The organism is Flexivirga sp. (assembly GCF_051955415.1).
In the GTDB taxonomy this organism is placed as follows: domain Bacteria; phylum Actinomycetota; class Actinomycetes; order Actinomycetales; family Dermatophilaceae; genus Flexivirga.
In genome coordinates, this window is sequence record NZ_JBQCGS010000048.1 from 57,672 (window position 1) to 114,742 (window position 57,071).

The following is a 57,071-nucleotide window of genomic DNA, read 5'->3' on the forward strand; positions in this document are numbered from 1 at the left end:
GTGGTGAGCTCCAGGAAGGGGCAGTGCCGCAGGGAGATCTCGCCCGGCGCGGTCTGTTCCGGTGCGAAGTCGAGGTCGGCCAGGGCGGTGATCAGCGTGGTGGCCGGGCCGGCCGAGATGTCGTGGGACTGCTCGGCGAGGTGGCGACCCCACGACCGCCCGGCGCGCCGGGCCTGCTCGGCGGGATCGGGCCGGCTGGTGAGGTCGGCCAGCAGTGTCGCGGCCAGCGCCTGATAGCCGCGCGGTCCGCCCCGGTCCATCCGGGCGACGGCACGGAAGCGGAGCGCCGGCCGCCCGCGGCCGGCGGGCGCCGACCGGACCTGCTCGACGCGTCCGGCTTCGAGCAGCGAATCCAGGTGAAAACGCACGGTATTGGCGTGCACCCCGGCGCGTCCTGCGACCTCGGTGACGGTCAGTGGCTCGGTGCTGTCGCGCAGCACGGCGAGGATCCGGGCGCGGGTGGTCACGACGAGACGTGCGCGATCGTGAGCAGCGCGACGGAGTCCTGCAGGGCCAGCACGGAGTGCCGCCGCTGGGGCACCGCGACGATCTCGCCGGGCCCCAGCTCCCACGCGTGATCGCCGGAGCTGAGCCGCAAGCGTCCGGAGAGCACGTGCAGGAACGCCTCGCCGGGGTTGGCGTGCTCCGACAGCTGCCGACCGGTCAGCAGGGCGAGCGCGACCGTGGTCAGCACCCCGTCCCCGGCGGCGTGGAAGGCCTGGGTCGCGCGGCCGCTGTGCGCGTCGGCCGCGCGGGCGAGGAGTTTGTCGGCGACGGTGTCGAGGGCGATCGCGGAATCGGTCATGCCTAGAATTTACACAAGTTCTTCGTGTGAAGAAATCCCCGACCCGGAAGTGATGCCATGTCCGACCAGACGACCACCCAGACCCTCGACGTGCGGGGCATGCGCAAGCCCGACAAGCACCCGACGATCTTCGCCACGTTCCGCGACCTCGCGGTGGGCGAGGCCTTCGTGCTGGTCAACGACCACGACCCGAAGCACCTGCACGACGAGTTCGAGGCGGAATGGCCTGCCGGCTACGACTGGGAGTACCTCAACCAGGAGGTGCGCGACTGGCGGATCCGGATCACCCGCCGATCCAGCACGCCGATGCCGCGGGCGCTCGGCCGCGCGGACGAACTGGGCGGCACACCCGGAGCCGACGGTGCCGTATGGCGCCTCAGCGCGCGAGACCGCGACCTGGACGCCAGCGTGCTGGAGGTGGATGCCGGTGTCGCGCTGGAGCCGCACCGGGGGCCGGGCTGTGACGTGCTCGTGACGGTGCTGTCCGGCGCCGGCGTGCTGGTGACCGAGGTCGGCCAGTTGGTCCTGACCGCAGGAGAACTCGTGCACATCCCGGCCGGAGCGACCCGCGGCGTCACCGCGGGTGACGAAGGGCTGCGGGTGCTGCTGGTGCAGCAGCGCCGTCAGGAGTTGAAGCTCGGCCTGTGACGGGCACGCACCTCCGTGTCACTCGGCGCGGACATGGGCCGTCAGTGGGCCGGTTCAGGCCGCCACCTGGATCGGCACCGCCCGACTGCGGATGACGAGCGCGCCACGCCCGGGAGCGGCCCGGCCGGCTGGGCCGAGCTGGGCACCGAGGAGTTCGCCGTCGCGACGGCCGGGTTGCAGGATGAGGCCGGTCTGCCGGCGGCGCAGCTCCGCCACCGCGCCGCGGAAGGCGTTGGCCAACGTGTCGGATCGTCCGCTGGCCCAGACGATCCCGCCGGCCCGGCGACCGTGCTGGAGGTAGTCGGTCAGCAGATCGTCGACGGGGGAGCCGATCAGTTCGTCGATGTCGTCGACCAGCACCGCCCCACCCGGGTGGGTGTTGAGCCACGCGGCGAAGTCCTCCGGTGCCGCGGCGTCGAGCTGGTCCACGTGTGCCGGCAACGGCGGTGCTGCCCCGTGGCCGGCGATCCAGCAGACCGCACGCTCGGTCAACTGGTGCGCGACGGTGCCGAGCGCGGTGCTGCGTCCGCTGCGGGGTGGGCCGGCGACGAGGGCGGCGAGCTCCCGGTGTCCGCCCAGTGGCACCCCGATCGGGGCGATGTCGCGGCCGCCGATGCCGAGCAGGACGCGGTCCGGCACGCGGGGGAGTTCGGCGCGGGCACACTGCTGCGGGATCGGCGCGAAGCGATGCACGTGTGGTGCGGTCATCTGCGCACCGAGCCGTGAGATGTGTGCGGCGACAATGGAACCCGTCTGATCGGTCGTCGGCGTGGCGACCTGCAGCTCGAGACCGTCGGGACAGATCACCGCCCGGCCCGGTGGCATCGACTGGGGGAGGTCGGTCTCCCGCATCCCGAGCAGCATCGCGTCGCCGGCGTCCGCGGGCCGGAGCATCAGCTTGCGCGGGAAGCTGCTGACCACCCGGCCGGTCGCCAGGGCGCGGCCGCCGGTGGCGGCGGCATACAACCCGACGGCGGAGCCGTCCCGCAGCAGCTGCAGCACCTCGTCGGTGAGCCTGCCGAGGCTGGTCTCCTCACTGATCTCGGTCAGCGTCTCCCACCCGTCGATGAGCAGCAGGATCCGTGGCAAGCGGCCGCCGACCGCCAGGTGCTCGGCGAAGTCGTTGACCTGTTGCTCCGCGAATTCCTGCTGGCGGGAACGTATTTCATCAGTCAGCCATTGCACGAGCTGGTGCATGCGACCGGCATCGTCGCGGTCGATGACGGCACCGACCTGTGGCAGCGCGCGCAGCACACCGAGGCCCGACCCGGCAACGATCAGGTAGATCGCCACGCCGTCGCGTGGCCACTTGCGGGCGGCCTCGACGGCGAGAGTGCGCAGCAGGCAGGTCCGCCCGCTGCGCGGACCGCCGACGACGGCCAGGTGGCCGTCCGTCGCCAGGTCCCAGGCGATCGGCCGCGTCGTCTGGTCCTGCGGAACGTCCAGCAGGCCGAAGGGGATGCCCTCCGCGCCCGCCGGCGCGCCGCCCACGGCCCGCGCTGGCGCGGTCAACTCGTCGACGACCACCGTCGCGGGCAACGGGGGCAACCAGGGTGACTGAGGCGTGGCCACCCCCAACTCGGCGCTCGCGTCGGTGAGCGCGCCGACCACCCGCTGCAGATCGGTGGGACCGGCGAACTCCATCGGCGGGGTGAGGGCGACCGGCGGGCCGCCGTGGGCCTGCGGGCGGGAGACCTCGATCCGGTCGCCGGCGTCGAGGCTGCAACCGCCGATGCGCGCGGTCTGGAAGGTGACGGGTCGGCCGCCGCCGGTGCGCACGATCGCCCGGCCGGGGAGCGCTGCGGGGATCTGTGCCGCATCGCCGCCGTCGATGACGTCCTGGGAGTCGGCGGTGTCGCGCACCCTCACCGCGATCCGCAGGTTGACGTTGGCGCGTATGTCGGCCGACACCACGCCGGCCGGCCGCTGCGTCGCCAACAGCAGATGTATGCCGAGGGAGCGGCCGACCGCCGCAAGGCGCACCAGGCCGCTGATGAAGTCCGGCAGCTCTTCGGCCAGTACCCGGAACTCGTCGATGACCAGGACCAGCCGCGGCAGTGGCGCAGCGTCCGGAATGCGTTGGTAATCCTCGATGTCCTTGGCTCCGGCAGCACGGAGTAGCCGCTCGCGGCGCCGTACCTCGGCGCCCAGCGACGTCAGCGCGCGGGCGGTCAGATGCGCATCCAGGTCGGTCACCAGGCCGACGGTGTGCGGCAGCCGGGCGCACTCCTGGAAGGCGGCGCCGCCCTTGTAGTCCACCAGCACGAAGACCAGTTCGTCCGGCCGGTTCGCGAGCGCGAGCGAGGTGACCAGGCTCTGCAGCAACTCGGACTTGCCCGCGCCGGTGGTGCCGGCGATGAGCCCGTGCGGGCCGTCGGTCGCCAGGTCGATGCGGAGCACTCCGTCCGCGGTGAGTCCGAGTGGTGCGACGGTCGACCGCGGTGACTCACGCCAGCGCCGCACGATGCTCACAGCATCCGAGGCATCGGTGCCGCCGGTGCGCCATACATCGAGCAGCGCGGCGCGTTCGGGCAACGACCCGGTCGTCGCGTCAGGGGTGGCGTCGCAGATGCCGGCCAGCCGGTCGGCCACCGCCCGGGTCAGTGAGGGGTGCGGTAGGTCCGGGCATCCGCGGGCATCGACCGCGCCGGACACGGTGACCCTCGTGTCGCTGCTGACCTCGACACACACATCGCATTCCGCAGGCAGGTCGGTGGGGTCCCCGATCGCGATGATCGCCACGCCCGCGCGGTCGGCGTCGTGCAGCAGCGCAGTGACCTCCGGCCGGTTGCACAGTGCTGCACAGTCGTCCAGAACGATGACGTGCGACACGGGCGGGTCGGTCCTCGCCGGACCGATCCGGGTGTCGTCCTGCGCGGGGAGCACTTCGGAAAGCATGCGGACACAGCCGTTTTCGTCGTTCTCCAGGTCGCTGAGGGCAGTGTCCGCGTGCGGCGAGACCGTCACGTGCGGCAGCGACGTCACCCACTGCCACCGGGCGCGCTGTGCTGCGGTGTCGCAGACGACAGTGACGCGCAGGAAGTGCGCCGAGTGCCAGGTCGCCAGCTGCAGGACCATCGCCTCGGCCATTCGGCGCCGGGCGGTGGCCGTGCCGGTGACTCCGACGATGCGTGAGTCATGGAGTGACAGCGTGATCGGCGCGTCGGCGAGCCACAGCGTCTCGGTCCCGTCCCCGTCGCCGGTGACTCGCACCTTGCTCGGTAGGCGGCCGATGCCGATCCGGCAGTGCAGATAGTCGGCATGCGAGGGCGATCGACACCAGAGTCGGGCGTCGCGTGCCGTCGCGGAGCGCAGGGTGTCGCTGATCGGCGGTGCGATCCTGCGTCGGAGGGTCAGTTCGGCCTCGAGCGCTGCCTCCTTGTCCGACTCGAGACGGCGGCTCTTCTCGGCATACTCCGCCTGCTGGGTCTTGAGTCTGCTGGAGCCGCCCTGCCGTTCGGAGATGTGCTGGCCGATCATCATGACCGGTCCCAGCAGCGCGAACATCAGGAACATCGCGTTGTGCATCACTGCGACCATCACGACCGCGAGCAGCGCCGGCAGCACGATCACCGGCCACGGCAGTCGGTGCCGCTCGGGCCGGCCGGGCGCGGCGGGTCGTTCCAACTCGACTTCAGGGAATCGCAACGGATTTCGTGGTGCGCGTTGGAAGGGGACCCGGCATGACTCGTCGGTGTCGAGCGCGCCCTCGGCCGGCAGCGCGCGCTCGAGGGCGAACGTCGTGGACCCGGCCCGCAACCGCTGGCCGGCCCGCAACTCGAGGGGGTGCTCCGGCGTCAGCAGCCGGTCGTCGATGGTGCTTCCGTTGGTCGACCGCGCGTCGGAGACCATGGCCCGACCCTGATCCAGCCCCACCACCAGGTGGGTGCGCGAGAGATCGGGGTCGTGCAGCATCAGGGTGTTGTCGGCGGCGCGGCCGATGCGCTGCACCTGTATGCCGAGGGCGGTCCGCGCGCCGACCTGGGGACCTTCGGTGACCACCAGGTCCAGCAGATGCCGTGCTGCCGCCGCGGTCGGCCGGGGACAGAGCTGGACCCCGTTGAGCAGCGGATGCCGGCCCAGGGGTGTGTCGTCGGCGACGGCGAGGTTGCCGGCATACAACCGTTCGGGGACCTCGATTCCGCAGGCCCGGATGGCCTCGCGAGCGTCCGACCACGTGCTGTCCCCGGGAGCGCGCAGGCAGACGGAGACCGGCTCCGCGGCTGGGTCGGGTGCGCAGCCCACGAGGTGCAGGCGCAGGGAGCGTGTCGACGTACGCGAGGGTTCGGGAGGCGATGCGGCCATGGGCCGATTGTGGGCCGATGAACGATCCCTCTGCCGCTTGGAAGGCCGTGGCCTGTGGACAAGTCGCGAAGCAGCAGTGCCGGCCCGTTGTGGTCTGGCGGCTCAGGAGACCTGCGAGGTCGGCCCGAAGGTGCTCAGCCAGACGTTCACCGCGCCGAGCGCTCCGTTCGATCCCGGCAGCCAGCGGGCTTGTCGTCCGTCGGCGACGACCACGCTGCGTTCCCCGACGACCAACGGCGCGGCGCTGCCGACACGCAACGCGGTGCGCTCGCTGATGCCCACACCGACGGTGGCCGGTGCCGCCTTGGCACCGGTGTAGAGCCGGCCCCAGCGGTAACCCTCGGTCAGTTCCGGCTCGAAGCGGTAGCCGGGGACGATTCCCAGGCCCCTCGCGACGACCGGGTAGTCGGTGCGGAACTGCGCGATCGCGGCATCCTCGTCGAAGAGCTCCGGATCCGGGTTCGCCAGGTAACTGGTGCCCATCGCCGGTGTCATGGCGCCGTCGGTCAGCACCGCCGTGGTGGTCGTGGCGACCTTGACCGCCTGGGCGAACTGCTTGTCGCGCAGAGCATTCGGCACGAGCGACTGATCGCCGCCGACGAACACCACACCGGCCGCTCCCGCAACGGTGCCGGGGTTGACGCGGTCGGCGCCCTGGACCGCGGTGCGCACCGGGCCGCGCCACCCGGCGCCGCGCAGAGCCGTCGCATACGTCGCTGCGGCGGCGCGCGCCGCCGCGGTGTCCGTGTAGGCCGCGACGATCACCACGATCGGTCCCTTCCTGGTGGCGGCGGAGACCAGCGACCGCAACGGCTCCGAGGACGCCGTGTCGTTCTGCCCGCCGCCGAGCAGCAGGGTCCGCTTCGCGGACAGGGCCGGCAGAGCGGCCGGGCGTGGTGCCGCGACCGCAGTCCCGCCGACGGACGGCCTCCGGGAGGCGACGTCGTAGGTCATACCGGTGCCAGGAGCCATCAGGTGGGTGAGGACGTGCCGCACGGTCAGCGTCTGCCGCGGTCCGACCCACGCCGGCGCCGAGGCATGCTTCAGGTCGACGAAGGCCGAGGACGAGGCGCCGAACGGCCGGGACACCGTCGCGTCGTCGGTGACCGCCACCCCGGTCGCGTAGTCGACACCGAGGCCGAGCTTGCCGGCGCCGCCATACCGCCCGACGGACTCCGCGGTGTAGGCGAGCAGCCGGCCGAAGCGGCCGCGCTGGTAGAAGTGCTGGTCCAGGATGATGCGTTGCGAGCCGAAGGACAGGCCGCGCTCGTCACTGGACAGGTTGTCACCCCAGTAGATGAGGGCCTGGCCGCGTTCCATGGCGTTCTCCGGATAGCCGCTGTCGGCATACCCGGCGCCCATGCTGCGCGACTCGACGGCGTTGCCCGCGCTGGTGCCGCCGAAGACCACCCCGTGGCGGGCGGCATACTCCATCGAGCTCTCGGCGGGTGTGTTGGCCAGCACCTGCATCGCCAGGACCTGGTCACCGCCGAGCACGAAACTGCCGTCGGTGTCCGCGGCACGGAACGCGTTGGAATTGCTGGGATTCGAGGCGTCAGAGCGGTCCAGCAGCGTCAGCAGGGTGGCGCGGCAGCCGGCCGGAAAACGCGCCGCGTATGACGAGCCGGCGACGGCCGCGTCGCACTCGCTGTCGATCTGCTGGGCCCGCTGGCCGGCCAGTTCCAGGTTTGAGTCGCGGTCCTCGAGTGCATCGCCGTATGCCGAGGGCACGACCAAGGATGTCGACGGTGGCGCCGGTGGCGTGGGCGGCGACTTCGAGTGCGAAGCCGCGCAGAGCCGGCGACTCGTAACCGCCGCCGATCGGCGACAGCACGAGGCCCGCGCCCGGGTCGGCCGCGTGTGCGGTGGGCGCAGCGCTGAGCGCAAGACCGCCGCAGCTGACGGCGAGCAGACTGGCGGTGAGACGGGAACGACGGGACATGGCGAGCCCTTCCGTGGGGTGTGCGAAGTCCTTCACCGTAGGCCGTCGACGGTCGAGGACGTGGCGATCGAGTGCGGTCGATGACACATCCCTGCCTGTGGATAACCGCCACGGCGGTGCCGATCAGGGCATGCTCGAAGGGAGTGATCGGTGGGGCCGCTGGTGCGCAGTGCCATCCCTGTGTCCGACGACCGGTCGTCAAGGTATGGCGTTGTTAAAGGATTCGGTGGATGACGCCACCACCGCCCGGTTCATGTGTTGTATGACCACGTTCACTGCGGACGTGGACGCAAGTTTCAGGGGAAGGTGTCCGATGGACGGCGCAGACGTCATCGAGGACGAGATCCGTGAGCTGATCCGTCGGCAACGACTCGATCCGGCGCACGACCAGCAAGTGCTGCACGGCCTGGTCCGCGACGCCGTGCAGGACTACGAGGAGCGCAGCCTGCACGGTGGCCTCGTGCCGTTGGGCGACCGCGAGAAGGCGACGCAGCGTGTCCTGGACGCCGTCCTCGGATTCGGTCCGTTGCAGCCCTACCTCGATGACCCGACGATCGAGGAGATCTGGATCAACGAACCCGAGCGTGTCTTCGTCGCCCGGCACGGCGTCGCCGAGCTCACCCCGACGATCCTGACGTCCGAGCAGGTGCGGACGCTTGTCGAGCGCATGCTCAAGCCGAGCGGGCGCCGCATCGACCTGTCCTCTCCCTTCGTCGACGCGACGCTGCCGGACGGCAGCCGGCTGCACGTCGCGATCCCCGACATCACGCGCAGCCACTGGCTGATCAACATCCGCAAATTCGTGGCGCGCGCCCGCCAATTGGACGATCTGGTGCGCCTCGGCACCATCACGGCACCGGCGGCGCGCTTCCTCGGCGCGGCCGTCGCATCCGGGCTGAACATCCTCGTCAGTGGGGGAACACAGGCAGGCAAGACCACCACCCTGAACTGCCTCGCCAGCGCCATCCCCTCGATGGAGCGGGTGGTCTCGTGCGAGGAGGTCTTCGAACTGCAGCTCAGCCTGCGCGACTGGGCGGCGTTGCAGTGCCGCCAACCGAGCCTCGAGGGCACCGGTGAGATCCCGTTGCGTCGGTTGGTCAAGGAGGCCCTGCGCATGCGCCCGTCACGGATCGTGGTCGGCGAAGTGCGCCAGGAGGAGAGCCTGGACCTGCTCATCGCGCTCAACTCCGGACTTGCGAGCATTGTCAAGACGCACTCTCCAATGAGACGCTTTACGCATGACAACGAACGCCGTGATCTACTGCCGGATCTCCGAAGATCGCGAGGACGAGCGCAACGGCGTGGACCGGCAACTAGCACTGTGTCGGCAGCTGGCCGACGATCGCGGTTGGCACGTTATCGATGTGTTCACCGACAACGACATATCGGCATACTCCGGGAAGCCACGGCCCGAATACCGGCGGATGCTAGATGCTCTCGACAATGGCGCCGCGACGGTGGTCGTTGCCTGGCACACTGACCGGCTCCACAGGGCGCCGCGCGAGCTGGAGGAGTACGTGACGCTCTGCGAGAAGCGCGGCGTCATCACCCATACCGTCAAGGCCGGCGAGCTCGACCTTTCGACACCATCAGGTCGGGCCGTCGCGCGCACGGTCGGAGCGTGGGCGCGGTTTGAGTCCGAGCACAAGTCAGACCGAATCAAGGCAGCGCACGTTCAGAACGCGCAGCGTGGAAAGTGGCGCGGTGGTGGGCGGCCGTACGGATGGAGACTGGGGCAGGACGGCGCTGTGGCGCTCGACCAGGCGGAGGCGACGGTGATCCGCCGCACGGTCGCCGAGCTGTTGGCCGGCGCCTCATTCGGTTCGCAGGTGAAGCGGTTGAATGCAGAGGGTGTGCTGACCTCGCGTGGGAACCGTTGGAACTACACCAGTTTGCGGCAGGTGATCACTCGACCGAAGAATGCCGGTTTCTCGGAGTATCACGGCGAGCTCGTCGGGCAAATGGACGGCTGGCCGACGATCCTGACCGAGGACGCGTGGCGGGCGGTTTGCGCGCGATTCTCGGACCCGGCCACCAAGCGCAAGCAAGATAACCGCGCGAAGTGGCTGGTGTCTGGCATTGCACGGTGCGGTAAGTGTGGCCAGCTCATGCGGTCCGCCCATGTCGGCAGCGCCGAGAGCAAGCGCAATCGCCCTCGCGTGATCTACCGGTGCCCGGGCGACGGCACCACCGGTCACGCAGCGCGAGCCGTGCGGGACGTCGATGCCACCGTGTCCGCGAAGGTTGCCGCCCTGCTAGCCCGAGACGGCGCCGAGATCGTCACTCGCATGAATCCTCGCGAAGACATTGAGGTGTTGCGCGATGAGTCCGTGGCTCTCCGTGGGAGGCTCACCGAGGCAGCAGCCGCGTTCGCAGACGGCGCGATCTCCGCGGCACAGCTGCGGACGGTAACCGAGCGTGTCGAGGCTCGTCTCGCGCAGGTGGCAACGCAACTCGCCGGCGCGCGCAACGGCAGCGTGCTCGCCCGCCTCACCGATCCTTCAACCGTCGTTGACGTGTGGGAGTCGCTCTCGATCGACTACAAGCGCGCCGTAATCAAAGCCATTGTTGACGTTCGAATCCACCCCACAGGCAAGGGGATTCGATTCGATCCGTCGCTTGTGGAGGTGACGGTGAATGTCTAGAGCTGCACGACGTGTTGAGCATCCACAGTCTGAGGTGCGGGCCGAAGCCCTCGCATTTCAGCCAATTGATCCGTTGAGAATTCCGTTCATCGTCGTCTGTAGGCGTCGTCACGAGCCGACTTGGCTCGGCGCTATGGCCGTTCGCGCCGATGCGGGCGAGCCGTGGCGCACAGGCGAGTCGTGGCGCTCCTATATCGACCGGCGAAAGCTGGACAGCGCCGGGGGCGCGGACTACATCAAGTTCGGCCGAGAGAGCTTCCACAAGGTCGCGCGAGTTGTCGTTCACGCGGGCACGGATTGGGAATTCCGATGCCCAATCTGCCGGCGCGATGTGCCTCGGTACAACCGTCGCGTGAACAGTGACCAAGCCACCGACTACGCGTGGCGCCGCGTCGTCCTGGCCGGCGAGCAGTTCCTTGATGTGTCAGACCCACACAGGGATTGGTCTGGTGCCTTCAGCAAGACTGCCGGAGCATCCCGCGAATGTGCCAATGACACGCACGACGGATGCGTCGGCATCGCCTGGGCTCTCAACCCCGACACAGCGGCAGCGCGATGCGGTTGCCCGTGCCACCGGTCATCAGTTGCACCCTCGCGTGTCGCGGTGCTCTAACCGCCAACACGGGCGTTAGACTACTAGTGCTAAAGCGCGGGCGCTTCATGCCCCTCGCGCGAGTATGCGGCCTCGGCTCTAAACCCGCCGGTCATTTTGTGATCCCGGGAGACCGAACGTCATGGCATCAATCCACACCCGCTCGAAGATCGCGAACACAAAGCGCCGCGATCCTGGCGCGGACGTCACCGAGCTAAGGCGGAAGTACCGCGAGGAACGCTTAGCGGAGCACATCGCCGAATGGCTCGAAGGAGTGCCGCGCCTCACAGAGGAGCAGCTGGATCGAGTTGCGACTCTTCTGCGTAATGGCACTCACGCATGAGGCCCCAGAACAGCGACAGCCCGGCCGGAGGCGAACCGGACGGGCCAACGTCACACGATGAGGAACAGCGACAGAACCAGGGTACCGCCCCGGTCAGCGTCAGTCCGCGTGTTCGCTGCCGTGTCGCGCTCGATCTGACGCACGCTGCGGACGCGAACCTTGACGCACTGCGGCAGGCTCACCCGCTCCGCGGCCTCGATCTGGTGGTGCGCGTTGGCGCCACGGCGCCCGCCGGTCTCCCGCTCGGCGACTTGCTCGCCGGCGTCCGCTCCGTCGATATCGAGGGACCGGACGGCGGCATCGTATGGCGATGGATGCGCGCGATTGAGCGGTGCTGTGGGCCGGAGGTCGCGCCATGACGTACGTCATGGAGCCGAGGTTCCCCACCGATACCGAGGAAGGCGAGAACCACAGCGGGCAGGTGCGGATCGCATATCGTCTCGCGGCACGCTTCAATGGCAGGTTGTTGCACGTGCATGGTCTGGGCTGGCACCAGTGGACCGGCAAACGATGGGAGCTCGACGAGGGAAGCGCACACGCAAAACGTGCCGTTCTGCGTGTCCTGCGGGACGCGTTGGGCAATGCTCTCGGAGACAAGCAGCTCCAGGCTGACGTGAAGGCGTGCGAGTCCGCTTCCGGGGTGGATGGTGTACTGCGCATCGCGGCGGCACTAATCGAGTTCGCGACCACGGTGCGCGACATTGATGCCGACCCGCATTTGCTCAACTGCGACAACGGCACTTTGGACCTGCGAACACGGCAGCTGCGACCGCACAATCCGGACGATCGCCTGACGAAGATCACCGCGGCCGCGTACCGTCCAGGCGCGGACGGCGGACTGTGGTCTGAATTCCTGGCGACGGTGCTTCCCGAGGAGGCCGAGCGAGGCTACCTGCAACGAATCATCGGCCAGGGCGCCGCGGGCGTGGTCCGGGAGCAGCTATTCCCTGTGCTGATCGGCACCGGCGCCAACGGCAAAGGCGTGTTCTATGGTGCCGTCTGCTTCGCGATGGGTGACTACGCGACGGTCATAGATCCCGACGTGCTGATGGTCCGTGAGCGGGGCGGTATCGGCGGCCCGGAGATGATGATGCTCCGCGGTGCGCGCCTAGTCGTCGGCTCGGAGACCGACGAGGGCCGCAAGCTCAACGAGTCGTTGATGAAACGCCTCACGGGCGGCGACGAGCTGACGGCCCGCAATCTCTACCAGCCGCCGGTTACCTGGGCGCCGACACATCAACTCGTCTACGTCACGAACCATGAGCCGAAGGTGAAGGGCAACGACCCCGCGACATTCAGGCGCATCCGGGTCGTGCCATTCGCAGTCGTCGTGCCCGAAGGCGAACGTGACCCCGACCTGCCCGAGCGGCTGAAGCTCAACGCGGAAGCCGTGCTGTCCTGGGCCGTCGCCGGATACTTCGACTACCTCGATAACGGCGGCATGCACGAACCGGAGACGGTCCTTCGAGCCACCAGCGCGTATCAGCAGCGGTCTGACCCAGTGGCGCGATTCCTGGCCGATGACGAATACATCGAGCGCGGCCCGGGCTTGCAGTCACGCACTCGCGAGCTCTACGCGGCATATCAGCGATTCCAGATCGCAGACGCTGCGGAGCCGATGACAGAGAAGGCATTCAGCGGCGAGCTCGCACGCCTCGGATACGAGTCGAGCAAGACCAAAATCGGCAAGGTCTGGCGCGGGCTTCAAACGGTCTCGGGTGACGGGTGGTGACGGGTCTATGACAACTTCCTCGCGTAGGTGGGGGATGGAAAAGTTCCCTAAACCCGTCACCACCCGTCACCTTCCGCAGAATGACGCGAAAAATGCAGCCACCAAAACCGACACGCCCGACCGCGTGGCGGAAATGAAACGCCGCTGCTGGCGATGCGGTTCACCGATGCCGGCGAACACCCCGGAACACAGCTGCACGGAGTGTGTCGAACAACGCGAGATCCGGGCGCGAGCTCGTGCCGGCGCTGAGCTGCCTGCCGAGCCGCTACACGGCCCGACACCGGGACAGCTGGGGTGCGTGCGCACGCCGCCGCCGTGGGTGTCTCGGGCGATCCAGTGGGTGACGCACTCGCCGGTGAATCACGTTGTGGTCGCGGTCGATGCCGAGCGGGGCATTGAGGCCGACCCGCACGGCGCCCAATGGGTGCGACTTGACCGGTACCCGGACGCCAGGTGGACAACTTTGGACCTGACGCGGGGCAATCGGGCGCGATCGCAGCTCGGGCGAGGTCACTACTCGGCACTCCGTAACGGGTGGCTGGACTGTGTGGCGGCGCGGGCTGTGGTCGTTGGGTGTGCGGGTGCCGTGACTGATGCGGTTCCTGGGCTGGTGGCGGTCGCTGGATTGCTCGCGGCTGGGTGCGGTGTGCGTCGCCGCGGCCGGCATCGAGCTGGTGCCCGGCCAGGACCCATGCACGATCAGCCCGGGTGCCGTGCTGCTGGTCGCGAACGGATTCACCCGGCCCGCGTACGCGACGACACCGGATGCGCCGCGATGAAGCCAGAGCGGGTGAGAACGGTGACGAGCAAGACGCATTCTCGCCGGCGATCGCGGGCGGCTGTTGTGCTGCCTGCAGCGCACCGGCGTCGTGCGCAAGACCAAGCAGCGTTACAACCCAAAGCGTGCGCCAACAGCTTCGCGCGGCGCGTCGAACCTTCCGAAGTTGACCATGATTCTTCGCCGGAAAGGCGTGATCCTTTGGTTTCGAACCGTGATTCTTCACCGGGCCAGCTCGACCCGGATTCGACGTTTCCGCAGGTCAGGACACGCGGAGAGGTTGCAGGAATCATGAATCTTCGCTCGAAAGTGCTAGCCGGCGGTCTCGTCCTGGCCGAGCCGGCCCAGCCGGCGGTATTCGATCCACCCGTTCACCCCGGTAACCGGCCGCACCCGCGACCGGCCGAACACGTTGGCAAGGAGCTGCCCCGATGACCAAGCACCGCGCCGAGAGTGACGCCGACGCGTATGGGCGCCGCCTCGCGGCCCTCGCCGGCACGGCGCCGAAGCGTGATCTCCAGACCGGCGAGGGCCTCGACGGCAACCAGTCCGCCAACGCGGTGAGGCTGCTCGTCGAGCGCAAACTTGCGACGGTCTCGGGGCGCGGCGGGTCGGTGCTGACCTTGACCGATGCCGGATGGGCGCGATTCCGGCCGCTGCCGGCCGCGTGCGCCGGCGACGTCCTGGACGAGATACTGACCGGGTGGCCGGCCCGGCTGGCCGCGATGGTGCAACTGATCGTGTTCGCGGTTATTGCGCGCCCGGTCACCGGTGACGCGCCCCGGCTCGGGTTCGCCCTGGTTGGTGACACCGCGACCGGCAAGAGCAGCACCGTACGTCTACTCGCGGCGCTGTTCGGCCTCGACCCGGACGTGATCCTGATCGACACCCCGAAACTGACTGACCGACCGACCGGCCGCCTGAACCAGCAACGCAGCGACGACGGTCGGCCAGAGTGGACGTTCACACCGGCCGCTTGGACGACATACCCGGTGGCGTGCTTCGACGAGTTCGCCGAGATCAGCGCCGAAGCACGCAAGGACCTGCGCGGGTCCGCGCTGAGCACCAGCGGCGCCACGACCTACGAGGGGTTGCGGGTCGAGATCTCGCCGGTGCCGGTGCTCGCCGGCAACCCTGATATATCGCTGGCTGGGATTGAGCGCACTCGGGCGGTTCTCGGGTTGAAAGACACCATCCGTCGGCGGTGTCTGGTCCTGGACACTGGTGCAACCAGCGACCTGGACGCCGAGACGCTCGACCGGATCGCGACGGCGCCCGGTCGGCTCGATCCGCGCCACCGGCTCCCACTGACGGGGCTACCGGTCGCGGACGAACCGGACCCGGAGACGGTCGCGACCCTGCGCAACTACCTGGAGGCGGCCCTGACCGCGCAGGCTCGCCCCTTCATCCCCGGTCCTCGGGTACTAGAGCCGCTGGTGCGCGCATGCCACGCGCTGCAACCGGAGGGCACACCGGCCGTGGCCGCGATCGCGACCGTGCTCACCGCGGTGTTGACAGTGTGCGACTCGATCCCTGGCCAGACACACCCGTCATGGCGCGACCGGTTAACTCGATGGGTCACCGCCGCCCAGGCCGCCGGGTTCGCCCACGGCGACCATGTATCCCGGGCCGTGCAAGCCGCCGACGAGGCGGCCGCCGCGCAAGCGCGCACCCTCGCCACGGCCCGGGCCGCACGCGCCCGAGCTACCGACGAGATCGAGCACCAGGGCGCCGAGCTCGTCGCCCGATGCCAGCACGCGGCCGCCGAGATCGACGGCCGCAGGTTGACCGCACACGGCGCGACAACCGAGCAGAAGATCCAAGCGACTGCGCTGCGCAAGGATTTGCGCAAGCTCGCCAAGTCAGCCGGGCAGGTCACCACGCGCGCGGGGCTGGACGAGCAGACCGAGCGTGCTCGACCGTGGCTGACGCGCGCCGGCATACTGGCTGCGGCAGTCGCGGACGCGCACCGGGCACGACAGGCGCACGCGGCGGCTGTCAAGGCCGAACAGGTCGCGGCCCGCAAACAAGCCGCAGCCGAGCAGCGCCAGCGCCAGGCGTACGCGGTAGCGGCCGGGAAGGCGCGCAGGGCTCAGTTGGGGTACGAGCTCGACCGCCTGCGCGAGAGCGTGCGGCGGCTGGAGCAGCTCTGGCGGCTGCGGGACGGGACGACTACACCGCGACCGCTGGACGAGCTCACAGCGGGCCTACCGGCGCCGCTGGTGGCGTACACGCCGCTACCCATCGAACCGTCCGAGGGGTTCCTGGGTCGCGTGCTGGACCGTATGGCGCCGGCCGGGGTGTGGATGACGACGTACCCGGGCGGCACGCTACAGGCGTCCGGATGGCCGGACCGGTGCCGCGAGCTCGACGCGTGGGGTCCGGCCGCGCGTGACGTGCTGCGGCCGGTGATCCAACAGCTGCACGCGCGCGAAGACCAGCTGACCGCCGAGCTAGGCAGGAGACCGCGCAGCAGTAGACCTACTATTCCGCGAGGCGTCGCACTGAGCCGTCAGGACAGTCGGGCGTTGCTCGCCGCACAACGGCGAGGCGCACTATGAGCGAGATTCTCACGGGTATTGCCGTGCTTGCAGCCCGCGCGCGAGAGGCCCGAGACGCTGCGGACCTAATTCGGCAGCAACGGGATTCAGCCATCGTCGAAGCCATCGACCGCGACGGACTATCGTGCGCAGCCGTCGCCAAAGCGGCCGATATATCCCGAGCCCGCGTGACCGTGATACTCGGAAATGCCACCTTCAGTGACCACGCCTAAAACAAGCAATGGGCCAGGTCGCGGGACATCGTCATGAGCCTTCTGAAACGCTTGCCTCATCGTCACGCACGAACCGGCGCGCCTCCCGCGGTGTCACGCCTGACGCGCTTAGCAGACCAGAAGCAATCACACCCCACGGCGCAGGGAGCAGGCCCAAGCCCGCATACAGCGAAACCACGAGAATGAAGACGAGGTTGGCGATTGAGTTTCTTACTGCTCGACGGGACCAAAATGGCGTAGCGACCCGACTAGCTGCATCATCGATAGCGGCAGCGATCTCAGGAGCCGCTGCGACAATGGCGCCGTACGCACCATCGTCGTCGGATGGCACAAACGGGATGCTCCAGGAGGCGTGATCGGGAACGTTGAAGAGTTCGCCCACTGCCGTTCGATACGCGGGCAATGGCACGCGGGAGAAGTTGAGCCCGTTGGCGGCCAGTTGTGCGCCAATCCACGATTGTCCGGCCGCGGTCCCGAGTACGCCAGCCCCGAGTTTGGATCTCAGGCCGGCCTGGTGCTGCGCCACTGCTGCCGCGAGAATGCCACCGCCTGCAGCGCCGAGGCCCAACGCCTGAACGGCCGAGCTTGCCCCAGGTCTCGCGGCTGTCGCCCCCAACGCGTCGATGCCCGCCTTACTGATCAACGACGACTTCAGCGATGGCTGCTCGATGACGAGCTTGCCAAGCCCCGCGGCCACAGCGCCAGCCCCGAGTTTGGATCTCAGGCCGGCCTGGTGCTGCGCCACTGCTGCCGCGAGAATGCCACCGCCTGCAGCGCCGAGGCCCAACGCCTGAACGGCCGAGCTTGCCCCAGGTCTCGCGGCCGCCATATGCCCGGTTTCCGGTATTGCATCAGCTTCCTCATCCGGTTGCGATTGAGAGCGGGGCATAGGCGCGATTGTGTCATCGGCGTCGTGTTCGCGCTGGGCGCGCTGGGGATGATTTCGGCACGTCACCCCACCCCGCGGGAAGTGCAGCCTCAATCGGCATCAGGCCCACGGCGTCGCGGATGCCGACGCACGCGCCCCAGCGGAGTGCGCGCCGAGACTCAGCGCAGTTCGGCGCCGGCGACCGCATCGCGGAGTGCGTCGTCGGGTAGTTGTACGTAGCCGCGGGTGGTCACCGGTGAAGAGTGTCCCAGCAGGGTTTGCACGGTGAACATGTCCCGGGACGGTGCGTAGGCCGCGGTGGCGAACCGATGCCGCAACTGGTGACCGGTGCAGCCGGGACCGAGCGCCCGGGACAGGCATTTCCCGACGTGATGCGGGGTCAGATGGCCGTCGTCGTCGCCGGGGAACAGGTACGCGCCGGGGTTGTCCTGGACGAACCTGCGTAGGTCGTCGGCCAGGTCGCCGGCGACGGGTAGTCGGCGCTCATGGCCGCCCTTTCCGGTCACGCGTAGTGTGGCCCGGCCGGCGTCATCGATGCTCAGGTCGTCGGCGTGCACGCGGGATATCTCGCCGCGGCGTAGACCGAGGAACGCGCCGAGCCGGATCATCATCCCAGTCGGCCCGTCTGCGCGCTCCAGCGCCCCACGGATGACCGGATCGGGTGCGGGGCGTGCGACGCTGCGCGGTTGCATGACTTTCGGAAGGATCGCGGCCGGGTCACGGTCGATGTGCCCAGACTTGTGTGCCCACCCGTAGAACGAGCATAAGCCGGCTCGGAAGCTGTGTCGGGTGGTGTGCCCCCACAGTTGGCCGGCCATCCACGCGGACAGGTCATCGACAGTGACGCGCATCGGGTACAGCAACGGATTCTCCGAGGCGAACCGGCGCACCTGGTACTCGCGCAGGTAGATCGACTGCTCAGACCGGTTGCCGGCGGCCAGCCAGTTAACCCATCCCTCGAGGTAGCGGTCCCACACGGCGGGCACGTCGGCCATGTGCCGGCCGATCTTGACACCATTGCGTCGGGCGCCCGTGCCCGGACCGCCCAGCCGCGGAACGCGCGCGGTTGTGTCGTCACCGCGGGTCGCGGCCCACCGATAGAGGCTGCGGATCGCGCCACGGTAGGCGCTGCGGGTGCTGCGGTTGCCGGTGCGGCCGTTGACCCAGTCGGTGACGTCGTTGTCTGAGACCTCTTGCCAGGCAGGGTGATCGGTGATGAACGCGCGCGCGATGTTGCGCGCGTGCTTGACCGTGACCGCAGCCATGCCGCGATCAGTGAGCCACGCGGCGAACTGGTCGAGAGTGGCCGTGAGCTCGTCACGTGCCCGGATCAGCTGGGCCGCCTCATCGGCGGGCAGCACGTCGAGGGCGCACTCACGCAACCGGGTCAGCTCGCGACGCTGCCGGGAGAGCGCAGCGTCCGAACCGGCCCGGCGGGCCAACCATTTCCCGATCGTTTCCGGCGTCAGCATCGAGGTCTCGGGGAAGTCGGCCAGAAACCGTGCCGCGACACCGCGGGCACGTCGGACGGTGTTGTCGGCGTAACCGTGCTCGGTCAGCCACGCGGCAAAGGTGTCGGGGGTAATCGTGCTCATGGGCAGGTCTCTTTCTGGGTGAGGGTGTCGGCGTATTTGGCGGCCGCGAGCAATGCATGGGCCAGTAGTCGCGCCTGGTCGATGGTCAGCTCTGCGGGAAACAGCGGGTCGCGGATTTCGACCCACACCGCCGGGTTGGACCACGCGGACGGGCCGGCCGCCTGGTCCTCGTCGTCATCGTCGGCGGCTGCGGTCTCGTCCACGACGATGCGTAGCTCGACGGCGGCCGCACCCGGTACGCTCCGGGTCGTGTCGTGGCTGCGGAGTAGGCCGCCGGCGGCCGCCTGGTCCCAGGTGTGCCCGGGCTCCAGCTGGCACCACGGTGGGCATTCCCGCGTCGCCGGCGGCGTCTGGTAGGTCATTGCTCGGCCCGTAGTTGCCGGAGTTCGAATCCTTCGAGCTCGTCAAGCTCGTTGTCCGACGACGCTAGGTTTTCGCGCCAGTCGTCGCGCAGGCGTTGACCACCGGCGTCGTATGACGCGCCGCGCCGCGGGCAGTCCACTTCGCCTTGACCACGCCACCGCTCCACCGGTGGGCCGCAACGCTCGCACGGTTTGCGCCAGGTCGGCCGGTCCTCATCGAGTGTGGGTGTCATGGCTGTTGTCCTTTCGTTGTGGGGTTGCTCGGTGCCGCGGGCGCGAGCCAAGCGCTTTTCGCGCGGCGCGGTATGCCGCGTTTGGAGGGGTGGCCGCTGCCGCGTCAATGGCTCTGCGGGTGTCTCGTTGGCGCTGCGCGATGCGTTGTGTGGCCAGTCGCGTTGCGCGTTGTATGGCGGGCGGTTCACGGTTGGCGGTGGCGCTCCGTACCTGAGTGATGAACAACGCCAACGGGTTTCGTTGTGAGTTAGCGGGCAGCGCGTACATTCCGCGTGCGCGGTTGTGCTGGTCGAGCGCGTCGATGAGGTCGCGGGCGGTCCACGCCGGGTCGAGGTCAAGGCGAGTCAAGGCGTCGCACAGCCGGCCGATGTGCCCGCGTGCCAGCCACGGCTGCCGGGCCGCGACCCGGGCCGCCATGCGCTGGACGCCCCGCGGCCGCGGTGCCGCTGCGCGGTGTGGTCGTCGGCGCGGTTTGTGTCTGGTTGTGGTCGAGTTCCGGCCGCGCGCGGCCGTGCGCGTTGGTAAGGCAATGGATGAGGTGAGATCTCCCGTAGGGCGACCCCTACGGGGTAGGTGCTCACGACCCGGGCGGGTGTTGAACGCTTCCCGGGGAAGGGTGAGTGCCCGCAGCGACGCGGCCCGGATCTGCGCGGCGCCCTGCACCGCACGAGAAGCGGCCCGTTCGGCAGCGGTCAGGTAGCGGCCGCGGGTGATCGTGACGGCATATCCGAGTTCGGCTATGACAGAGCGTGCACGCCGCACGGTGGAGACCGAGCGACCAACGGCCGCGGCGACCGTGGCGTGTGCGCTCGACAGGTTGCGGCCGGTGCGCCGGTCGGCTGAGCGTGCATCAACGCGGGCGACCGCGAGCACCGTCACGGCGCGGATGTGCGCGGCCGCGAGCACGCCGGCCCCGGTCGAGCTCGTCAGTGCGTCCTCCAAGGACGCGAGCCAGTGTGTGGCGCCGAGCCAAGCGGGCAGGCTCGAATACGCGCCGGGGCGCGTCTCAAATTGCCAACCTGATGCCCGGCGCGGCCGAGCGGCGTTCATCGCCGCTGGCGCCAGTCGCGTGCGCGGGGTGGCGCGGTGTGCCGCGTGGTGTCGTGGTGTGCTGGAGCGTCGAGTGTTTCCCGCAGCGCGGGGCACCCGGAAATCGCGGAGATCACCATTTCGCCGAACGCGCATCCGACGTCGAGCGCGGCGCTCATTGGCCCGCCCAATGCGTGCTTAACCGGCCGGCAGCGTCCAAGAGCCACAATGTGGGAATCACTGCGATGCAGAGCAACAGCAGCGCGAATGCCCACGCGTCGAACCAACCGGTTCGGGCCTGCGCGCGCAGCGCCCGCTGCTCTGCGTGCGGGGTCGGGAAATTCGGGCCGTAGCAACGCGGGTGCGTCGCCGGATCGATCACCTCAGGGCTCATGACAATCGTCGGGAGCACCTCGGTGCGCTGGCCTTCTGTCATCGGCACCTCGCGTCGTTCGCGGTGCCAGCGCACCGCGAACTGCCGCATAACGTTTTTCACAACCCGCGCTCCGCAAGCCATGCGGAGGTCTCGGCTAACAGACGGGCGACCTCGGCCGACGCGATGTCGCTGGCGCGCCGCCAGTCGGCGATCGCGGCCGTGTCCGGGTGCGGACGACATACCTCGGTGGCGATTGAGTGCGAGTAGGTGCGTACCACCGCCAACGCGCGGTCCAGCTCCTCGAAGGCGTCCCGCTCATCCCGCGGGCACCAGGCGGCGTGCCTCTTCTGCTCCGACGTCGGCCAGCAGGCCGGCTGCCCGCTCACTGCTGCGGCTCCTCGATCGAGCTGAGCAGATGTGCCGTGGGGATGATCTGCGGCGCAAAGTTGTTGATCGCGGTCGTCGGCATACTCGTGTCCGTCCGCAACTTTGCTGACAACAGAAGACCGTTGGTGCTCCTCGTCGCACACGGAGGTCGTTGGTAGAGTCGTGCTCACGGTCCCGCTCCTTCGTCAAGCGGTTGATCCGAGGCCCGTCACGGGAGCGCCAACTCGCCGCCGGGCCGCCCTCACAAATTGAGTGCACGATCACGATGGCCGGACTGCCCGGTATGGCGACGCTGCACGCGAACTCGGCCCGCGAAGCCATCGTCAAGATGTGCACGCTGCCGCTGCTCGCGGGCCCCAACGTCAGCTCGACCTTCGTGGTGCCGACCGTGGCCGCATCGATCGACCTGGTCGTGCAGATCGCGCTGGACCGCGACGGGACCCGCCGAGTCCGCGAGATCGTCGCAGTGCCGGGACGGGTCGAGGGCGATGTCGTCGAACTCGCCGACATCTTCGTGCAGCGCGACGGACGGCTGGTGCGAGGGAGCGGATTCCCCACGCACGAGGAGCAATTCGAGCGGGCCGGCTACAACGTCGCCGAGCTGCTGGCGGAGCGATGAACACCATCCTCCCGCTGATGTTCGGCGCCGGACTGCTGTGCATCTGGTGGTCGTGCTGGCCCCGCGAGGCGACACCGAAGGTGCGGTCACGAGCCACTCTGCGTGAGCAACTGAGCGACGAGGTGGTGCAGTCCGGGCTGAGCGGCCTGACCCTGGCTCGATTGTCATGGCTGTCCGGCTGCCTCGGTGTGGTCGTGCTGCTGATCGTGATGGCCGCGACCGCCGTCCCGGCGATCGCCGTCGCGTTCGCGGCCATCGCGGCATACGGTCCGATCGCCTTCGTCCGTGGCAAGGCCCGACGCCGGCGCAACCAACTGCGTGACCTGTGGCCGGACGTCGTCGATCACATCGCGTCGGCGGTGCGGGCCGGCCTCGCCCTGCCGGAATCCTTGTCCCAGCTGGCGATTCGTGGCCCGGAGGAGTTGCGTCCGGCGTTCGCCGAGTTCGCCCACGACTACCGCGCCACCGGACGCTTCCACGAGTGCCTGGACGCGTTGAAGGCACGCTTGAGTGACCCGGTCGCGGATCGTCTGGTCGAGTCGCTGCGCATCGCTCGCGAGGTGGGCGGCACGGACCTCGGGAAGCTGCTGCGCACGTTGTCCACGTTCCTGCGCGACGATGCGCGCACCCGCGCCGAGCTGGAAGCGCGGCAGTCATGGACTGTCAATGCGGCACGACTCGCCGTCGCTGCACCGTGGATCGTGCTGGCGATGCTGGCGACTCGCGGGAACTCGCTGGCGGCATACCGCGAGCCGGGCGGGGTGCTCGTGCTCGTCATCGGCACTGCAGTGACGTTCGTGGCGTACCGGGTGATGCGCCGCATCGGTCGGCTCCCGGTCGAAGCGCGGGTGTTGCGATGATCGCGACCTACACGTGGTTCGGCGCCCTCCTCGGCCTGGTGGCGGGCGTCGGCATCGTGCTGCTGTATGCCGGGCTGCCGATGCATCGCAAGCCTGACCTCAACTCCCGGATCGCGCCCTACGTTCGGGACACCCCGATGCCGTCGCGGCTGCTGTCCGCACCGACCGACCGGCTGGATGTCAACCATGTTCTGGCACCGCTGCTGCGTCGGGTCGGCCAGCTCGTCGACCAGGTCCTCGGAGGCGCGACCTCGGTTCGCACCCGGCTCGAGCGTGCCGGACAGCCGTCGGACCTCGAAGGCTTCCGTGCACAGCAAGCGCTCTGGGGCATCGTGGCCATGGTCGTGGGTGGGTGCTACGTCTCGTTGACATTCGTCGGCGGCGACGGATCGCCGGTGAAGGCGATCCTCGTCCTGCTGATCGCGTTCGCGGCCGGAGTCGTCCTGCGTGACCAGATGCTGTCCCGGGCCGCCGAGCGCCGCGAGCAGCAGATCCTGGCCGAATTCCCGGCTGTCGCCGAGATGCTGGCGCTCGCCGTGACCGCCGGTGAGGGTGCCGCGGCCGCCCTGGAGCGGGTTGCCAACCTCTCGACCGGCGAACTGTCCGGTGAACTGGCCCGGTGTCTGGTCGACGCGCGCTCGGGCTCGTCACTGCCGGAGGCACTGCAGGGCCTAGCCGATCGCACCGGCATACCCAGCCTCGCCCGGTTCGTCGACGGAGTCGTCATCGCTGTCGAACGCGTTGCTAGCTCACACCAGTATCGTCTCAGTATATGGACCTGGCGCGAGCAAATGGGCTCCGCCGACAGGTGTCTTCTATAGCCGCCCGCACGCGTGAGCAGATCGACTGCCCTTAGCGGTGTCTCCTAAGGGACCGCGCGATACCGCCCGTGAGCATCCTCACCGCTTCCGGTCGACTGCGGCAATCGAAAGGACTGTCGATCATCAAGATTCACCCGCCGCGCTCATGCGCGCACTGCCATGGCTCGATCAAGGTGACGGCCCGCGCTGACTCGAAGTTCTGCTCGGTGTCGTGCCGCTCGCGTTCGCGTCATGCGCGCATCGGTGCTGATCTTGCCGAGCTGGTGAGGCTCCGCGCCGAGCACACGAGCTGACCCACCAAGACCGCCGACACCGCGCCCAGGCCATCGAGCAGGGCGGCCAGAGTGTCGGCCCCGCTGCTCCGCCGATCGGCGTCGAGCGCGGACCGCTGGCGTAGGTCTTAGACAGAAGACTAGGAAGCGCGCCGGCAACCAGACGACCGTCGAGGCTCGCTCTATCTCCTTCTGCGAGCTTCGGCGGTCGTCTCCTCTTGCACCCCTGCCCGGCGTCCGCGACCGTCGGGCAGGGTTCATCTAGTTCGCACACCTGCAGCGTCGCGGCTGCAGAAATCGAGTCCCCATGAGCACGACCGCCCTTAGCGCCGACGCACCGGAGATCGCCGACACTGTTCTCGGCGTGTCCGATGCTGGCCGCGATGAGCACTACTCGCCGATCCTGCCGCGTAGCGCTTCGTCGATCTCGTCGACCGAATCGCACGCCCGCATCGTCGCCGCATGGATGCCGCAAGCTGCCGCGCTCGCAGGCATCGAAGTGCCTCAGTCCCTTAACCTTCGTGCAGCGTGGCGGCGAGGTGTCGCCCAGCTCCCCCGCGACATCGATATCGCATGGGACATCGCACGTCGTCTGAAGACCGGCGACGACGCCGCGACACTCGCCCAGGAGGCAGCCGAGCGCCTGGCAGCAACGGACGCCCGCCTGACGGTCGTCGACGACGCGCTCCGCAGCATGGAGGCGTCCGCAATCTTCGATGCAGCCGACGAGGTCGCCGAACAGCTCGACAAGCCCTTCGCCGCAGCGGCCGCAGCGCTCGCGGATGCCGCGGCTCGACTGCCCGACCCGTGGGACAGCAAGCCGCCAACAATGCTTGCTTTCTCGCAGCCGGGGCGGCACGCGTCATGGGCTGAAGCCGGCCCGCTCGGCACAGCCTCACGAGCGACCCGAGGGCATGCCGACGCAGCCTTCGCCGCGATCGATGCACTCGGCGCCCTCGCTACGTTGGCACTACGCCGCGACTCGAACAGCCATCCGCTGAACGAGGTCGTCGCGCACGACACCGACGCCGAGACAGCGAACGCCGACCGGCAGACGCTCGCCGCGTTCATCGGCGGGGGTGTCCCGTCGCTGGCGCTCCTCACGATCGCCGGCGGGCGGCTCCCGAGCATGACCCTCCGGCTGCAGCGGTAGCCCCCGCCTACTAGCTGAAGGCTCTAGGCCGGTCCGCCGGCACACCCGCCTCGCCTGTCCTCGGGCTCCGCCCGTCGCCCCTGCACCACCACTCGCACGGCCGAGGCCGTCGACTACTTCAGTCGGCAGCCTCGGCCGTTTGTTGTGTCGTGCGACGGCGTGACGCCGCTCTCGATCGTACTCTCCGATTGCGCGCTGGTGCTCTCGCGTGCGAGGCGCAGCTCCTCGGTCTTTGACGTGCGCTGCTCGTCGAGCTGGGCGCGCTGTCTACCTCGCGATCGCGCCTGAGCTGCTGGTTCCTGGCGCGACCGAGCACGGCAACGGCGCGTTGAGTCGCGGAGCGACTGAGCAACATCGAGTGAGGTCGTGCAACTCCTTACGACATGACGCATGAACGAGCTTGCGACACATCGACCCGACACGAGCACAGCCACAGGAGCGCCGCTCGCGGCCTGGCAGGCATCGCCGCACGATCGGGGGCGTCGTTGTCGCGAACGGGCGGGAGGTTGTCGAAGGGGAGGGAGTGGGACCCGCGCCGGCCGGACGCGCCACGAGGGCACAGCGAGGCCGTTCGCCCCCTCCGACCAAATTTCCGCCAAATCCGGCGGGACTCCGCCAAATACCAGGGCTCTGCATGCCCCACGAGAGGACAACATGACCACCACGCCGACGCGCAGCCCTCGCGGCAGAGGATCCGCCGAGCGCCGACGCCAACGCCGCGACGCCGAGCGCGGATATCGCCCTGTCCCGTATGACAACGACGAGTGTCGACCGTTTGTCCGCCTCTGCGATGCCGGAGCGCCGGCCTTCGTGACGTCCGGCTTTCGAGCAGACCTCCAGGCCGCCACCGATGCCGCCCGGCGCTCCGCCGAGTACCGCACTCGGCACGAAGGCACGCGCGTCACACGTCCGCACGCTGCAGGGCGTTCGCCGGTCGAGGACGGCAGCGCCCGGGCCGAAGAGATCCGGCGCGAGCTGGCCGGGCGTGGATGAGTAGGGACCGCCGATGCAGCGCCCACCTGTACCGCCCACGCGCTGAGCCGCTGGTGACGCGCGTCTTCGACGCGGTGATCGTGCCGAGCATTTGCACCTGTGGTCATCGCGCGGACGTCGAGCTGACCATCGCCCAGGCGGCCGATGTCTTCCCATTCCTGAAGCCTGCCGGCGTTTCCCCGAGGCGCCGTGCGGCAATCACACGACGAAAGGCCGCCAGTGCCTGAGATGACAAGCAAAGAGACCAACGCGCTCGCGCGCATCGTCGCGCTAGAGCGCAAGCTAGAAGCACTGACTACCGGGCGCCGCGTGGCTGTCTCCCTCGGCGTCCCAGGTGCCGACGACGCCCTCGCGTTTACTGACAAGGACGGCAATACAACCGCCGCGATCTCGACGGCCGGCGACCTGTCCGCCGCGTCATTGGCGATCGGATCCGACCCGGTCGTCTGCGGTCTGCCGATGCTCGGCACGGCCATTGATCCGACAGCCGGGCCCGCCATCCTCGACAACTGGCCGCGCGGCTCTCTCGGCGTCTACGACTTCCGCGGCCTGCCGACCATGACGTCGACGTTCTACGGCGGCGGGTCTGGCACGACACATCTTCTCGGACAGTTCGAGTGCTCACTACCCGCGGGTCGCACCTACCGGATCCACGCCTCTTGCCGTGTGAACCCGGCCGCCGACGGCACACCCGCCCAGCTCTCCGCCTCCGTGCGTGGGTACTGGCAAGGGACGCCCGACGGCACCGAACCCGCCGACCCGACGGGGACGTCGGCCGACGGCTTCCTCTTCGACAGCTCGTTTCGCGCTCCGGCGTCCGGCGCGACCGGCGTTAGCTGTCTACCAACTGCGGTGTTCCCGATTGCGGGCGATCCTTCGACGGTCTGGCGCGTGAAGATCGCCCTTGCGATTTACGCAGCTGCGGGCACGAAGGTGACGCCGTCGAAGTACAGCTCGAACGACTGGCTTATCTACGTCGAGGACGCCGGGCCCGTCGTGGAGCAGCTACCGGCCGGGCCGCCTGACGGCGCATCTGTGCAGCAATACGTCACGACGTGGGCCGCTTCCGACTCGCGCACCTGGCTATCTAACGGCACCCGCTACGACACAGGCACCGGCACTCGCCCAGCCCCTGGCGGTCTGATCCTGCAAGGCGGCGCCGGCTCGCACGGCGCGATTGTGTTCAACGGCTCGGGCGTGAATGGCGAGTCCAAGACGATCGCCGCGGCGCTATCTGGCGCGACCGTGACGAGGGCCGAGGTCTTCCTTCAGATGACGTGGGCGGAGGAGACAACGGGGCAGGTTGAAGTGCGCCCGTGGACAGGTTCGACGTTGCCGACTACGAAGGCACCGCCAGGCGCATCCGCGGACATCGTGAAGCACGACTTCACCGGCCGAGGTCAAGGTCGCTGGGTGCAGATCCCGACGTCATGGATCACCACCTCACAGACCGGCGTATGGATCGCGTCGCCTGACTGGCTGTTCCCGAACACTCACATCAACGTTGCCGGCGCGAGCTACTCGACAGCAGCCGCCCGGCCACAGCTTCGCCTCACGTACACCCGCTAACCCATCAAGCCACGCGGCCGGTGCCCTTCGGGATGCCGGCCGTTTGGTCATGGGAACAGCCGGCGCCGCGCTTAGCGGTCTAGAGCCATAGGGGGCTTGCCGACAGGTGTCCACCTAGCAACCGCCCGCCGGAGCGAGATCCGGCATCTAACCAACCCCGAATGGAAAGAACGAAGCACAATGAACACACAAGAACGCGCCGACGAATTCGTCCAGGTCGAGATACTCGCGATATCGATCTATGACGGCCACCGAGCCACATTCACCGCAGCCGGCCGCATGCACGGCCTCGGCGTCGTCGGTGAACCACTCTTGCCTTACCTCGACCACCGCGCCGAGGGTTACCTCCTGACACTGCCGCCCGATATTCGTAATCTCCGCGTGTGGGAACGCGATTGGACGCGAGCGCCGCTGAAGAGCGGCAAGCAGCCGAAGCGATATATCCCGATCTCGGCTCTCGGCGCTCCTGACGTCCAGCTCCCGGCGGTCGACGGCGAGGCGAAGTGAGCGCGCAGGACCGATGCCCCGACGATCGCATCGCGGTCTATGTCGACGCGCGCCCCTTTGCCGACCGTGACGCGCTGATCGTCGCGCACCTGTTTGGTTGGCACGCGACCATGACTCGTGATGAGTACGTTGCTGCGTGCGCTGCCGCGACTGAGCGAACGGGCGCAGAGGTCGAACCACGGCCGGACGTCCTCGACTCGCTGCCCGACGAGGATCCGCTCGCGGGTCGCCTGGCGCACGCGATCGAGCGAGAGTGCCCGGTCGATACAGCTCCGACGAACAGCGCCGAGAAGGCCGAAGACACCGACGACAAGCCTGGTAAGGGTTTCGGCGCGGCCGAGGTGGTCGGCTTCGTCGAGGAACGCTTCGAGCTGGCGACCGACGATGACGGGCAGCCGATCGCCGTCCCGCGCACAGGTCCACGGATCGCCGTCGGCCTGCCAACGCTGAAACACCGGATGCAAGCCGAGATCTTCGAGGAGCTGGGCAAGACGCCGAGTACCTCGACGATCGCGACGGCGTTCGGGATCCTCACCGGCCGCGCCGAGCGTGCGCCGAAGACTCGCGTAGCCCTCCGCGTCGCCGAGCGCGGCGACGAGCTGCACATCGACCTCGGCACCGAGGGCGCTACGACCGTCCGCGTCACCCGCGACGGCTGGCAGCTCGACACCGTGCCTACGACCTTCCGCCGAACGCGCGCGAGTTACCCCCTGCCGTCGCCGATCCACACGGCCGGCGATGCCCGCGCCGAGTTCGCCGAGCTGCTCTCACTCGACGTCGAGGGCGAGATCTTCCGGTGCTTATGGGGATGGCTCGTCGCGTCATGGTTCGCCGACATCGCCCGGCCGATGCTGTGGTGTACAGGGCTTCAAGGCTCCGGTAAGTCGACCCGCGCGCGCATGGTGCTATCACTCGTCGACCCCGCGCCCGCCCTCGGCGGCACCCTCGGCAAAAACGCCCGCGACGACTCCACAGTCGCCGCAGGCCGGCATATCCCGACGTGGGACAACGTCGGCACCGTGTCGGCCGCCACGTCGGACCACATATGCCGCATCGTGACCGGCGTAACCGACGAGGAGCGTCTTCTCTACGCACAAGGGCAGACGTACGCGATGACCTACAAGCGCGCCGCGATCGCGACGTCGATCCTGCTGCCTCATGGTCTGCAGTCCGACGCCGTCGAGCGGCTCCTCGTGGTCGACTTCACCCGCCCCGACGAGGCACACCGCCGCACGGAACTCGCCATCTGGCAGGCGTTCACCGCTGCCCAGCCGCGGATCCTCGGCGCGCTACTGGACGACCTCGCCGCCGTGCTGAAGCACCGGCAGACCGTCTCCCTCGACGAGTTGCCGCGCATGGCCGACTACACGACGATCCTGCATGCCCTCGACGCCGAGCGCGGCGGAGATCACGCCCGCGCCTACCTCGACCGGCACCGCCGCACTCTCGCGGGCACCGCCGAAGAGGACGTGTGGATGCAGGCCGTTATCCGCCTGGCGAAGACGGCCGTCCTGCAGTACCGGCAAAACGACGGGCGCCAGCCCGCGGGCAAGAGGGGCGGACACTGCCCCTGGTCCCTCGCTGTCGACGGTGCGGTTGAGACCATGCCGGGCGTGACGTTCGCCGAAGGATGGCGCGGCACGCCGACCGAGCTACACGCGGCGATCCTGCTGCTACTCGGCGACCACTCCGGTAACAAGCCGGTCGGGCGGAACGCGATCAAGGGACAGCTACTGCAGCACACTGTGCCCCTGGCCGCCGCTGGCGTCCTGGTCAATCCCGAGGCGCGCGTCGGCGCTGAGAGTCGCCGCGTGATCGAGCTTCGCTGGACCGGCGACGAGTACGCCCTCGCGGCTTAGCACTGACTGAACGCCCCGCCCCTCACGTCGAGGAGCGGGGCGTTTCGTCGTCCCGGTGGCCGTCGGTGTCGGGCAGTTTTGATTCTGAAACTGCCCGAGTCGGGCAGTTTCGGGCAACTTCGGGCAGTTTCAAAACGCAAACTGCCCGACGCGAAACCGCAGAACGACGCCGATTACGGCCGCTGAAGGCCCGTTTCGGGCAGTTCGGGCAGTTTTTGCGGGCTCTCTCTATCTTCACGATTTGAGGGAAGAGAGAAGAACTGCTCGGGGGCGGGAAACTAAAAGTGTGCCCGCAAAAGTTGCCCGTTCTGCCCGAGAGAGCTGCCTCACACTCGCGTGCTCAAGGGTTGCCTTCATCGACGCTGCTGACTTCGTGGAAGGGCCTACCTTCCACCTCGAATAGGTCACCCTCGTCGGTTCTGGTCCACCAAACACCTGCAGCATCTCGAAAGTAGAGATGAGGCGCGGCGCATCCGTCCAGCTTGCGGTCGGTCTGCGCCGCTACATGCGCATGTCCATTCTCGCCCCCTGGGACAAAGCCGACAAGCCATACCCGCGACGCCCCATGCAGTTGTACCGCAGCTTCATATATCGGCCACGGCGATGCATTCATCACCTCGCAGGTGGTCGGGTAGCTCGGTAAGAGGCGCTCCGCAGCTGGCAAGCTTTTCGGGCCGAGCTGGTAGTGGTTATGCGCCGACGCCTCACCTGCTACTCGAAGAATCGCGCTAACACACCTCGCTTGCTGACGACGCGCGTCGTTGTCACGCTGCTTTTGATCTAGGTCACGCTGTTTTTGATCGGTCCGAAACTGCCCGAGCTGCCGACTACCGACGACGATCGCGACAATCAGCGCCGCGACCGTACCCAGCGCTCCAAATGCAGTGAAGGCGAACGTCGCCCAATCGAAGCTGTCGTGCATGGTCGAACGTTACTGCCTGCGGCGTCGGACTGCATTAGATACTCATAGATGCCGGAATAGCCACCGATGATCTACACGGCGACGCTCGGCCCTGTGCTACAACGTGGGGTCTAGGTCGTGCAGTGCGATCCACACGTAGTAGCCGGGGACTGCCGTGCCTGTGCTCCACGCAAATGGTCCGTCGGGACCATCGTTAACAAGGCTCAGGATCCGCACTCGAAACTCTTCCGATAGAGCGGCCCGTTGCTCCGCGGAGAGCCCTGGCCGGTATGCGAGGCCGTATGAGTAACCGCCCGGCTTCTTCTCCGCGACGATGTACGCGGCTGTGAACTCTGAGGGACCTTGCTCGGCAACTTCGTGGAACTCTGTGACGTTGATCCCGGCACTTACAAGCCACTGGAACTCTGATGGGGTCGCCATGCTTGCTTAAAGTCCCTCGACGAACGTCAGGTTCACCCATACGTAGTAACCCGGAGTTCGTTCGCCGCGTTGCCACACGTAAGGCCCCTCCGGTCCGGCCGCACGAAAGCCGTCGATTCGGCGCGTGACGTCCTCCGCGACTGCCTCCCGCTCGCCCGCCGACAGACCCGGCCTGTAGAGGAAGTGGTAGTCGAACTGGTCATCGCCGACGGCTTCGGCGAGTAAGTAGGCCGCCGCGTACTCCGACGGTGCCTGCTCGAACAGTTCGGGCGACTCTTCGATGACTACGCACACGTCGCGTAGTGGTGCGAACTCGGAAGGGATGGACATGTCGAGCAGGCTAGACCCCGCGCTTGATCTTGACGACCGGCTTCGTGAAGCGGATGGTCTTGCCGCCGCTCTCGAAATCGACCGGCTCCAACGTCAGCGACGCGGCGACGGGGCCGTCGTACTGCTGCAGCTCTTCGCGGAGACTAGAGACTTGCGTCGCGAACGACCATGCGGCCGTTCTGAATTCGAAGGCTCCGAGAGTCGGGTCGTTAGCGAGCCGAAACCAAAGTCTCATCAGCGGCAGCATCTCCCGCGCGCCATCGTGCTCTGCTCCGCTCGTGAACTCGCGAGGGTCGAATGGCAGCGCCTCACCATGGCCGCGCGGCCAGATGTAGAAGTGGGCGTCGAGCGCCTTCTCGGGGTCGTCGAGGATGATGTCGACCGAGCCGCTCGTCGTGAAGACCTCGACGTTGTCGTCGCCCTTGGTCTCCCACTCCTGCGGCTCGTCGCCGCCCATGAGTGACTGCACCTTGTCGGCGACCTCGGGGTCGCCCGTGGTGACGCGCCACTCCGAAAGCGAGATCGGCTTACCGGAGATCTGATGGCCGGACCGGAAGCGGCCGACGACGTCGTTCGCGAACCTCACAGCTCGACCGGCTCTAGGAGGGCAAGGCATTCGACGCTGAGGTACTGGAACAGTTCGTCACCGAAGTCGACGAGCACCGCGCCGCCCTCCTCGTCACGCATGGCGACGCCGTGCCGCCCGACCGTTACGGCTGCATCGACATAGCCGACACCAGGACCATCTGCGCCCGGCTCCCGAAGCACGAGGACGTGATCGCCGACCTGAAAGCCGTCGATGTAGGTCGGCTTACTGTCTCGCAGCTCGCGCGCAGAGGTGATTTCGGTCGTAAGGGTGTTGATTCGCATGATGTTCTCCTTCTTGATTACGGCGAGACCTCCCCGCCGAAGTTCTTGTTAGTTGGCGGCGTCCTCGCCAGCCCATTCGAGCGCGAGGCGCTCGCGTCCCCGCCATGTGGCGTTACCGCCGTGCCCGAGCTGTGACTCTGTCGGTATGACTCGCACGCGATCGAGGAACAGAGCGAGCATCCCGCGTTGGTCTTCGATGCTGAGCGATTGCCAGTAGCCCCCCTCTTCGAGAGGATCCTCACCGAGGATCTCGGGTTCGAGCCACGGAATGAGCGGGGCGTCTGCGGCCTCAATCTCCGCCAGCTCGGCGCGCGCCGTAGCAACACGTTCGGAGATCGCCCGCGCCTGCCGCCTGTAGCGCTCCGTTCCGCTCTCGCCCTCGAATACCCCTGCGGTTCGGTCGTCGTCGAGTTGCTCTAGCGCCCGCTCGCCGTCCGCGATGAGGGCTCGCAGCTCCGGACCGCGCCCGCCGTCGACGGTCAGCCGCCCGGCGTAACGCTTCGTCGCTTCGAGGAGCAGCGCCGCGTCTGCTTCGTCCTTTGGATCGAGGAGAGGCAGACGACGGAGCACCACGTCGGCGACATAGGTATCCGTGTAGTGGAGCGCAACGGTCGTTCCGTCGCAGCTCGACGACTTCCGCCGATGCTTGCTGCAGCGGTACGAACCGCCGCCGGGGGAGGAGTCGCGCCGCTCGGCTTGCATCGGCCCGCCACAGTGCCCGCACACCAACAAAAAGCCACCGAAAAGCGAAGCCTTCTTCGCGAGACCGCGAGGCAGCGCACGGGCATCTAAGGCGTCCTGCAGCCGCGCGAACGTCGCGCCGTCGACGACGCCCTCCCAGGGTTGGACTAGCTCGCGGGTCTCCTCATCGCGCTCGATCTCGACCCGGCCATCGCGGATGTGTGGCGCCGACTTTTCTTGTCGCCACTTCGGCATGTAACCGCCGATTGCGGGGGAGCGGAGCACGCGCGTCAGCGTCGACGGCGCCCACTCTGCGCCGCGTCGAGTCCGGATGCCGCGAGAGTTCAAGTCGGCAACGAGTGAGCGCACCGACTCACCCGCGAGCACGCGCTCGACGACGTCTAGAAGGACCGGGCCGTCGGCAGGATGGGGGCGCAGCCTTCGGACGCTGAGACTTCCAACTCGCTCGCTGTAGGACTCCATGCCGAACACGACCGGCCCGCCCGATGCGGATCCCGCTCGGCGAAGAGTCGCCTTCGCGCCGCTACTCCGTGCCGATATGTTCGCCGACTCTTGCTCGGCGAGGGCCGCGATGAGGCCGAAGATGCCCCGGCCGATCGGCGTTGACGTGTCGAGGAACTGCTCTTGCACCGAGACGAGTTCGCCGCCGGCAGCGATGATCTCGCCCATGTATTTGTGCGCTTCGATGACGCCCTTCCGCGTGAGGCGGTCGAGCTTGTAAACGATCAGCCGCGACGCTTCGCCTCGCCGGATAGCGGCGAGCGCGGCGTCGAGTCCAGGGCGACTCACCTTGTCTTGGTAGCCGCTGGCGCCAATGTCCGCGAAGTCGGCGACTACGTCCCATCCTCTAAGGCGGGCGAGTTCGTGGCACTTCGCCTGCTGCGTCTCTGTGCTCGCCTCGCTGCCGTCGTTGCGCGCCTTCGACTGTCTCGCGAGCGTTACCGCCTGCTCTCGCTGTTCCATGTGAGCAAGCTACACGTTCAGTCGAGCGTGGCACCCCACTCGCCGACGTGATGCGGGCGCAGGCGCAGGACGCCCGCGACTCCAGCAAGCAACAACTGATCGAGCTCGGTGGCCGTCGCGAACTCATGATGATGGTCCCGGTCGTCTTCCTCGTCCTGCCGGTCACCGTCCTGTTCGCCATTTTCCCCGGCCTCGGCGTGCTCAACATGTCCATTTGACCCGTCACAGAACACGATTCACCCCCAGGAGGAAACATGACCGTCATCGCGAAGATGCAGTCACGGACCATACGTGCGGCACATGCGCTGCACGAACGCATCGGCGACGCCGCTGAACGCGAACGCGGTGACGTCCCGGGCTGGGTGCTCATCACCATCATGACCGCCGGCCTGGTCACCGTGCTCTGGGCGACGGCGCAGGACGCACTCACCACGCTGTTCAGCAGCGCCGTCAACGGCGTCACCGGGAAGAAGTAGGTCGTGCGGGCCACCCGCCCGCGCGTCGCGCACCGTCTCCGGCAAGGCACCGAGAGCGGTTCGGCCACAGCAGAGTTCGCGCTCGTCGGCGCCCTCGTGGTGCTGTTCTTCCTGGCTGCGTTCCAGGTTGGTTTCTCGCTCTATGTGCGGAACACGCTGATCGAGAACGCCACGGAGGGTGCGCGCCTGGGAGCGCGCGCCGACGCGAAGCCGGCGATGGGCGCACAACGCGCCGCCGAACTGATCCGGGCAAGTCTGGCCGACCGGTATGCCGACAATGTCACCGCCGCGACGGTGACCGAGGGCGGCGCGCAAGTGGTGAAGGTGACCGTGCGCGCGCCCCTGCCGATCGTCGGCCCCTTCGGACCGTCGCAGTCGCTGACCGTCTCCGGCCGCGCATATGCCGAGGCACAGCCATGAGGATGCCGGCATACCGGCCACCGGCAGGGCACTCGCCGCGACCGGGACTGCGGGACACGGCGCTCGCGCGCCGTCTCCGATGCCGGCTGGTCGGCGGGGACGAGCGGGGGAGCGCCCTGATCGAGTTCATCGTCGTCGGGTTGCTGCTGACGCTGCCGGTGTTCTACCTGGTGATCACCCTGGCCCGGCTCCAGGCCGGCACGTATGCCGTCGCGGCCGCCGCCCGCGAGTCGTCCCGGATGTTCGTGACGGCCGACAGCGACGCGGCCGGCGCCCGGCGGTCGGAGGCCGCCGCGGCGATGTCCTTCGCGGATCAGGGATTCACCGGCGAGGGATCGGTGCGCATGCGGTGCAGCAGGCAGCCGTGCCTCAGCCCGGACTCCGTCATCGAAGGAGTGGCCGACCTGGACGTCGACTTGCCGTTGATCCCGGACTTCCTGCGCGGCGTGGTGCCCTCGAGCATCCACGTGCATTCCCGGCATGCCGAGGTCGTGGACCACTACCGCCACTACGGGGCACGATGAGATGGCCCGCGGCCCTGCGGGACAGGGCGCCCAGGCGTGCGGACGAGGGTGGCCGGGTCGTGCTGCTGATCGCCGGCCTCTTCGGCATCCTGGCGATGCTCATCGTGGGCGGGGTGGACGTCACCGCCATACAACTGGCGCGGATGCAGGTGATGGACGCTACCGATGCCGCTGCCGCCGACGCGGCGGATGCCGCCGACCAGGCCAGCCTCTACAAGGGCGGACTCGGCTCGCAGCTCACCCTGTCGGACCGTTCGGTGCAGCAGACGGCGGCCAGCACACTGACGCGGCAGGACCGGCCGGCCCATGTCACCGACTGGCGGGTCACCGACGGGACGGGGGCGCAGAATGCCCGTACCGCGGTGGTGCGTGTTTCCGCCGTGGTGCATCCGCCGCTGCTCGGTGGTGTGGTTTCGGGCATGTTCGGCGACGTGCACATCACCGTGCAGTCCCGTGCCAGGGCGCACGTCGACTGAAGATGATCAGAGCGGTGTGAGGTGAGGCCTCGAGGAAGCCCGTGCCCGGCGCCGTGCCGCTGCACGCGACCGAGCCGGATGGCCCGTGGCGGCCGGTGGCGCCGCCGCGCCGTCGGCATACCGGACCTCACGCCGTACGCTGTGACGTTGTGGCTACCGATTTTCCTGTCGAGATCAAGGCATTGCGGACGACCATGGACACCGTCCGTGGGGTGACCGACCTCGACGCCCTGCGCACCCAGATCGCCGATCTGGAGCAGCAGTCCGCCGCGCCCGACCTGTGGGACGACCCCGAGCACGCCCAGCAGGTCACCAGCAGCCTGTCCCGGGCGAACGCCGAGCTGGAGCGCGTGGAGACGATGGACCAGCGCATCGACGACCTCGAGGTGCTGGTCGAGATGGCGCAGGAGGAGAACGACGCCGACACCCTCGCCGAGGCGGACAAGGAGCTGACCGACCTGCGCAAGGCCGTCGGTGAGCTGGAGGTCCGCACCCTGCTCAACGGCGAATACGACCAGCGCGAGGCCGTGGTCACCATCCGCGCCGGCGCCGGCGGCGTGGACGCCGCCGACTTCGCCGAGATGTTGATGCGCATGTACCTGCGCTGGGCCGAGCGCCACGGCTACCCCACCAAGGTCATGGACACCTCGTATGCCGAGGAGGCAGGCCTCAAGTCGGCGACCTTTGAGGTCAACGTCCCCTACGCCTACGGCAACCTGTCGGTCGAGGCCGGCACCCACCGACTGGTCCGGATCAGCCCGTTCGACAACCAGGGCCGGCGGCAGACGTCGTTCGCCGCGGTGGAGGTGGTGCCGCTCATCGAGCAGACCGACTCCATCGAGATCCCCGAGAACGAGCTCAAGATCGACGTCTTCCGCTCCTCGGGCCCCGGCGGCCAGAGCGTCAACACCACCGACTCGGCGGTCCGGATGACGCACATCCCGACCGGCACCGTCGTGTCGATGCAGAACGAGAAGTCGCAGATCCAGAACCGTGCCGCTGCCCTGCGTGTCATGCAGTCCCGGCTGCTGCTGATCCGTCGCGAGCAGGAGGCCGCGGAGAAGAAGGAGCTCGCCGGCGACATCAAGGCCAGCTGGGGCGACCAAATGCGGTCCTACGTGCTCCACCCCTACCAGATGGTCAAGGACCTGCGCACCGAGCACGAGGTCGGCAAGACGGATGCGGTCTTCGACGGCGACATCGATGACTTCATGGAGGCCGGCATCCGCTGGAAGCGCAGCCAGGAGAAATCCGCCGCCGAGTGAGTCGGACCGGTCCGATACCGGCGACCGTTGCCGGTTGTGTACGCCGGCAGAGTGTTTTCCCGGTCCCATTCGGCGACCGTTGCCGGTTGTGCGCGGGTCGGGCGGCCGGACCGGTCCGATACCGGCGACCGTTGCTGGTTGTGTACGCGTGGAGGGTGTTTTCCCGGTCCTAATCGGCGACCGTTGCTGGTTGTGTACGCGTGGAGGGTGTTTTCCGGTCCGAACCGGCGACCGTTGCCGGTTGTGCACAAGCCTGAGATCTCTGAGCACTGCTGAGGAATTTGTGACTCCCGGGCGCGCCTGACCGATCCCGCGCGGGTGGCGGCATACGGTGTTGCGGCCAGTGAACTGCCCCTGCGAAAAGGCTTCCCCTCTCAGATGATTCGATTCGAACACGTCACCAAGCGGTATGCCGCGGGCAGTTCCGCAGCGCTCGACGACGTGAGCCTCGACATCGATCGGGGCGAGTTCGTCTTCGTGGTCGGCTCGTCGGGCTCCGGCAAGTCCACCATGATGCGACTGGTGACCCGCGAGATCACGCCGAGCGCGGGCTCCATCCTCGTCGCCGGGCGCGACCTGGTGCCCATGCCGGACCGCAAGGTCCCCACGCTGCGCCGCGACATCGGCGTGGTCTTCCAGGACTTCCGGTTGCTGGAGGGCAAGACCGTCTACCAGAACGTCGCATTCGTGCTGCGAGTGCTGGGCAGCAAACGCCACCAGATCAAGCAGCTGGTGCCCGAGACGCTCGACCTCGTCGGCCTGGATGGTATGGCGGGACGGCTGCCCCACGAGCTGTCCGGCGGCGAGCAGCAGCGGGTGGCGATCGCCCGCGCGGTGGTCAAGAAGCCACCGATCCTGCTGGCCGACGAACCGACCGGCAACCTCGACCCCGAGACGAGCGCGGAGATCGTGAAGGTCCTCGACCGCATCAACAAGACCGACACCACCGTCGTGATGGCCACCCACGACCAGGGCATCGTCGACGTCTTCCAGAAGCGGGTGATCGAGCTGAAGGACGGCGTGCTGGTCCGCGACGAGGAGCGTGGCGGCTACGCCGCGGACCAGACCCGGATGCGCGAACTGGAGGCCGAACGCGCGGCCCGCGCCCTGCAGCGGGACGAGGGCTGATCCGATGCGGCTGACATTCCTGCTCGGCGAGGTCGGCAACGGCATCCGCCGCAACGCCTCGATGATCGTCTCGGTCGTGCTCGTGTCGATGGTTTCGCTGTTCTTCCTCGGCGCCGGACTGCTCGCGCAGCGCGAGGTCAGTGTGGCCAAGGGCTTCTGGTACGACAAGGTCCAGGTCTCGATCTTCTTCTGCACCCCGCAGTCCACCCAGGCCGAGTCCTGCGCCGACGGTGCCGCGACCCAGGCACAGAAGGACCAGGTCAAGAGCCAGCTGGACGGCATGAAACCGCTGGTGGAGCACGTCTACTACGAGAGCGAGCAGCAGGCCTACGACCGCTTCAAGAAGCAGTTCCGCAACAGCCCCTATCTGTCGGACATCAGCGCCGACGCAATGCCCTCGTCATACCGGGTCAAACTGTCCGACCCGGACAAGTACAACGAGATCGTCGCCTCCTTCGAGGGCCAGCCCGGTGTCGAGGCGGTCAGTGACCAGAGCAGCGTCTTGAGCACCTTCTTCAAGCTGCTGCACGTGATCAGCGTCGGCGCGGTCGCGCTCGCGGTCGTGATGGTGATCTGCGCGATCCTGTTGATCACCACCACGATCCGTCAAGTCGCGTTCACACGCAGACGGCAGGTCAGCATCATGCGGCTGGTGGGTGCGTCCTCGACCGTCATCTACCTGCCGTTCGTCCTGGAAATCCTGCTGGCGACGCTGGTCGGCGCCGCCTTCGCGGTCGGGCTGCTCTGGGCCCTGGTGCATTACGGCGTCGAGGGCCTGTTCAACAGCAGCGGATCATCAACCGGCAATCTGGTCAGCATGATCGGCACCGGGGACGTCTGGGACTTCGCGCCCTGGCTGTGCGCCGGCGCCATCGTGATCGCCCTGGCCACGGCGTGGATCACCTTGCGTCGTTATCTGAGGGTTTGAGGAGCCACGTATGTCGTCCACCCACCGCAGCCCACTGTCCCGCGGCCGGCTGATCGCCGGGGCCTGTGCCGTCGCCGTCATGGCGACCGTCATCGCCGCTCCGGCATCGGCCGACGTCGACGACCAGAAGCGCAAGTCCGACAGCAAGGTCGCCGCCGCCCAGCAGAACCTGGACGACACGTCCGCCGCGCTGGTCAAGGTGAACAAGCAACTGGTCGAGACCAACAAGAAGGTCGCCTCGGCCCAGCACAAGCTCACCGCGGCCAACACCGCGCTCACCAAGGCCAACAACCACCTGCGCGACATGCGCTCGGAGCTGGCGATCGCCAAGGCGGACGAGAGCAAGAACGAGAACGCCCTGCAGACCAACAAGGCCGCGCAGGCCAAGTCGAAGGTGCTGGTCGGCGGGATCGCCCGGCAGAGCTACATGTCCGGCGGCCTGGGCAATCTGCAGCTGACGCTGAACATCCTTACCAGCCACGGCGACGTGACCACCAAGTTGTCCGTCGCCGACATGGTGATGCGGCAGCAGGGTGGCGTGCTGAGCACGCTGGCCAGCGAGCAGGCCAAGGGCACCGCCGCCGGTGACCGGCTCAGCGCCGCACGAAGGCGGATCGCCACCTTGACCGTCAAAGCGACCAATGCGCAGACCTCGGCGCAGAAGGCGCAGCAGTCGGCGACCAGCGCGCGCAACGCCGTCGTCTCCCTGCAGAAGACGCAGACCAAGCAACGCAATGCCCTCGCCGCGCAGAAGAAGACCGAATTGGCCAACCTGAAGAAGCAGAAGCAGGAGTCCGCGCGGTTGGCGGAGATCATCCGCCAGCGCAACATCGCCGCCGCGAAGGCGGCCAAGCGCAAGCGCGAGACGGCGACCCGCGTGGCCACGCCGCCGGTGGCACGCTCGTCCGGAGGCGGCGTCCTGGCGGCGCCGGGCGCGATCGGCTCCATCGTCTCCGGCTTCGGTATGCGGGTGAATCCGGTGCTGCACATCAGCATGCTGCACGCCGGTGACGACTTCCCCTACCCGTGCGGCACCCCGGTGCACGCGGCCCGGGGCGGCACCGTGGCCAGCACCGGCTGGGACAGTGCCGGCGGCAACTTCGTGCTGATCGACCACGGGTACATCGGCGGCGCCAACATCGCCAGCTACTACGCGCACTTCGAGCGGGCCGCGGTCGTGCACACCGGCCAGCACGTCAGCAAGGGACAACTGATCGGTTACTCCGGCACGACCGGGCGCTCCACCGGCTGTCACATGCACTTCGGCGTGATGGCGAACGGTCGGTGGGTCAACCCGATCCCGTACATCTCCTAGCCGACGTTTTGTCGATCCGACGGTTTGCGCCGACCCGGGGGTATGCCGGTCGCGCGTCATACGCCGCGATGGGCATAGTCGGGACGCTGCGATGAGCCGGGGGTATGCCGATCGCGCGGCATACCCCGCGATGGGCATAGTCGGGAAGCGCGCCGCGAAGCCGCCGGACCAAAACCGGGTTGCCACCGCTCCGTAGACTGGACCCATGGCCAAGAAAGCGAAGAAGTCCGCCAAGGACGAGCCGGCCAAGAAGGTCGTCGCGAGCAACCGCAAGGCGCGCCACGACTACCTGATCGAGGACACCATCGAGGCCGGCCTCGTGCTGACCGGCACCGAAGTGAAGAGTCTGCGCATGGGACGCGCCTCCCTCGTCGACGGGTATGCCGACGAGCGGCACGGCGAGTTGTGGCTGGAGAACGTCCACATCCCCGAATACATCAACGGCAACTGGACCAACCACGCCACGCGCCGCCGCCGCAAGCTGCTGATGCACCGGCACGAGATCGACAAGTTGCTCGGCAAGAGCAACGAGGCCGGGCACACGTTGATCCCGCTGTCGCTCTACTTCGTGAACGGCCGGGTCAAGGTGGAGATCGCGCTGGCCAAGGGCAAGCGGCAGTACGACAAGCGGCAGGCCCTGCGCGAGCGGCAGGACAACCGCGAGGCCGAGCGCGCGATGTCGCGCGCAGTGCGCCGGGCGCACAGCCAGGCCCGCTGACCGACGCAGGATCATCCTGAGGAGGGATGATTCTCCCAGGCCGGCGACTTATGCTCGGTGAATGAACGCGCCATACAGCCGCCGTCCCTGGCTGCGCTGGATCGCACCGGGGGCCGCGCTCGCCACCATCGTCGCCGGCTCCCAGCTCGCCGCGCACTGGCCCGCCGAAGCCGCCACCAACCTGCCGCCGCGCACCGCCGCGCAGCTGCTGACCGATCTGCAGCGCGCCCAGCCGGTCGCGCTGTCCGGCACCGTCACCGCCACGATGTCGCTCGGGCTGCCCGAGCTGCCGACCGCGGGCAGCAGCAACCCGACGGATCCGATGACCCTGCTGAGCGGCACCCACACCGCCAAGGTCTGGTATGACGGCGGCCGGCAGAGCCGGGTCGCGGTGCTGGGGGAGTCCGCCGAGACCGATGTCATCACCAACGACAAGGGGCTGTGGGTCTGGCAGAGCGCCGACACGTCGGTGCTGCACGTCGCACCGCCGAAGGGCGGGCCACTCGCCGGAAAGAGGGGGCTGCCGCACGGCCCGGCGACGCGCCCGGGCAGCTCGACCCCGAACGCTGCGCAGCTGCGCACCCCGGAGGGCGTCGCCCGCTGGGTGCTCACGATGCTCGACCCGACCACTGCGGTCAGCACCACCAGCAACGACCGGGTCGCCGGGCAGGCGGCATACGAGCTGGTGCTGCGGCCGAAGACCGCCGCCACCAAGATCGGTTCGATCCGGATCGCGATCGATGCCCGCCACCACATCCCGCTGCGCGCCGAGGTCTTCGCCCGCGGCGCCGGCAAACCGGCGATCAACGTCGGCTTCAGCTCCATCAGCTTCACCGCCCCACCCGCGAGCCGCTTCGACTTCACCCCGCCGCCGGGCGCGAAGGTGACCACGCCGAAGTCGCTGATGGCCGCGCCGCACACGGTGCGGCACCCGGCGCTGCGCAAGCCTGCGGCCACCGCATTGCCGCACGTCGTCGGCACGGGCTGGTCGTCGGTGCTGGTGGGCACGATCCCGGCGAAGTCGACTGCAAACACCAAGGATCAGAGCCTGCAGAGCGCGTTGAAGCTGTTGCCCGAGGTCTCCGGCAGCTGGGGCCGTGGGCACCTGCTCGACACGGCACTCTTCAGCGCGGTCATCACCGATGACGGACGGTTCGCCGTCGGTGCGGTCCAACCGGCCACCTTGTATGCCGCCCTCGGCTGACCCGTCTGCCGCGCCCGGCACTCTGCCGAACGAGTCGTATGCCGTCGAAACCCACGGGCTAACGAAGGTTTTCGGCTCGCAGCGAGCGGTGGACGGCATCGACCTGCGGGTCCCGGCCGGCAGCGTCTACGGCTTCCTCGGACCGAACGGCTCAGGCAAGACGACCACGATCCGGATGCTCCTCGGCCTGGTCGCACCCACCGGTGGCAGCCACGAGATCCTCGGCCATCCGATGCCCGCCCAACTGACCACGGCGCTGCACCGCGTGGGCTCGCTCATCGAAGGCCCGGCATTCCACTCGCACCTGTCCGGCCGGGCCAACCTGCGTCGCCTCGACGCGGCCGACGCCCGGTCCGATGCGGCCACGAGTCGGCAGCGCATCGAGGACGCGCTGGACCGGGTGGGGCTGAAACCGGCTGCGCACAAAAGGTTCCGGGCCTGCTCACTGGGCATGAAGCAGCGCCTGGCGATCGCCGCGGCGCTGTTGACACCGCGCGACCTGCTGGTCCTCGACGAGCCGACCAACGGACTCGACCCCCAAGGCACCCGGGAGGTCCGTCACCTGGTCGGCAGCCTCGCCGCGGACGGCATCACGGTCCTGATCTCCAGCCATCTACTGGCCGAGATCCAACAGATCTGCTCGCACATCGGTGTCATGCGCGCCGGGCGGCTCGTCGCGCAGGGCAGCATCGAGGAGCTGCGCGCAACCCAGACCGCGCAGCTGGTGGTGCACACTCCGGACGCCCGGCAGGCGCTGCAGGTGCTGGACGGCCTCGGGGTCGCCGGCCTGCACGCGACCGGCGAGGTCGTCACCGGCATACCCGAAGGTCAACCGGCAGAAGACCTTTCGGCGGCGCTCGGCGCTGCCGGTGTCCGGTTGCGCCGATTCGCCATCGACCGGCCCAGCCTGGAGGATCTCTACGTGTCACTCACCGGCGAGGGCTTCGAGGTGCGCGCATGACCCACACCCCGCTACTGCGTTTCTTCGGCTCCGAGCTGCGCCTCATCATGGGGCGGCGCCGCAACCAGGCCGGGTTGCTCGTCCTGGCCGCCATGCCGATCTGTCTCGGCGTCGCGGTCCGGCTCACCGAGAGCAACCCGCGCGGGGGAGGGCCGCCCAGCTTCGTGGACGACATCGTCGGCAACGGAGTCTTCCTGGCCTTCGCCGCGCTCACCTTCGAGCTGACGCTCTTCTTCCCGCTGGCGATAGCCATGGTCTCCGGTGACGCGATCGCCGGTGAGGCGCACGCCGGTACCCTGCGCTATCTGCTGACGGTCCCCGCCGGCAGGACCCGGGTGCTGGTGGTCAAATACCTTGGCATCGTTGCGGGTTCGTTCATCGCCGCGTTGACCGTGACGATCGTGAGCGCCCTCGTCGGCGTGCTGCTGTTCGGCACCGGACCGCTCACCACGCTGTCCGGTGACCGGATCTCGCTCGGCATCGGCCTGTGGCGGCTGCTCATCTCCGCCCTGTATGTCGCGGTCGGGCTCTGCGCGCTCGGCGCCCTCGGCCTCTTCCTGTCCACCCTCACCGAGCAGCCCATCGCCGCCACGGTCGCGGTCATGATCGTCACAGCGACCATGTGGGTGCTGGACGCCATCCCGCAGATCGCCTGGCTGCACCCCTGGCTGCTGGTCCATCGTTGGACGGCGTTCGCCGAGTTGATGCGCAATCCGCCCGACTTCAGCGGGATCCGCGACGGTCTGCTGCTCGCGCTGGGTTATGCCGTGGTGTTCCTGCTGGCCGCCTGGGCCCGCTTCGACGGCAAGGACATCACCAGTTGACGGCTCGGCTCAGTCGACGACCTTGCGGGCCAGCCGCCACTGCGTGATGGCGGCATACCCGGCGGCGAGGACCAGCAGCATCACGATCTCGAGCACGAACACGCCGGAGGAATGCTTCCACAGCGGGTCGGTCTGCGAGGCCAGGATGTTGCGGACGTCGGTCGTCGCGGCGGAGGCGGCATACCCCCAACGGGCCGGCGTCAGCCAGGAGAACTGCTCCAGCCCGACTCGGCCGCCCACCGGGAAGAGCCCGCCGCACAACGCCAACTGCGCCATGATCGAGATGACCAGGGCCGGCATGGCCTGCTCGGAGGTCATCACCACACTCGACAGCAGCAGGCCGAGCGAAGCCGCGGCGAACGCCGTCAGCCAGCACGCCACGATGATCTCCACCATCGGCGAGCCGAGCAGCACCGCGCTGTCCGGCATCGGCTTGCGGATGCTCACCAGGGCGACCATCAGGATCGACTGCAGCAGGGTCAGCACGCCGAAGATGGTCAGCTTGCCGGCCAGGTAGGCCTGCGGCGACAGCCCGACCGCCTTCTCCCGGTGATAGATCGCCCGCTCACCGACCAGCTCCCGGATGGTCGCCGCGGTGCCCATGAACACCGCACCGATGATCAGGAAGACCAGTAGTTGCAACGGCTCGGTGGTGTGGAAGGGCACCTGGCCGGGACCCTTGCCGATCGGCGGCTGCTGCTGCAGGCCGAAGTCGCCCGGCACCAGCATCGCGACCAGCGCCAACGCGATCGGCAGCACCAGCATGAACGCCGAGTAGCCACGGTCGGCGAGTATGACGCGGACGTGCCGCCGGGCCAGGGTGGACAGCTGGGAGGGGATGCTCTGCTGCCGCGGCGGCTTCTCCAGCGGCGGCGGCTCCCGGCGCGGCGCGCTGAGCGGGCCCTCGACCTGTTCGTCCTCCAGCGGTGACTCCTTGAAGCGCCGCTGGGCACCGTCCGGGTCGGCGGTGACGGAGGTGAACACGTCGGCGAAGTCGACCGCGCCGAAGAAGGACAGCAGCTCGTTCGGCGGACCGAAGTAGGCGACCTTGCCGCCCGGCGCCAGCAACAGCACCTTGTCGCAGACGTTGAGGTTGGCGACGCTGTGGGTGATGACGCCGACCGTGCGGCCGCCGTCGGCCAGTTGCCGCAGCGTCTGCATCACCTGTTTGTCCAACCCCGGGTCGAGCCCGGAGGTCGGTTCGTCGAGGAAGAGCAGGGACGGCTGGGTCAGCAGCTCCAGCGCGACGGAGGTGCGCTTGCGCTGGCCGCCGGACAGCTTGTCGACCCTGGTGTGGGCGTGCGCGGTCAACCCGAGTTCGTCCATCACCTCATCGACCCGCCGCTCGCGCAGCTCGGCCGGCAGATCGTCGGGGAAGCGCAGCTCGGCGGCGAAACGCAGCGCCTGTTGCACGGTCAGTTGCCGGTGCACCACATCGTCCTGGGGGACGACGCCGATGCGGTGCCGCAGGTCCTGGAAGTTCTGGTAGAGGTCCCGGCCGTCGTAGTAGACCTCGCCCTCGGTCGCCGGCTGCGAACCGATCAGCGCCTTCAGCATGGTCGACTTGCCGGCACCGGACGGGCCGATGATCGCCAGCAGGCTGGAGCCCTCGAGCGCGAACGACACGTCGTCCAGCAGCTTCTTGCCGTCGGGCAGGGTGAAGCTGAGGTGGTTGGCGACGAAGTTGACGTCGCCCTCGTCGACGCTGGCGACCAACTGCCCCTGGCGGACCGTGAAGCGGGGGTGGCCGACCGCCAGCAGATCGCCTTCCCCGAGATGGGCGGCCATGATGCGTTGGCCGTTGACATAGGTGCCGTTCCGGCTGCCGAGATCCTGCACGTCATACCCGCCGCGCGCGGGGACCAGTCGAGCGTGCTGGCGGGAGGCGAGCAGATCGTCCACGACGATCTGGTTCTCCAGGCCGCGCCCGATGGTGATCGCGCCGCCGCGGCCACTCGCCGGGCCGGCGTCGACCGGCATCACCTGCGGTGTGGAGCCGGTGACCGTGGCACGGCCGGACCGGTCCAGCGGCGCGCGCTGCTCGAGCGGGCCGCTCGGCAACGAGTAGCGCTCGAAGACCACGCCGGTGTTGCTCGGCGACGACGGCAACGCCACCCGCTGCTTCGTGACCCTGGTCGGGAGCGGCTGGCTCGCCACGCGCGCCCGGGCGGCGGGCAGCTGACCGGGCGACACGGCGGCGGTGGCCGGCTGCGGGGTCCGGACGGCGGCGCGGGCCGGTGTCGCGGCGAACTGCAGTTGCGGTCCGGCGGCACCGCCGATGCGCAGGATGCTGCCCGGCCCGACCGGCGCGGGTGCACTGATCCGTGCACCGTCCAGGAAGGTGCCGTTGGAGCTGCCGAGGTCGGTGACGGTCAGCTGGGTGCCGTCCAGGTGCAACTCTGCGTGGCGTCGCGACGCGAGGGCGTCGGTGATCACCAGGTCGCAGTCGAGGCCGCGGCCGACCACGACCGTGCGGCCCGCGCCCACCGTGACGGTGCGCCCCTCACAGGTGACGCTGACGGAGAAGTTGGTAGCGATGGCCACTGCCCCCATGTATGTCGATGCGGCGCAGCGCTGCTGCGTCCCTTCCCGGGCTGCACCCTACCGAGATCCGGCCCGCCGGACGCCGCGTCGCTCAGACATTGAGGAGCCAGCCGTCGCGGACCTCGAACGTGGCCGCGCCGATGCCGATGCGGTCACCCTCGGACAGGTGCGTGCGTTCGACGCGCCGCCCGTTGACGTAGGTTCCGTTGCGGCTGCCGAGATCTTCCAGGACGAGCCCATCGGCGTCGGCGGTGATCCGCACGTGCTGCCGGGACACCAGCATGTCGTCCAGCACGATCGAGTTGCCGCGACCGCGGCCGATCGTGAGCGCCTCGGGCTCCTGATCCGCCGGCTCCTCCACCGCCGGCGTCGTGACCGTGGCGGCCTCGTTGATCGGCCCGCCCTGCTGTGCCGGAGATGCGGGGGCTGCCGGGGCGTCATACGACGGCCACTGCTGCTGCGGTGCCTGCTGGTCGGGCGCCGGCGGCTGGTAGTGCTCGGCGACCGGTGCGCTCGGCGCCGGGTATGGCGCGGGCGGCGCGCCCTGCGCGGCCTCCTGCGACGACTGCCAGTGCTCGGCCACCTCCTGCGCGGTCTGTGCGGTGCCGGCGGAGACCCACGGCTGGTCGTGCCCGGGAGGCGGCGTGAACTGCTGGGGAGCCTCCGGCGACTCCTGCTGTGGTGACTCCTGCCGCGTTGACTCCTGCTGCGGCGACTCCTGCTGCGGTGACTCCTGCTGCGGCGACGCCGGCGGGGCGAATGCCGCCGGACCCTGCCAGGGCGCCTGATCCGGCCGCGCCGGGTCGGATTGCCAGTCGATCCGGGCGGGCTGCGACTGGGCAGGCTGACCCCACTGCTGCTGGCCCTGGTCCGGCTGCGAAGGGTCGTGCGGGTTGCTCATCGAAGCCTCCATACAAGCGACATCTGCGGGGGAGCGCGGCCGAACGGACGCCACGCGCACTGGCGCCCAGCGTAACCCGGGGCGACCACCGCCCGGTTTGCCTCCACTAACCTTGCGGGTAGGAGCCATCCACACGACCCGTCGCAGTTCGTTTCGTCGCAGCCTCTCGACGTCTCGCCGCAATTCATCGACAAAGGCAGGTGCTGATGACCGTCTCCGCCAACACCCCGCAGGACACCCCACGCCCCGCTCATGGACACCTGCCGACCGATCGGCACCGGGTGGTCATCATCGGCTCGGGCTTCGGTGGTCTCTTCGCCGCTCGCAAGTTCGCCGGCGAGGACGTCGACGTGACGGTGATCTCCTCGACCGCCTATCACCTCTTCCAGCCGCTGCTCTACCAGGTCGCGACCGGGATCCTGTCCGAGGGCCTGATCGCCCCGACGACCCGTGAGGTGCTGGCTAAGCAGAAGAACGTCGAGGTCGCCTTCGGGACGGTCCACGACATCGATCTCGAGGCGCACACCGTGACGGCCACCGCGCTCACCGTCGAGACGACCTATGACTACGACTCGTTGATCGTCGCCGCCGGCGCCGGTCAGTCCTACTTCGGCAACGACCAGTTCGCCGAGTTCGCCCCGGGCATGAAGAGCATCGACGATGCCCTGGAGCTGCGGGCACGGATCTTCGGCGCCTTCGAACTCGCCGAGCTGGCCGCCGCCTCGGGGCGCGAGCAGGACCTGGAGCGGTTGATGACCTTCGTCGTGGTGGGCGCCGGCCCGACCGGCGTCGAGATGGCCGGCCAGATCGCCGAGCTGTCCCGGCGCACCCTGCCACGCGACTTCCGGCACATCGCCTCGGAGGAGGCGCACGTCATCCTGCTGGACGGTGCCGACAAGGTGCTGGGCAGTTTCGGCTCGCGGCTCGGCAAGAAGGCCAAGCAGCGACTGACCGAGCTCGGCGTGGACGTCCGGCTCAACGCGATGGTCACCGACGTCGACGCCGAGGGCATCGAATACCGCTCACCGGACGGCAGCACCGAGCGTGTGCCGGCGCTCACCAAGGTCTGGGCGGCCGGTGTGCAGGCCAGCGGTCTGGGCAAGACTCTCAGTGAGCAGACCGGCGCCGACCTCGACAAGGCCGGACGCATCAGCGTCAACCCCGACCTCACGCTGCCCGGCCACCCCGAGGTGTATGTCGTCGGGGACATGATCTCGCTGGACAACCTGCCCGGTGTCGCACAGGTCGCCATACAGGGCGGGAAGTTCGCCGCGAAACAGATCGTGCACCGGCTCAAGGGCGAGGCCACCGACGCGCACTTCCACTACTTCGACAAGGGCTCGATGGCCACCATCTCCCGATTCAGCGCGGTCGCCAGCGTCGGCAAGCTACGGCTGTCCGGCTTCCTCGCCTGGGTCATGTGGCTGGCCGTGCACCTGTGGTACATCATCGGCTTCAAGAGCCAGATCACCACCTTCTTCCACTGGGCGGTGTCCTTCCTCGGCCGCTCGCGGGGCGAGCGGACCGCGACCGAGCAGCAGATCTTCGCCCGCCTCGCCCTGCAGCAGCTCGGCGACGACTTCAACCCGCGGGTCGAGCTGGGCGTCGGACGACCGCTGCCCGAGCGTGCGCGCAAGGGCGACGACGCCACCTCCTGACCGGCGCCGGACTCCCCGGACGAGCGCTACGGGAGCAGGTCCGTAGTGTGTGCCGACATGCGGCCTCATTACCCGATCGCCACCCACCGCCTCGACAACGGTCTGCGAGTGGTGGTCTCGCCGGATCATTCGGTGCCGACCGTGGCGGTCAATCTGTGGGTCGGCGTCGGCTCCCGGCACGAGCAACCCGGCCGCACCGGCTTGGCGCACCTGTTCGAGCACCTGATGTTCCAGGGGTCGGAGAACGTCGCCGAGGGTGAGCACTTCGCCGCGCTGCTGGCGCAGGGCGCCCAACTGAACGCGACCACCTGGGTGGACCGCACCAACTACTTCGAGGTGGTGCCCACCGGTGCCCTGGAGCTCGCGCTGTGGCTGGAGGCCGATCGGCACGGGCGGCTGCTGCCGGCACTGACCCAGGACAACCTGGACAACCAGCGCGACGTGGTCAAGGAGGAGAAGCGCCAGCGCTACGACAACGTGCCCTACGGCACCGCGTATGCCGAGCTGACCGCGCTCGTCTTCCCCGAGGGACACCCCTACCACCACACGACCATCGGCTCGATGGATGACCTGGATGCGGCATCGCTGACCGACGTGCGCGACTTCTACAGCCGTCACTACCGGCCGAACAACACCGTGCTCACACTCGTCGGCGACATCGAGCCGGACGACGGATTCGACCTGGTGACAAAGTATTTCGGTGAACTGACCAACCCGCAGGTGCCGCCACCGCGTCCGCTCGCCGCGCCGCTGCCGCCGATGGCTGAGCCGGGCCGTTTCGAACGCACCGGCGACGTGCCCTCCGACCGGCTCTATCTCGGCTTCCGGCTGCCCGCGGGCGGCACCGACGACTTCCTCCGCGCCGAGCTGGCCTTCGACCTGCTGGCCGGACTGGCCACCTCGAGGCTCTACCGGCGACTGGTGCGCCGGGATCAGGTCGTCACGCACGTGTCCCGCAACGCCGGGGCCCGGGTCGACGGGACGTCGATGGGAGCGCTCATCGTCGACATCGCCGACGGGGTGCCGGTCGAGGAGGTGGAGGGTGCCATCGGCGCCGAGTTGCGCCGCCTGGCCACGGAACCGCCCACCGATACCGAGCTGGCCGCGGCGCTCGCGGACGTCGAGCGCTGGTGGCTGCAGAGCCTGGCACAGCCCGATGAGCGCGCCGACGTCATCAGCGGCAACACCCTGCTGTATGACGACCCCGACCATCTCAACACCTATCTGGACCGCATCAGGGCGGTGACCGCATCGGAGATCGCCGAGAGCGCCGCCACCTGGATCCGGCCCGAGGCGGCCGCCGCCGTGATCTACCGCAAGGAGCAGCACTGATGGTGCAACCGCGACCCGCCGTGCCCGTCGCCCGGCCCTGGCAGTTCCCGGCCGCCAGCCGGCACCTGCTCGACAACGGCATCGAGGTGCTGCTCTACGACCGGCCCGGCCAGCACATCACCTCGACCCGGCTGATCGTCCCGTCACCGATCGCGGTCGAACCCCGCGGGCTCGAAGGCGTCGCCACCCTGGTCGCGCGCACGATGGACGAGGGCACGCGTAGTCACACCGCCGACCAGATGGCCGAGCTGTTCGAGCTGGGTGGCATCGCCTATGGCGCGGGGTATGGCGCACGCGGTCTCACCGTCGAAACCGATGCCGCCGCAGCGCAATCGGCGCGTGGCTGGGAGTTGGTCACCGAGTGCTTGCGCGAGCCGGCGTTCCCGCAGGAAGAGGTCGCCCGGCATGCGCGGCAGCGACTGGCCGAGATCGAGCACGAAGCTGCCTCCCCGGACATGCGTGCCGCCAAGGAGTGGGCGGCCAACTTCTACGATCAGCGGTCGCGCGCCGCGCGGCCCGCCGGCGGCACCGCCGACACCGTGGCGGCGATCACCCCCGAGGACTGCGCCACATTCCACGCACGGTGGGTCCGGCCCGAGGGGGCGACGGTCGTGGTCGCCGGTGAGCTGGACGAGGGCCAGACACTGCGCGACCTGCAAGCGACGCTGGGCAGCTGGCAGGTGGAAGGCGCCGCGCCGCAAGACGATTCGCCTGCTGCCCTGGTTGCGCAGGGGCAGACTCGGGTGCGGTTCGTGCACCGGCCGGGTGCGGTGCAGACCGAGATCTACCTCGGGTGCTACGGACCCGACCGGCAGGTGGCAGGTGGCTGGGCGCCATATCCGGCACTCAGTTTCGTGCTCGGCGGATCGCCGAACGCCCGGCTGGACGCGGTGCTGCGCGAGGAGAAGGGTTACACCTACGGGTTCCGGGCGGCGTTTCGTCCCCGCGTCGAGGGCGGGGTGTTCCTGGTCTCCGGCTCGGTCCGCAGCGACGTGACGGTGGAGGCGATGCGCCTGACGCTGGAGATCCTCGACGAGGCCCGTAGCGGTTTCACCGACGAGGAGACACGCGCGGCGACCGACTTCATCGGCAAGACGGCGCCGGCGCGCTACGCCACCGCGGACGCCGTCGCCGACGAGGCCGCGGTGCTCCGATCCAATGGCCTGGGAACCGAATTCGTCTCGGCATACCTGGAGCAGCTGGCGACGCTCACCCCGGCCGACCTGGATGCGGCGTGGGCGAAGTGGGTCGACGAACCCCGCACGATCGTGCTGGTCGGCGACGCCGACGCGCACGCCGACGGGATCCGCGAGCTCGGCATCGGTGAGGTCACCGTTGTGCAGCCCGCTTCCGCCGACGCGCCGACCGGACGGTGAGCGGCCCCACCAGGCGCGGACCGGAGAGTCGCTGCTCGAGGCGGCGGCCCTCCCGGCGCAGCGGCTGCGCGACGTATTCCCCGAAGATCACGCCGGCGGCCAGGGCGAGCAGGATGACCGAGGCGTTGATCAGCTCGACCAGGCCGCCGGGTTCGTCGGCGGACAGGTGCGCCAGGCCGCGGTAGATCTACAGACCGGGCAGCAGGGGAACGACCCCGGCCACCACGAGCACCAGCGTCGGCACCTTGATGCGCGCGGCGATGGTGTAACTGACCAGACCGACCAGGACCGCGGCGATCGCCGAGGGCCACGAGACGCCGAGGCCCGCACGGTAGGCGAGGATGAACGCCGACGCCGACACCAGGCCGAGGACGCCGGTGGGCAACAGTGCCCGGGCGGGCGCGTAGGACGAGAACGCGAACGCAGCGGAGGTGATCGCGCCGCCGATCGCCATCTGCGGCAACGAGGGGTAGGCGCTCGCCCCGGGCGTCAGGTTCACCAGCTTCACCCCGACTGCGGTCGCGATCGTCAGACCGCCGCTGACGCCGGCGATGACTCCCGCGGTCGCCAGCGTGGCCTCGAGCGATCGTGCTGCCGCGGTCAACGGGAAACCGGTGAGGGCATCCTGCACCGCACCCATGTAACTCACCCCGGCCAGCAGTCGGATGATGCCGGCGCTGACGATCCGGCTGGGATGCTCGCTCAGGCCGGTGGCGATGACGAACACGGCCAGCAGGGTGGCGAAGAGGCCGCCGGCGACCTGCTGGTAGAAGGTCGGGAGCCGCTGCCGGCTCAGGTAGCGCTGGATGACGTCGATGCCCATGGAGCCGAAGAAGGCCGCGGCGATGACGATGGGGCGTGCGCCGAGCAGCAGGCCGACCCCCAAACCCATCACGCCCCAGCCGAGCGTCACCACACGACGGGAGCGCTCGTGACCGGAGGAGACGATCTGGGCCAGCGCCGCACGAGCCTCCTCGCGGTCGATCCGGCCGGACACCAGGTCGCGCACCAGCCAGTCGACGCGGGTCAGGTCCTCGTAGTCGATCTCGCGTTGGGTGACGTTGCGCACCTGGATCAGGCCGGGGTCGTCGGGGGACTGCTGGTGGGTCAGCTGCAGCTCGGTGAAGGTGACGCTGGCACTCACTCCGCGCAGCCCGCAAGCGATGCAGACGTTCTGCATCTGCACGCTCACATCGGCCGCGCCGGCACCGGACGAGAGCAACAGCTCACCCACACGCAGGGCCAGATCGAGGGTGGGATAGGTGTCGTCAGAGGTCATCGCCAGTAAGTGTGACCGATGGCACGAGAGGCCGTCGGGTCACCCTGGGATAGCTGGGATCTGTCGGGTCCTTTCGCGTCATCGTACGGTGGCAGGAGCCGTCCGAAGTTGACTCGGCCGGTGACTCTTGAAAACGTCGAAGGGTTGTCCACCCGTATTCGACAAGGAGCTGAGTCCATCCGTGCAGACGTTGGAACCGACTGAGCAGCCGCAGGATTGGGCGGTCAGTGACGTCGTCGTCACCGAGCCCGGGATCATCCGCAGAGCGATCGGCGCGGCCGCGATCGGCAACGTCACGGAGTGGTACGACTTCGGCGTCTACGCCTACTTCGAGCCGACCATCAAGGAGGTCTTCTTCGACGGCCTGAGCGACGCGGCGGGCACCATCGCGACCTTCGGGCTCTTCGCGGTGGCATTCCTCGTCCGCCCCTTCGGTGGCATGTTCTTCGGGCCGCTGGCGGACCGGATCGGCCGCAACAAGGTGCTGGCGATGACGATGGTGCTGATGGCGCTGGGTACCTTCGCCATCGGCTGCATCCCCAGCCGCAGCTCGATCGGCATCCTGGCGCCGTTGCTGTTGCTGCTGGCCCGGCTGGTGCAGGGCTTCTCCACCGGCGGTGAATACGGCAATGCGATGACCTTCATCGCCGAATACGCCCCCGACCGCAAGCGCGGCTTCTGGGGCAGCTGGCTGGAGTTCGGCACCTTCACCGGCTACCTCTTCGGCGCGATCATGGTGACCGTCATGGACGGCGTGCTGTCGCACGACCAGTTGTTGTCCTGGGGCTGGCGCATCCCCTTCTTCGTCGGTCTCCCGTTGGGCCTGGTCGGTGTCTACCTGCGCACCAAACTGGCCGACACCCCGGCATACCTGGAGCTGGAGAAGCAGTCCGAAGAGCGGGAGAAGGAGAACAAGAAGGAGCAGTCCGGCGGCGAGCTGCGCCGCATCCTGCGTCTGTGGCCCTACATGCTGGTCTGCATGGGGCTGGTGCTCGTCTGGAACGTCACCAACTACATGCTGACGTCATACATGCCGACCTACGTGACCGACACCCTGCCGTCCGGCGAGGGCCAGGTCTCCGACACCACCTCGCAGATCATCCAGATCGCGGTCATGGTGCTGGCACTGTTCACGATCCCGCTGCTGGGCATGCTCTCGGACCGGGTGGGCCGCAAGCCGATCTGCTGGGTCGGCGCGATCGGGCTCATCGTGCTCGCGCTGCCGATGATCGCGTTGGTGCGCTCGCAGACGACCGTGGGCGTCTTCGCGGGTCTGCTGATCATGGCGATGCTGTTGATCTGCTTCTCCTCCACCATGCCCTCGACGCTGCCGACGCTCTTCCCGACGAAGGTGCGCGGTGGCGGGTTGTCGATCGCGTTCAACGTGTCCATCTCGCTGTTCGCCGGCACGACCTCGGTGGTCGTCGGGGCGCTGGTCACGCTCACGGGGGACCTGAACTGGCCGGCCTACTACCTGATCATCGCCGGCGCGATCGGCGTGGTCTCGGTGCTGTTCCTGGCCGAGCCCAATGGCCGCAAGATGTGGGGCTCGCCGCCCGCCGCGGCCACCCGGGAGGAGGCACGCGACGTGGTGCGCTCGCTGCGCAAGAAGCTCGCCGACGCACGCGGCCACGCAGCGCCCGGCACGTCGGTCCGCCCCGAGTAGCGCGCCCGGCGGCCGGCGCCCGACCGACCGACCGACCAACCGCCTGACGAACCACTCGACCGACCGACCGACCGAGCAACCAGCAGCATCCCCAACCGAGCGGACACAAAACCGCCGAGCGGACACGAAATACGGGCGCCTGCGGCCCGTATTTCGTGTCCGCTCGATGCGGTTTGTGTCCGTTCGGTGCCGGGGTGGGAAGGGCAGCGGCAAGATCGCAAAGATATCTTTGCAAATACTTCTTTGCGGTGTACCTTCGCCGTATGGCGACAGGCGGACGACGTGAGATCAACCGCGTGCGCCCGGATCTGGACCAGCTCAAGGCGATGGCGCATCCGGTCCGGCTGACCATGCTGACCCGGCTCCGACTGGACGGCCCGGCGACGGCCTCGTCACTGGCGGCGCAGCTGGGGCTGAACTCCGGCGCCACCAGCTACCACCTGCGCCAACTCGCCGAGGCGGGACTGGTGGTCGAGGACACCGCGCGCGGGACCAAGCGCGATCGCTGGTGGAAGGCTGCGCACGAGTCGACCGAGACAGCACCCTCGGACGTCGCCGACGCCGAGGAGCACGACGTGCTGCTGGGCGCCTACCACGGCGTCGTGGCGCAACAGGCCGCCCAGCAGATCGTGCAGGCCGCGGCAGAGACGCCCGAGCTGCCCAAGGAGTGGGCCGACCTGGCGGGCGCCAGCGACTGGAACCTCTACCTGACCCCGGATCAGGTCCGCCGGGTCAAGGAGGCGGTCCAGGCGATCATGACCGAGATGCTCGAGCAGTCGTCGGACCGACAGGACGCCCCCGCCGACGCGGTCCCGTTCGTCTTCCAGTTCCACTCCTTCCCGCGCCCGGGTGCGCTTGCGCACCACGACGACGACGGTGGGTCGCGATGACCGGCAGCCGCAAGCCGTTCGCTGCGCTCGCGGTGGCCGAGGCGTTCTCGATCTCGGGCACCCGGCTGTCCCAGATCGCGGTGCCGTGGCTGGTGCTGACGATGACCGGCTCCGCGGTCTGGACCGGAGTGGTCGGCTTCGCCGAGATGCTGCCGTATGTCGTGGCCAAGGCCCTGGGCGGCCCCATCGTGGACCGCATCGGCGCGAAAGCCGTTGCGGTGACGTCTGATTCGTGCAGCGTGCTGATCGTCGGGGCGATTCCGCTGCTGCAGTGGGCCGGGATGCTGCAGCTTGTCTGGCTGGTGCCGATCTCGGCGCTGATGGGTGCGGTGCGTGGCCCCTCGGACGGCGCGAAGTCGGCATTGGTGCCGGTGGTCGCCGAGCAGGGTGCCGTGCCGTTGGAGCAGGTCACCGGCGTGATGGGCGCGATCGAGCGGTTGGGCGGCACAGTGGGCGCCGCCGCGGCCGGTGCCGTCGTCGCGATGATCGGCGCACCGCAGGCGTTGCTGGTCAACGCCGTGACGTTCGCGGTCGCTGCGGCCTTCATCTCGCGCGGAGTGCCCAGCGCCACATCGCAACGGCCTCAGGAGGTTTCGGGACAGGCTGGGGCAGAGGCGTCATACCGGCAGCAATTGGTCGAGGGATGGCACTTCCTGCGCGGGGATGCGGTGCTGGTCGGCATCACCACGATGGTGTCGGTCACCAACCTGCTCGACCAGGCGTGGACGGCGGTGCTGCTGCCGGTCTGGGCGCACGACACCGGTCAGGGCGCCGGCGCGGTCGGACTGGTCCTCGCGGTGATGGCCGGGCCGTCGATCCTCGGTGCGCTGACCGCAGCGGCGGTGGGGGAGCGCCTGCCGCGACTGCCGATCTACACGCTGTGCTTCGTGG

Annotated in this window: 52 protein-coding genes and 1 pseudogene (2 of these 53 cut by a window edge); 34 read left to right on the top strand and 19 right to left on the bottom strand. The window is 68.6% G+C overall.

What is annotated here, in order from left to right; genetic code table 11:
- Positions 1-467, bottom strand: partial view of a helix-turn-helix transcriptional regulator gene (locus ACTHL4_RS08195; RefSeq protein ID WP_440282257.1) — the 5' portion only. Its footprint begins 130 nt before the window's first position; only the first 467 of its 597 coding nucleotides appear in the window; its start codon is at positions 465-467; its stop codon lies off the left edge, out of view.
- A complete protein-coding gene (locus tag ACTHL4_RS08200; protein ID WP_440282258.1) occupies positions 464-805 on the bottom strand; it encodes a cupin domain-containing protein in 342 nt (113 codons plus the stop codon). The genes ACTHL4_RS08195 and ACTHL4_RS08200 overlap by 4 nt, the downstream gene beginning before the upstream one ends.
- Before the next feature lie 57 nt (positions 806-862).
- On the opposite strand from ACTHL4_RS08200, the gene ACTHL4_RS08205 reads away from it, so the two are divergent.
- Positions 863-1,453, top strand: a complete 591-nt coding sequence (locus tag ACTHL4_RS08205) for a DUF2249 domain-containing protein (protein ID WP_440282259.1) — start codon at positions 863-865, stop codon at positions 1,451-1,453.
- Between the two features lie 54 nt (positions 1,454-1,507).
- Here the strand turns inward: ACTHL4_RS08205 and ACTHL4_RS08210 are convergent, their stop codons facing one another.
- Both ACTHL4_RS08210 and ACTHL4_RS08215 read right to left on the bottom strand, forming a co-directional pair.
- Entirely contained in the window at positions 1,508-5,758 is a 4,251-nt protein-coding gene (locus ACTHL4_RS08210; protein ID WP_440282260.1) for an FtsK/SpoIIIE domain-containing protein, read from the bottom strand.
- Positions 5,759-5,860: 102 nt separating this feature from the next.
- Positions 5,861-7,489 (bottom strand): hypothetical protein, encoded by a 1,629-nt coding sequence (locus tag ACTHL4_RS08215; RefSeq protein WP_440282261.1) that lies wholly within the window; start codon positions 7,487-7,489, stop codon positions 5,861-5,863.
- A gap of 524 nt (positions 7,490-8,013) precedes the next feature.
- Between ACTHL4_RS08215 and ACTHL4_RS08220 the strand changes: the two are divergent.
- The 5 genes and pseudogenes from ACTHL4_RS08220 to ACTHL4_RS08240 form a co-directional block, all read left to right on the top strand.
- Positions 8,014-8,931: pseudogene (locus tag ACTHL4_RS08220) on the top strand (CpaF family protein); the annotation flags it as partial.
- A 7-nt stretch (positions 8,932-8,938) separates the two neighbouring features.
- Positions 8,939-10,345, top strand: a complete 1,407-nt coding sequence (locus ACTHL4_RS08225; protein WP_440282262.1) for a recombinase family protein — start codon at positions 8,939-8,941, stop codon at positions 10,343-10,345.
- A gap of 1,290 nt (positions 10,346-11,635) precedes the next feature.
- On the top strand, positions 11,636-13,012 hold the full coding sequence (locus ACTHL4_RS08230; protein WP_440282263.1) for a DNA primase family protein: 1,377 nt from the start codon (positions 11,636-11,638) through the stop codon (positions 13,010-13,012).
- A 593-nt stretch (positions 13,013-13,605) separates the two neighbouring features.
- Positions 13,606-13,791 (top strand): hypothetical protein, encoded by a 186-nt coding sequence (locus ACTHL4_RS08235; RefSeq protein WP_440282264.1) that lies wholly within the window; start codon positions 13,606-13,608, stop codon positions 13,789-13,791.
- Positions 13,792-14,221: 430 nt separating this feature from the next.
- On the top strand, positions 14,222-16,351 hold the full coding sequence (locus tag ACTHL4_RS08240; protein ID WP_440282265.1) for a hypothetical protein: 2,130 nt from the start codon (positions 14,222-14,224) through the stop codon (positions 16,349-16,351).
- A 243-nt stretch (positions 16,352-16,594) separates the two neighbouring features.
- Here ACTHL4_RS08240 and ACTHL4_RS08245 read toward each other — a convergent pair whose 3' ends face one another.
- From ACTHL4_RS08245 to ACTHL4_RS08275, 7 genes are all read right to left on the bottom strand, one after another.
- Positions 16,595-17,452, bottom strand: coding sequence for a hypothetical protein (locus ACTHL4_RS08245; protein WP_440282266.1), 858 nt, complete (start codon positions 17,450-17,452; stop codon positions 16,595-16,597).
- 158 nt (positions 17,453-17,610) lie between these two features.
- Complete coding sequence (locus ACTHL4_RS08250) at positions 17,611-19,047, bottom strand: tyrosine-type recombinase/integrase (protein ID WP_440282267.1); 1,437 nt, start codon at positions 19,045-19,047, stop codon at positions 17,611-17,613.
- Entirely contained in the window at positions 19,044-19,409 is a 366-nt protein-coding gene (locus tag ACTHL4_RS08255; protein WP_440282268.1) for a hypothetical protein, read from the bottom strand. Before ACTHL4_RS08255 ends, ACTHL4_RS08250 begins: the two co-directional genes overlap by 4 nt.
- Positions 19,406-19,642, bottom strand: a complete 237-nt coding sequence (locus tag ACTHL4_RS08260; RefSeq protein ID WP_440282269.1) for a hypothetical protein — start codon at positions 19,640-19,642, stop codon at positions 19,406-19,408. Before ACTHL4_RS08260 ends, ACTHL4_RS08255 begins: the two co-directional genes overlap by 4 nt.
- Positions 19,623-20,585 (bottom strand): hypothetical protein, encoded by a 963-nt coding sequence (locus ACTHL4_RS08265; protein WP_440282270.1) that lies wholly within the window; start codon positions 20,583-20,585, stop codon positions 19,623-19,625. Before ACTHL4_RS08265 ends, ACTHL4_RS08260 begins: the two co-directional genes overlap by 20 nt.
- Positions 20,586-20,847: 262 nt before the next feature.
- The gene (locus ACTHL4_RS08270; protein WP_440282271.1) at positions 20,848-21,168 is read right to left on the bottom strand and encodes a hypothetical protein; all 321 of its coding nucleotides are present in this window, start codon (positions 21,166-21,168) and stop codon (positions 20,848-20,850) included.
- The gene (locus tag ACTHL4_RS08275) at positions 21,165-21,434 is read right to left on the bottom strand and encodes a hypothetical protein (RefSeq protein WP_440282272.1); all 270 of its coding nucleotides are present in this window, start codon (positions 21,432-21,434) and stop codon (positions 21,165-21,167) included. Before ACTHL4_RS08275 ends, ACTHL4_RS08270 begins: the two co-directional genes overlap by 4 nt.
- Before the next feature lie 266 nt (positions 21,435-21,700).
- On the opposite strand from ACTHL4_RS08275, the gene ACTHL4_RS08280 reads away from it, so the two are divergent.
- From ACTHL4_RS08280 to ACTHL4_RS08320, 9 genes are all read left to right on the top strand, one after another.
- Positions 21,701-22,054, top strand: a complete 354-nt coding sequence (locus tag ACTHL4_RS08280; RefSeq protein WP_440282273.1) for a hypothetical protein — start codon at positions 21,701-21,703, stop codon at positions 22,052-22,054.
- Positions 22,051-22,914, top strand: coding sequence for a type II secretion system F family protein (locus ACTHL4_RS08285; RefSeq protein ID WP_440282274.1), 864 nt, complete (start codon positions 22,051-22,053; stop codon positions 22,912-22,914). The genes ACTHL4_RS08280 and ACTHL4_RS08285 overlap by 4 nt, the downstream gene beginning before the upstream one ends.
- Positions 22,911-23,735, top strand: coding sequence for a type II secretion system F family protein (locus ACTHL4_RS08290; protein ID WP_440282275.1), 825 nt, complete (start codon positions 22,911-22,913; stop codon positions 23,733-23,735). Before ACTHL4_RS08285 ends, ACTHL4_RS08290 begins: the two co-directional genes overlap by 4 nt.
- A gap of 68 nt (positions 23,736-23,803) precedes the next feature.
- Positions 23,804-24,028 carry a hypothetical protein gene (locus tag ACTHL4_RS08295; protein WP_440282276.1) on the top strand — a complete coding sequence of 75 codons (225 nt, stop codon included), beginning with the start codon at positions 23,804-23,806 and terminating at the stop codon, positions 24,026-24,028.
- Between the two features lie 286 nt (positions 24,029-24,314).
- Complete coding sequence (locus tag ACTHL4_RS08300) at positions 24,315-25,160, top strand: hypothetical protein (RefSeq protein WP_440282277.1); 846 nt, start codon at positions 24,315-24,317, stop codon at positions 25,158-25,160.
- A 1,046-nt stretch (positions 25,161-26,206) separates the two neighbouring features.
- Complete coding sequence (locus ACTHL4_RS08305) at positions 26,207-26,380, top strand: hypothetical protein (RefSeq protein WP_440282278.1); 174 nt, start codon at positions 26,207-26,209, stop codon at positions 26,378-26,380.
- A gap of 1 nt (position 26,381) precedes the next feature.
- The gene (locus ACTHL4_RS08310; RefSeq protein ID WP_440282279.1) at positions 26,382-27,722 is read left to right on the top strand and encodes a hypothetical protein; all 1,341 of its coding nucleotides are present in this window, start codon (positions 26,382-26,384) and stop codon (positions 27,720-27,722) included.
- Between the two features lie 96 nt (positions 27,723-27,818).
- Positions 27,819-28,229, top strand: coding sequence for a hypothetical protein (locus ACTHL4_RS08315; protein ID WP_440282280.1), 411 nt, complete (start codon positions 27,819-27,821; stop codon positions 28,227-28,229).
- Entirely contained in the window at positions 28,226-30,088 is a 1,863-nt protein-coding gene (locus ACTHL4_RS08320) for a hypothetical protein (RefSeq protein WP_440282281.1), read from the top strand. The genes ACTHL4_RS08315 and ACTHL4_RS08320 overlap by 4 nt, the downstream gene beginning before the upstream one ends.
- Positions 30,089-30,428: 340 nt before the next feature.
- Here the strand turns inward: ACTHL4_RS08320 and ACTHL4_RS08325 are convergent, their stop codons facing one another.
- From ACTHL4_RS08325 to ACTHL4_RS08345, 5 genes are all read right to left on the bottom strand, one after another.
- Positions 30,429-31,010: a hypothetical protein gene (locus tag ACTHL4_RS08325; protein WP_440282282.1), complete on the bottom strand. Its 582-nt coding sequence runs from the start codon at positions 31,008-31,010 to the stop codon at positions 30,429-30,431.
- A gap of 426 nt (positions 31,011-31,436) precedes the next feature.
- The gene (locus ACTHL4_RS08330) at positions 31,437-31,760 is read right to left on the bottom strand and encodes a hypothetical protein (RefSeq protein ID WP_440282283.1); all 324 of its coding nucleotides are present in this window, start codon (positions 31,758-31,760) and stop codon (positions 31,437-31,439) included.
- 10 nt (positions 31,761-31,770) lie between these two features.
- Positions 31,771-32,346, bottom strand: coding sequence for a recombination directionality factor (locus ACTHL4_RS08335; RefSeq protein ID WP_440282284.1), 576 nt, complete (start codon positions 32,344-32,346; stop codon positions 31,771-31,773).
- Positions 32,343-32,630, bottom strand: coding sequence for a hypothetical protein (locus ACTHL4_RS08340; protein ID WP_440282285.1), 288 nt, complete (start codon positions 32,628-32,630; stop codon positions 32,343-32,345). Before ACTHL4_RS08340 ends, ACTHL4_RS08335 begins: the two co-directional genes overlap by 4 nt.
- Before the next feature lie 48 nt (positions 32,631-32,678).
- A complete protein-coding gene (locus ACTHL4_RS08345) occupies positions 32,679-34,295 on the bottom strand; it encodes a recombinase family protein (protein WP_440282286.1) in 1,617 nt (538 codons plus the stop codon).
- On the opposite strand from ACTHL4_RS08345, the gene ACTHL4_RS08350 reads away from it, so the two are divergent.
- The 13 genes from ACTHL4_RS08350 (at position 34,220) to ACTHL4_RS08410 (ending at position 44,534) form a co-directional block, all read left to right on the top strand.
- Complete coding sequence (locus ACTHL4_RS08350; RefSeq protein ID WP_440282335.1) at positions 34,220-34,513, top strand: type II secretion system F family protein; 294 nt, start codon at positions 34,220-34,222, stop codon at positions 34,511-34,513. The two genes, ACTHL4_RS08345 and ACTHL4_RS08350, sit on opposite strands and share 76 nt — an antisense overlap.
- A 36-nt stretch (positions 34,514-34,549) precedes the next feature.
- Positions 34,550-34,771, top strand: coding sequence for a hypothetical protein (locus tag ACTHL4_RS08355; protein WP_440282287.1), 222 nt, complete (start codon positions 34,550-34,552; stop codon positions 34,769-34,771).
- A gap of 3 nt (positions 34,772-34,774) precedes the next feature.
- On the top strand, positions 34,775-35,191 hold the full coding sequence (locus ACTHL4_RS08360; RefSeq protein WP_440282288.1) for a TadE/TadG family type IV pilus assembly protein: 417 nt from the start codon (positions 34,775-34,777) through the stop codon (positions 35,189-35,191).
- Positions 35,188-35,715, top strand: coding sequence for a pilus assembly protein (locus tag ACTHL4_RS08365; protein ID WP_440282289.1), 528 nt, complete (start codon positions 35,188-35,190; stop codon positions 35,713-35,715). Before ACTHL4_RS08360 ends, ACTHL4_RS08365 begins: the two co-directional genes overlap by 4 nt.
- Positions 35,712-36,191 (top strand): pilus assembly protein TadG-related protein, encoded by a 480-nt coding sequence (locus ACTHL4_RS08370; protein ID WP_440282290.1) that lies wholly within the window; start codon positions 35,712-35,714, stop codon positions 36,189-36,191. Before ACTHL4_RS08365 ends, ACTHL4_RS08370 begins: the two co-directional genes overlap by 4 nt.
- Before the next feature lie 149 nt (positions 36,192-36,340).
- Positions 36,341-37,456 (top strand): peptide chain release factor 2, encoded by a 1,116-nt coding sequence (prfB, locus tag ACTHL4_RS08375; RefSeq protein WP_440282291.1) that lies wholly within the window; start codon positions 36,341-36,343, stop codon positions 37,454-37,456.
- A gap of 378 nt (positions 37,457-37,834) precedes the next feature.
- Complete coding sequence (gene ftsE / locus ACTHL4_RS08380; RefSeq protein WP_440282292.1) at positions 37,835-38,584, top strand: cell division ATP-binding protein FtsE; 750 nt, start codon at positions 37,835-37,837, stop codon at positions 38,582-38,584.
- 4 nt (positions 38,585-38,588) lie between these two features.
- The gene (gene ftsX, locus ACTHL4_RS08385) at positions 38,589-39,512 is read left to right on the top strand and encodes a permease-like cell division protein FtsX (RefSeq protein ID WP_440282293.1); all 924 of its coding nucleotides are present in this window, start codon (positions 38,589-38,591) and stop codon (positions 39,510-39,512) included.
- Between the two features lie 10 nt (positions 39,513-39,522).
- The gene (locus ACTHL4_RS08390) at positions 39,523-40,827 is read left to right on the top strand and encodes a peptidoglycan DD-metalloendopeptidase family protein (RefSeq protein WP_440282294.1); all 1,305 of its coding nucleotides are present in this window, start codon (positions 39,523-39,525) and stop codon (positions 40,825-40,827) included.
- A gap of 205 nt (positions 40,828-41,032) precedes the next feature.
- On the top strand, positions 41,033-41,545 hold the full coding sequence (gene smpB / locus ACTHL4_RS08395) for an SsrA-binding protein SmpB (RefSeq protein WP_440282295.1): 513 nt from the start codon (positions 41,033-41,035) through the stop codon (positions 41,543-41,545).
- Between the two features lie 61 nt (positions 41,546-41,606).
- Positions 41,607-42,749, top strand: a complete 1,143-nt coding sequence (locus tag ACTHL4_RS08400) for a LolA family protein (RefSeq protein WP_440282296.1) — start codon at positions 41,607-41,609, stop codon at positions 42,747-42,749.
- Positions 42,733-43,710, top strand: coding sequence for an ATP-binding cassette domain-containing protein (locus ACTHL4_RS08405; RefSeq protein ID WP_440282297.1), 978 nt, complete (start codon positions 42,733-42,735; stop codon positions 43,708-43,710). Before ACTHL4_RS08400 ends, ACTHL4_RS08405 begins: the two co-directional genes overlap by 17 nt.
- On the top strand, positions 43,707-44,534 hold the full coding sequence (locus tag ACTHL4_RS08410) for an ABC transporter permease (protein ID WP_440282298.1): 828 nt from the start codon (positions 43,707-43,709) through the stop codon (positions 44,532-44,534). Before ACTHL4_RS08405 ends, ACTHL4_RS08410 begins: the two co-directional genes overlap by 4 nt.
- A gap of 9 nt (positions 44,535-44,543) precedes the next feature.
- On the opposite strand, the gene ACTHL4_RS08415 is transcribed toward ACTHL4_RS08410, so the two are convergent.
- Complete coding sequence (locus ACTHL4_RS08415; protein WP_440282299.1) at positions 44,544-47,078, bottom strand: FHA domain-containing protein; 2,535 nt, start codon at positions 47,076-47,078, stop codon at positions 44,544-44,546.
- A 91-nt stretch (positions 47,079-47,169) separates the two neighbouring features.
- Positions 47,170-47,979, bottom strand: coding sequence for an FHA domain-containing protein (locus ACTHL4_RS08420; RefSeq protein ID WP_440282300.1), 810 nt, complete (start codon positions 47,977-47,979; stop codon positions 47,170-47,172).
- 206 nt (positions 47,980-48,185) lie between these two features.
- On the opposite strand from ACTHL4_RS08420, the gene ACTHL4_RS08425 reads away from it, so the two are divergent.
- The 3 genes from ACTHL4_RS08425 to ACTHL4_RS08435 are packed head-to-tail and all read left to right on the top strand — an operon-like array spanning position 48,186 to position 52,345.
- Complete coding sequence (locus ACTHL4_RS08425; RefSeq protein WP_440282301.1) at positions 48,186-49,637, top strand: NAD(P)/FAD-dependent oxidoreductase; 1,452 nt, start codon at positions 48,186-48,188, stop codon at positions 49,635-49,637.
- A 57-nt stretch (positions 49,638-49,694) separates the two neighbouring features.
- Entirely contained in the window at positions 49,695-50,969 is a 1,275-nt protein-coding gene (locus ACTHL4_RS08430; protein WP_440282302.1) for a M16 family metallopeptidase, read from the top strand.
- Complete coding sequence (locus ACTHL4_RS08435) at positions 50,969-52,345, top strand: M16 family metallopeptidase (RefSeq protein WP_440282303.1); 1,377 nt, start codon at positions 50,969-50,971, stop codon at positions 52,343-52,345. Before ACTHL4_RS08430 ends, ACTHL4_RS08435 begins: the two co-directional genes overlap by 1 nt.
- Positions 52,346-52,532: 187 nt before the next feature.
- Here the strand turns inward: ACTHL4_RS08435 and ACTHL4_RS08440 are convergent, their stop codons facing one another.
- Positions 52,533-53,624, bottom strand: a complete 1,092-nt coding sequence (locus tag ACTHL4_RS08440; RefSeq protein ID WP_440282304.1) for a threonine/serine ThrE exporter family protein — start codon at positions 53,622-53,624, stop codon at positions 52,533-52,535.
- Positions 53,625-53,805: 181 nt separating this feature from the next.
- On the opposite strand from ACTHL4_RS08440, the gene ACTHL4_RS08445 reads away from it, so the two are divergent.
- From ACTHL4_RS08445 to ACTHL4_RS08455, 3 genes are all read left to right on the top strand, one after another.
- Positions 53,806-55,290, top strand: a complete 1,485-nt coding sequence (locus tag ACTHL4_RS08445; protein WP_440282305.1) for an MFS transporter — start codon at positions 53,806-53,808, stop codon at positions 55,288-55,290.
- Between the two features lie 263 nt (positions 55,291-55,553).
- Entirely contained in the window at positions 55,554-56,180 is a 627-nt protein-coding gene (locus ACTHL4_RS08450) for an ArsR/SmtB family transcription factor (protein ID WP_440282306.1), read from the top strand.
- On the top strand, positions 56,177-57,071 hold the 5' portion of the coding sequence (locus ACTHL4_RS08455; protein WP_440282307.1) for an MFS transporter. 386 nt of this gene lie beyond the right edge of the window; 895 of the gene's 1,281 nt are visible here — the first part of the coding sequence; its start codon is at positions 56,177-56,179; its stop codon lies beyond the right edge, outside the window. The genes ACTHL4_RS08450 and ACTHL4_RS08455 overlap by 4 nt, the downstream gene beginning before the upstream one ends.

What these genes read in the sequence shown, in the direction of transcription:
- ACTHL4_RS08410 (WP_440282298.1), top strand. Translation starts at nt 43,707, where the DNA reads ATGACCCACACCCCGCTACTGCGTTTCTTCGGCTCCGAGCTGCGCCTC.
- ACTHL4_RS08435 (WP_440282303.1), top strand. Translation starts at nt 50,969, where the DNA reads ATGGTGCAACCGCGACCCGCCGTGCCCGTCGCCCGGCCCTGGCAGTTC.
- ACTHL4_RS08325 (WP_440282282.1), bottom strand. Translation starts at nt 31,010, where the DNA reads ATGCACGACAGCTTCGATTGGGCGACGTTCGCCTTCACTGCATTTGGA.
- ACTHL4_RS08345 (WP_440282286.1), bottom strand. Translation starts at nt 34,295, where the DNA reads ATGGAACAGCGAGAGCAGGCGGTAACGCTCGCGAGACAGTCGAAGGCG.
- ACTHL4_RS08250 (WP_440282267.1), bottom strand. Translation starts at nt 19,047, where the DNA reads ATGAGCACGATTACCCCCGACACCTTTGCCGCGTGGCTGACCGAGCAC.
- ACTHL4_RS08225 (WP_440282262.1), top strand. Translation starts at nt 8,939, where the DNA reads ATGACAACGAACGCCGTGATCTACTGCCGGATCTCCGAAGATCGCGAG.
- ACTHL4_RS08255 (WP_440282268.1), bottom strand. Translation starts at nt 19,409, where the DNA reads ATGACCTACCAGACGCCGCCGGCGACGCGGGAATGCCCACCGTGGTGC.
- ACTHL4_RS08205 (WP_440282259.1), top strand. Translation starts at nt 863, where the DNA reads ATGTCCGACCAGACGACCACCCAGACCCTCGACGTGCGGGGCATGCGC.
- ACTHL4_RS08340 (WP_440282285.1), bottom strand. Translation starts at nt 32,630, where the DNA reads ATGCGAATCAACACCCTTACGACCGAAATCACCTCTGCGCGCGAGCTG.
- ACTHL4_RS08425 (WP_440282301.1), top strand. Translation starts at nt 48,186, where the DNA reads ATGACCGTCTCCGCCAACACCCCGCAGGACACCCCACGCCCCGCTCAT.
- ACTHL4_RS08260 (WP_440282269.1), bottom strand. Translation starts at nt 19,642, where the DNA reads ATGACACCCACACTCGATGAGGACCGGCCGACCTGGCGCAAACCGTGC.
- ftsX (WP_440282293.1), top strand. Translation starts at nt 38,589, where the DNA reads ATGCGGCTGACATTCCTGCTCGGCGAGGTCGGCAACGGCATCCGCCGC.
- smpB (WP_440282295.1), top strand. Translation starts at nt 41,033, where the DNA reads ATGGCCAAGAAAGCGAAGAAGTCCGCCAAGGACGAGCCGGCCAAGAAG.
- ACTHL4_RS08240 (WP_440282265.1), top strand. Translation starts at nt 14,222, where the DNA reads ATGACCAAGCACCGCGCCGAGAGTGACGCCGACGCGTATGGGCGCCGC.
- ACTHL4_RS08310 (WP_440282279.1), top strand. Translation starts at nt 26,382, where the DNA reads ATGACAAGCAAAGAGACCAACGCGCTCGCGCGCATCGTCGCGCTAGAG.
- ACTHL4_RS08330 (WP_440282283.1), bottom strand. Translation starts at nt 31,760, where the DNA reads ATGTCCATCCCTTCCGAGTTCGCACCACTACGCGACGTGTGCGTAGTC.
- ACTHL4_RS08245 (WP_440282266.1), bottom strand. Translation starts at nt 17,452, where the DNA reads ATGCCCCGCTCTCAATCGCAACCGGATGAGGAAGCTGATGCAATACCG.
- ACTHL4_RS08290 (WP_440282275.1), top strand. Translation starts at nt 22,911, where the DNA reads ATGATCGCGACCTACACGTGGTTCGGCGCCCTCCTCGGCCTGGTGGCG.
- ACTHL4_RS08230 (WP_440282263.1), top strand. Translation starts at nt 11,636, where the DNA reads ATGACGTACGTCATGGAGCCGAGGTTCCCCACCGATACCGAGGAAGGC.
- ACTHL4_RS08400 (WP_440282296.1), top strand. Translation starts at nt 41,607, where the DNA reads ATGAACGCGCCATACAGCCGCCGTCCCTGGCTGCGCTGGATCGCACCG.
- ACTHL4_RS08405 (WP_440282297.1), top strand. Translation starts at nt 42,733, where the DNA reads ATGCCGCCCTCGGCTGACCCGTCTGCCGCGCCCGGCACTCTGCCGAAC.
- ACTHL4_RS08390 (WP_440282294.1), top strand. Translation starts at nt 39,523, where the DNA reads ATGTCGTCCACCCACCGCAGCCCACTGTCCCGCGGCCGGCTGATCGCC.
- ACTHL4_RS08420 (WP_440282300.1), bottom strand. Translation starts at nt 47,979, where the DNA reads ATGAGCAACCCGCACGACCCTTCGCAGCCGGACCAGGGCCAGCAGCAG.
- ACTHL4_RS08235 (WP_440282264.1), top strand. Translation starts at nt 13,606, where the DNA reads ATGCGGTTCCTGGGCTGGTGGCGGTCGCTGGATTGCTCGCGGCTGGGT.
- ACTHL4_RS08285 (WP_440282274.1), top strand. Translation starts at nt 22,051, where the DNA reads ATGAACACCATCCTCCCGCTGATGTTCGGCGCCGGACTGCTGTGCATC.
- ACTHL4_RS08200 (WP_440282258.1), bottom strand. Translation starts at nt 805, where the DNA reads ATGACCGATTCCGCGATCGCCCTCGACACCGTCGCCGACAAACTCCTC.
- ftsE (WP_440282292.1), top strand. Translation starts at nt 37,835, where the DNA reads ATGATTCGATTCGAACACGTCACCAAGCGGTATGCCGCGGGCAGTTCC.
- ACTHL4_RS08370 (WP_440282290.1), top strand. Translation starts at nt 35,712, where the DNA reads ATGAGATGGCCCGCGGCCCTGCGGGACAGGGCGCCCAGGCGTGCGGAC.
- ACTHL4_RS08440 (WP_440282304.1), bottom strand. Translation starts at nt 53,624, where the DNA reads ATGACCTCTGACGACACCTATCCCACCCTCGATCTGGCCCTGCGTGTG.
- ACTHL4_RS08300 (WP_440282277.1), top strand. Translation starts at nt 24,315, where the DNA reads ATGAGCACGACCGCCCTTAGCGCCGACGCACCGGAGATCGCCGACACT.
- ACTHL4_RS08450 (WP_440282306.1), top strand. Translation starts at nt 55,554, where the DNA reads ATGGCGACAGGCGGACGACGTGAGATCAACCGCGTGCGCCCGGATCTG.
- ACTHL4_RS08210 (WP_440282260.1), bottom strand. Translation starts at nt 5,758, where the DNA reads ATGGCCGCATCGCCTCCCGAACCCTCGCGTACGTCGACACGCTCCCTG.
- ACTHL4_RS08430 (WP_440282302.1), top strand. Translation starts at nt 49,695, where the DNA reads ATGCGGCCTCATTACCCGATCGCCACCCACCGCCTCGACAACGGTCTG.
- ACTHL4_RS08355 (WP_440282287.1), top strand. Translation starts at nt 34,550, where the DNA reads ATGACCGTCATCGCGAAGATGCAGTCACGGACCATACGTGCGGCACAT.
- ACTHL4_RS08280 (WP_440282273.1), top strand. Translation starts at nt 21,701, where the DNA reads ATGGCCGGACTGCCCGGTATGGCGACGCTGCACGCGAACTCGGCCCGC.
- ACTHL4_RS08365 (WP_440282289.1), top strand. Translation starts at nt 35,188, where the DNA reads ATGAGGATGCCGGCATACCGGCCACCGGCAGGGCACTCGCCGCGACCG.